General features: G+C 70.9%; 52 protein-coding genes, 1 tRNA gene and 1 pseudogene (2 of these 54 only partly in view). 27 read left to right on the top strand and 27 right to left on the bottom strand.

The window, feature by feature from the left end; all coding sequences use genetic code 11:
• The 3 genes in view from ACZ6EM_RS12840 to ACZ6EM_RS12830 are tightly spaced (at most 31 nt apart) and all read right to left on the bottom strand, a layout consistent with a single transcriptional unit that may run on beyond the window.
• Window positions 1–1,102, bottom strand: partial view of a damage-control phosphatase ARMT1 family protein gene (locus tag ACZ6EM_RS12840; RefSeq protein ID WP_465772353.1) — the 5' portion only. Its footprint begins 62 nt before the window's first position; 1,102 of the gene's 1,164 nt are visible here — the first part of the coding sequence; the start codon lies at window positions 1,100–1,102; the stop codon falls past the left edge of the window.
• Between the two features lie 31 nt (window positions 1,103–1,133).
• Window positions 1,134–2,018, bottom strand: a complete 885-nt coding sequence (locus ACZ6EM_RS12835; RefSeq protein WP_401050304.1) for a phosphotransferase family protein — start codon at window positions 2,016–2,018, stop codon at window positions 1,134–1,136.
• On the bottom strand, window positions 2,015–3,406 hold the full coding sequence (locus tag ACZ6EM_RS12830; protein WP_465772352.1) for a helix-turn-helix domain-containing protein: 1,392 nt from the start codon (window positions 3,404–3,406) through the stop codon (window positions 2,015–2,017). The genes ACZ6EM_RS12835 and ACZ6EM_RS12830 overlap by 4 nt, the downstream gene beginning before the upstream one ends.
• Before the next feature lie 391 nt (window positions 3,407–3,797).
• On the opposite strand from ACZ6EM_RS12830, the gene ACZ6EM_RS12825 reads away from it, so the two are divergent.
• Window positions 3,798–4,313 carry a DUF3995 domain-containing protein gene (locus tag ACZ6EM_RS12825; protein WP_465772351.1) on the top strand — a complete coding sequence of 172 codons (516 nt, stop codon included), beginning with the start codon at window positions 3,798–3,800 and terminating at the stop codon, window positions 4,311–4,313.
• A 37-nt stretch (window positions 4,314–4,350) separates the two neighbouring features.
• Here the strand turns inward: ACZ6EM_RS12825 and ACZ6EM_RS12820 are convergent, their stop codons facing one another.
• Both ACZ6EM_RS12820 and ACZ6EM_RS12815 read right to left on the bottom strand, forming a co-directional pair.
• Complete coding sequence (locus tag ACZ6EM_RS12820) at window positions 4,351–5,457, bottom strand: alpha/beta hydrolase family protein (RefSeq protein WP_465772350.1); 1,107 nt, start codon at window positions 5,455–5,457, stop codon at window positions 4,351–4,353.
• Between the two features lie 55 nt (window positions 5,458–5,512).
• The gene (locus ACZ6EM_RS12815; RefSeq protein WP_465772349.1) at window positions 5,513–6,433 is read right to left on the bottom strand and encodes a zinc-binding dehydrogenase; all 921 of its coding nucleotides are present in this window, start codon (window positions 6,431–6,433) and stop codon (window positions 5,513–5,515) included.
• Between the two features lie 245 nt (window positions 6,434–6,678).
• Here ACZ6EM_RS12815 and ACZ6EM_RS12810 point away from each other — a divergent pair, with 245 nt between their 5' ends.
• Window positions 6,679–7,635: a LysR family transcriptional regulator gene (locus ACZ6EM_RS12810; protein WP_465772348.1), complete on the top strand. Its 957-nt coding sequence runs from the start codon at window positions 6,679–6,681 to the stop codon at window positions 7,633–7,635.
• A gap of 88 nt (window positions 7,636–7,723) precedes the next feature.
• On the opposite strand, the gene ACZ6EM_RS12805 is transcribed toward ACZ6EM_RS12810, so the two are convergent.
• Both ACZ6EM_RS12805 and ACZ6EM_RS12800 read right to left on the bottom strand, forming a co-directional pair.
• Window positions 7,724–8,602 carry a hypothetical protein gene (locus tag ACZ6EM_RS12805; RefSeq protein ID WP_465772347.1) on the bottom strand — a complete coding sequence of 293 codons (879 nt, stop codon included), beginning with the start codon at window positions 8,600–8,602 and terminating at the stop codon, window positions 7,724–7,726.
• A complete protein-coding gene (locus ACZ6EM_RS12800) occupies window positions 8,599–9,117 on the bottom strand; it encodes a SigE family RNA polymerase sigma factor (RefSeq protein ID WP_359897967.1) in 519 nt (172 codons plus the stop codon). Before ACZ6EM_RS12800 ends, ACZ6EM_RS12805 begins: the two co-directional genes overlap by 4 nt.
• Before the next feature lie 141 nt (window positions 9,118–9,258).
• Between ACZ6EM_RS12800 and hrpA the strand changes: the two genes are divergently transcribed.
• Both hrpA and ACZ6EM_RS12790 read left to right on the top strand, forming a co-directional pair.
• Entirely contained in the window at window positions 9,259–13,248 is a 3,990-nt protein-coding gene (gene hrpA / locus ACZ6EM_RS12795; RefSeq protein WP_401049241.1) for an ATP-dependent RNA helicase HrpA, read from the top strand.
• 124 nt (window positions 13,249–13,372) lie between these two features.
• A tRNA-Asp gene (locus tag ACZ6EM_RS12790) sits at window positions 13,373–13,446 on the top strand.
• A gap of 358 nt (window positions 13,447–13,804) precedes the next feature.
• On the opposite strand, the gene bldC is transcribed toward ACZ6EM_RS12790, so the two are convergent.
• Together bldC and ACZ6EM_RS12780 are read right to left on the bottom strand one after the other, a co-directional pair.
• Window positions 13,805–14,011 (bottom strand): developmental transcriptional regulator BldC, encoded by a 207-nt coding sequence (gene bldC / locus ACZ6EM_RS12785; protein ID WP_014137253.1) that lies wholly within the window; start codon window positions 14,009–14,011, stop codon window positions 13,805–13,807.
• Between the two features lie 487 nt (window positions 14,012–14,498).
• The gene (locus tag ACZ6EM_RS12780; protein WP_465772346.1) at window positions 14,499–15,419 is read right to left on the bottom strand and encodes a DUF8083 family protein; all 921 of its coding nucleotides are present in this window, start codon (window positions 15,417–15,419) and stop codon (window positions 14,499–14,501) included.
• Between the two features lie 208 nt (window positions 15,420–15,627).
• Between ACZ6EM_RS12780 and ACZ6EM_RS12775 the strand changes: the two genes are divergently transcribed.
• Together ACZ6EM_RS12775 and ACZ6EM_RS12770 are read left to right on the top strand one after the other, a co-directional pair.
• The gene (locus ACZ6EM_RS12775) at window positions 15,628–16,785 is read left to right on the top strand and encodes a Glu/Leu/Phe/Val dehydrogenase dimerization domain-containing protein (protein WP_387693917.1); all 1,158 of its coding nucleotides are present in this window, start codon (window positions 15,628–15,630) and stop codon (window positions 16,783–16,785) included.
• A gap of 382 nt (window positions 16,786–17,167) precedes the next feature.
• Complete coding sequence (locus ACZ6EM_RS12770; RefSeq protein WP_380351661.1) at window positions 17,168–17,422, top strand: DUF3073 domain-containing protein; 255 nt, start codon at window positions 17,168–17,170, stop codon at window positions 17,420–17,422.
• Between the two features lie 231 nt (window positions 17,423–17,653).
• Here ACZ6EM_RS12770 and purM read toward each other — a convergent pair whose 3' ends face one another.
• The 3 genes from purM to ACZ6EM_RS12755 all read right to left on the bottom strand — a co-directional run bounded on the left by purM (window position 17,654) and on the right by ACZ6EM_RS12755 (window position 21,557).
• Complete coding sequence (purM, locus tag ACZ6EM_RS12765) at window positions 17,654–18,739, bottom strand: phosphoribosylformylglycinamidine cyclo-ligase (protein WP_359897972.1); 1,086 nt, start codon at window positions 18,737–18,739, stop codon at window positions 17,654–17,656.
• Window positions 18,740–18,839: 100 nt separating this feature from the next.
• Entirely contained in the window at window positions 18,840–20,423 is a 1,584-nt protein-coding gene (gene purF / locus ACZ6EM_RS12760; protein WP_359897974.1) for an amidophosphoribosyltransferase, read from the bottom strand.
• A gap of 288 nt (window positions 20,424–20,711) precedes the next feature.
• Window positions 20,712–21,557, bottom strand: coding sequence for a diacylglycerol kinase family protein (locus ACZ6EM_RS12755; RefSeq protein WP_380546262.1), 846 nt, complete (start codon window positions 21,555–21,557; stop codon window positions 20,712–20,714).
• Window positions 21,558–21,683: 126 nt separating this feature from the next.
• Between ACZ6EM_RS12755 and ACZ6EM_RS12750 the strand changes: the two genes are divergently transcribed.
• On the top strand, window positions 21,684–22,967 hold the full coding sequence (locus ACZ6EM_RS12750; RefSeq protein ID WP_401052492.1) for an adenylosuccinate synthase: 1,284 nt from the start codon (window positions 21,684–21,686) through the stop codon (window positions 22,965–22,967).
• Window positions 22,968–23,139: 172 nt separating this feature from the next.
• Window positions 23,140–23,742 carry a GNAT family N-acetyltransferase gene (locus tag ACZ6EM_RS12745; protein ID WP_401052495.1) on the top strand — a complete coding sequence of 201 codons (603 nt, stop codon included), beginning with the start codon at window positions 23,140–23,142 and terminating at the stop codon, window positions 23,740–23,742.
• A 25-nt stretch (window positions 23,743–23,767) separates the two neighbouring features.
• Here ACZ6EM_RS12745 and ACZ6EM_RS12740 read toward each other — a convergent pair whose 3' ends face one another.
• Window positions 23,768–23,923 carry a hypothetical protein gene (locus tag ACZ6EM_RS12740; protein WP_359897981.1) on the bottom strand — a complete coding sequence of 52 codons (156 nt, stop codon included), beginning with the start codon at window positions 23,921–23,923 and terminating at the stop codon, window positions 23,768–23,770.
• A 345-nt stretch (window positions 23,924–24,268) separates the two neighbouring features.
• Here ACZ6EM_RS12740 and ACZ6EM_RS12735 point away from each other — a divergent pair, with 345 nt between their 5' ends.
• The 4 genes from ACZ6EM_RS12735 to ACZ6EM_RS12720 all read left to right on the top strand — a co-directional run bounded on the left by ACZ6EM_RS12735 (window position 24,269) and on the right by ACZ6EM_RS12720 (window position 28,230).
• On the top strand, window positions 24,269–25,117 hold the full coding sequence (locus ACZ6EM_RS12735) for a helix-turn-helix domain-containing protein (RefSeq protein ID WP_465772345.1): 849 nt from the start codon (window positions 24,269–24,271) through the stop codon (window positions 25,115–25,117).
• Entirely contained in the window at window positions 25,114–25,314 is a 201-nt protein-coding gene (locus tag ACZ6EM_RS12730) for a DUF397 domain-containing protein (RefSeq protein WP_401051235.1), read from the top strand. Before ACZ6EM_RS12735 ends, ACZ6EM_RS12730 begins: the two co-directional genes overlap by 4 nt.
• A 264-nt stretch (window positions 25,315–25,578) precedes the next feature.
• The gene (gene metG, locus ACZ6EM_RS12725; protein WP_401051237.1) at window positions 25,579–27,312 is read left to right on the top strand and encodes a methionine--tRNA ligase; all 1,734 of its coding nucleotides are present in this window, start codon (window positions 25,579–25,581) and stop codon (window positions 27,310–27,312) included.
• 78 nt (window positions 27,313–27,390) lie between these two features.
• The gene (locus tag ACZ6EM_RS12720; protein ID WP_465772344.1) at window positions 27,391–28,230 is read left to right on the top strand and encodes an alpha/beta fold hydrolase; all 840 of its coding nucleotides are present in this window, start codon (window positions 27,391–27,393) and stop codon (window positions 28,228–28,230) included.
• 68 nt (window positions 28,231–28,298) lie between these two features.
• Here the strand turns inward: ACZ6EM_RS12720 and ACZ6EM_RS12715 are convergent, their stop codons facing one another.
• The 3 genes from ACZ6EM_RS12715 to ACZ6EM_RS12705 all read right to left on the bottom strand — a co-directional run bounded on the left by ACZ6EM_RS12715 (window position 28,299) and on the right by ACZ6EM_RS12705 (window position 31,362).
• On the bottom strand, window positions 28,299–29,216 hold the full coding sequence (locus tag ACZ6EM_RS12715) for a class I SAM-dependent methyltransferase (RefSeq protein WP_452179431.1): 918 nt from the start codon (window positions 29,214–29,216) through the stop codon (window positions 28,299–28,301).
• A 42-nt stretch (window positions 29,217–29,258) separates the two neighbouring features.
• Complete coding sequence (locus ACZ6EM_RS12710; protein WP_465772343.1) at window positions 29,259–30,326, bottom strand: NAD(P)/FAD-dependent oxidoreductase; 1,068 nt, start codon at window positions 30,324–30,326, stop codon at window positions 29,259–29,261.
• 82 nt (window positions 30,327–30,408) lie between these two features.
• Window positions 30,409–31,362: a hypothetical protein gene (locus ACZ6EM_RS12705; RefSeq protein ID WP_452179433.1), complete on the bottom strand. Its 954-nt coding sequence runs from the start codon at window positions 31,360–31,362 to the stop codon at window positions 30,409–30,411.
• A 153-nt stretch (window positions 31,363–31,515) separates the two neighbouring features.
• On the opposite strand from ACZ6EM_RS12705, the gene ACZ6EM_RS12700 reads away from it, so the two are divergent.
• Window positions 31,516–32,571 (top strand): aldo/keto reductase, encoded by a 1,056-nt coding sequence (locus ACZ6EM_RS12700; protein ID WP_465772342.1) that lies wholly within the window; start codon window positions 31,516–31,518, stop codon window positions 32,569–32,571.
• 82 nt (window positions 32,572–32,653) lie between these two features.
• On the opposite strand, the gene ACZ6EM_RS12695 is transcribed toward ACZ6EM_RS12700, so the two are convergent.
• Together ACZ6EM_RS12695 and ACZ6EM_RS12690 are read right to left on the bottom strand one after the other, a co-directional pair.
• The gene (locus ACZ6EM_RS12695) at window positions 32,654–33,223 is read right to left on the bottom strand and encodes a GNAT family N-acetyltransferase (RefSeq protein WP_465772341.1); all 570 of its coding nucleotides are present in this window, start codon (window positions 33,221–33,223) and stop codon (window positions 32,654–32,656) included.
• Window positions 33,224–33,246: 23 nt separating this feature from the next.
• Window positions 33,247–34,137, bottom strand: coding sequence for an NAD(P)-dependent oxidoreductase (locus tag ACZ6EM_RS12690; RefSeq protein ID WP_401055240.1), 891 nt, complete (start codon window positions 34,135–34,137; stop codon window positions 33,247–33,249).
• A 106-nt stretch (window positions 34,138–34,243) separates the two neighbouring features.
• Between ACZ6EM_RS12690 and ACZ6EM_RS12685 the strand changes: the two genes are divergently transcribed.
• The gene (locus ACZ6EM_RS12685; RefSeq protein WP_359898000.1) at window positions 34,244–34,591 is read left to right on the top strand and encodes a winged helix-turn-helix transcriptional regulator; all 348 of its coding nucleotides are present in this window, start codon (window positions 34,244–34,246) and stop codon (window positions 34,589–34,591) included.
• A gap of 27 nt (window positions 34,592–34,618) precedes the next feature.
• On the opposite strand, the gene ACZ6EM_RS12680 is transcribed toward ACZ6EM_RS12685, so the two are convergent.
• Both ACZ6EM_RS12680 and ACZ6EM_RS12675 read right to left on the bottom strand, forming a co-directional pair.
• Window positions 34,619–35,041 (bottom strand): DUF350 domain-containing protein, encoded by a 423-nt coding sequence (locus tag ACZ6EM_RS12680; protein WP_387693905.1) that lies wholly within the window; start codon window positions 35,039–35,041, stop codon window positions 34,619–34,621.
• A 138-nt stretch (window positions 35,042–35,179) separates the two neighbouring features.
• Window positions 35,180–35,668 carry an LURP-one-related/scramblase family protein gene (locus ACZ6EM_RS12675; protein ID WP_401045229.1) on the bottom strand — a complete coding sequence of 163 codons (489 nt, stop codon included), beginning with the start codon at window positions 35,666–35,668 and terminating at the stop codon, window positions 35,180–35,182.
• Window positions 35,669–35,796: 128 nt separating this feature from the next.
• Between ACZ6EM_RS12675 and ACZ6EM_RS12670 the strand changes: the two genes are divergently transcribed.
• From ACZ6EM_RS12670 to ACZ6EM_RS12645, 6 genes and pseudogenes are all read left to right on the top strand, one after another.
• Window positions 35,797–36,381, top strand: coding sequence for a GNAT family N-acetyltransferase (locus ACZ6EM_RS12670; RefSeq protein ID WP_452179438.1), 585 nt, complete (start codon window positions 35,797–35,799; stop codon window positions 36,379–36,381).
• A gap of 7 nt (window positions 36,382–36,388) precedes the next feature.
• Window positions 36,389–36,529: a thioredoxin domain-containing protein gene (locus ACZ6EM_RS12665; RefSeq protein WP_400665173.1), complete on the top strand. Its 141-nt coding sequence runs from the start codon at window positions 36,389–36,391 to the stop codon at window positions 36,527–36,529.
• 21 nt (window positions 36,530–36,550) lie between these two features.
• A complete protein-coding gene (locus ACZ6EM_RS12660; protein WP_465772340.1) occupies window positions 36,551–38,086 on the top strand; it encodes a recombinase family protein in 1,536 nt (511 codons plus the stop codon).
• Window positions 38,087–39,134: 1,048 nt separating this feature from the next.
• A pseudogene (locus ACZ6EM_RS12655) lies at window positions 39,135–39,299 on the top strand (HNH endonuclease); the annotation flags it as partial.
• 265 nt (window positions 39,300–39,564) lie between these two features.
• The gene (locus ACZ6EM_RS12650; protein ID WP_452179441.1) at window positions 39,565–40,140 is read left to right on the top strand and encodes a recombinase family protein; all 576 of its coding nucleotides are present in this window, start codon (window positions 39,565–39,567) and stop codon (window positions 40,138–40,140) included.
• Between the two features lie 214 nt (window positions 40,141–40,354).
• On the top strand, window positions 40,355–41,719 hold the full coding sequence (locus tag ACZ6EM_RS12645; RefSeq protein WP_452179442.1) for a DUF6602 domain-containing protein: 1,365 nt from the start codon (window positions 40,355–40,357) through the stop codon (window positions 41,717–41,719).
• Between the two features lie 368 nt (window positions 41,720–42,087).
• Here ACZ6EM_RS12645 and ACZ6EM_RS12640 read toward each other — a convergent pair whose 3' ends face one another.
• The gene (locus ACZ6EM_RS12640; RefSeq protein WP_452179443.1) at window positions 42,088–42,915 is read right to left on the bottom strand and encodes a DUF4231 domain-containing protein; all 828 of its coding nucleotides are present in this window, start codon (window positions 42,913–42,915) and stop codon (window positions 42,088–42,090) included.
• Window positions 42,916–43,490: 575 nt separating this feature from the next.
• Window positions 43,491–43,685 carry a hypothetical protein gene (locus ACZ6EM_RS12635; protein WP_452179444.1) on the bottom strand — a complete coding sequence of 65 codons (195 nt, stop codon included), beginning with the start codon at window positions 43,683–43,685 and terminating at the stop codon, window positions 43,491–43,493.
• 311 nt (window positions 43,686–43,996) lie between these two features.
• Here ACZ6EM_RS12635 and ACZ6EM_RS12630 point away from each other — a divergent pair, with 311 nt between their 5' ends.
• From ACZ6EM_RS12630 to ACZ6EM_RS12615, 4 genes are all read left to right on the top strand, one after another.
• Window positions 43,997–44,740 (top strand): XRE family transcriptional regulator, encoded by a 744-nt coding sequence (locus ACZ6EM_RS12630; RefSeq protein WP_452179445.1) that lies wholly within the window; start codon window positions 43,997–43,999, stop codon window positions 44,738–44,740.
• Window positions 44,741–44,743: 3 nt separating this feature from the next.
• Window positions 44,744–45,214 carry an NUDIX domain-containing protein gene (locus ACZ6EM_RS12625; RefSeq protein ID WP_452179446.1) on the top strand — a complete coding sequence of 157 codons (471 nt, stop codon included), beginning with the start codon at window positions 44,744–44,746 and terminating at the stop codon, window positions 45,212–45,214.
• 214 nt (window positions 45,215–45,428) lie between these two features.
• Window positions 45,429–45,674: a hypothetical protein gene (locus tag ACZ6EM_RS12620; RefSeq protein ID WP_452179447.1), complete on the top strand. Its 246-nt coding sequence runs from the start codon at window positions 45,429–45,431 to the stop codon at window positions 45,672–45,674.
• Between the two features lie 48 nt (window positions 45,675–45,722).
• Window positions 45,723–47,558, top strand: a complete 1,836-nt coding sequence (locus ACZ6EM_RS12615) for an NHL domain-containing thioredoxin family protein (RefSeq protein WP_465772339.1) — start codon at window positions 45,723–45,725, stop codon at window positions 47,556–47,558.
• 98 nt (window positions 47,559–47,656) lie between these two features.
• Here ACZ6EM_RS12615 and ACZ6EM_RS12610 read toward each other — a convergent pair whose 3' ends face one another.
• A complete protein-coding gene (locus ACZ6EM_RS12610; protein ID WP_380351644.1) occupies window positions 47,657–48,964 on the bottom strand; it encodes a M18 family aminopeptidase in 1,308 nt (435 codons plus the stop codon).
• A 282-nt stretch (window positions 48,965–49,246) separates the two neighbouring features.
• Entirely contained in the window at window positions 49,247–51,076 is a 1,830-nt protein-coding gene (locus ACZ6EM_RS12605) for an acyl-CoA dehydrogenase (RefSeq protein ID WP_401045220.1), read from the bottom strand.
• Window positions 51,077–51,289: 213 nt separating this feature from the next.
• Here ACZ6EM_RS12605 and ACZ6EM_RS12600 point away from each other — a divergent pair, with 213 nt between their 5' ends.
• A complete protein-coding gene (locus ACZ6EM_RS12600) occupies window positions 51,290–51,793 on the top strand; it encodes an SseB family protein (protein WP_380546231.1) in 504 nt (167 codons plus the stop codon).
• A gap of 123 nt (window positions 51,794–51,916) precedes the next feature.
• Complete coding sequence (locus ACZ6EM_RS12595; RefSeq protein ID WP_401045217.1) at window positions 51,917–52,876, top strand: pirin family protein; 960 nt, start codon at window positions 51,917–51,919, stop codon at window positions 52,874–52,876.
• A gap of 150 nt (window positions 52,877–53,026) precedes the next feature.
• Here ACZ6EM_RS12595 and ACZ6EM_RS12590 read toward each other — a convergent pair whose 3' ends face one another.
• Window positions 53,027–53,848, bottom strand: coding sequence for a protein phosphatase 2C domain-containing protein (locus ACZ6EM_RS12590; RefSeq protein ID WP_401045214.1), 822 nt, complete (start codon window positions 53,846–53,848; stop codon window positions 53,027–53,029).
• Window positions 53,849–54,051: 203 nt separating this feature from the next.
• On the opposite strand from ACZ6EM_RS12590, the gene ACZ6EM_RS12585 reads away from it, so the two are divergent.
• A complete protein-coding gene (locus ACZ6EM_RS12585) occupies window positions 54,052–54,195 on the top strand; it encodes a hypothetical protein (protein WP_401045212.1) in 144 nt (47 codons plus the stop codon).
• Between the two features lie 65 nt (window positions 54,196–54,260).
• On the opposite strand, the gene ACZ6EM_RS12580 is transcribed toward ACZ6EM_RS12585, so the two are convergent.
• Window positions 54,261–54,869 carry a TIGR03086 family metal-binding protein gene (locus tag ACZ6EM_RS12580; protein WP_465772338.1) on the bottom strand — a complete coding sequence of 203 codons (609 nt, stop codon included), beginning with the start codon at window positions 54,867–54,869 and terminating at the stop codon, window positions 54,261–54,263.
• Window positions 54,866–55,397 carry the 3' portion of an alpha/beta hydrolase gene (locus ACZ6EM_RS12575; RefSeq protein WP_465772337.1) on the bottom strand. It continues 335 nt past the right edge of the window, so 532 of the gene's 867 nt are visible here — the last part of the coding sequence; the start codon falls outside the window, past its right edge; the stop codon is at window positions 54,866–54,868. The genes ACZ6EM_RS12580 and ACZ6EM_RS12575 overlap by 4 nt, the downstream gene beginning before the upstream one ends.

The raw sequence follows: 55,397 nt of genomic DNA, 5'->3' as shown, positions 1-55,397 counted from the left end.
TGCTGTCGAGCCGCGCGACGACGGCAGCGTCGACACCGACGATCACGTCCGATTTCAGCGTCCGCAGAGCTGTCACGGCTGAGGGGAAGTGGCCGGCCACCTCGGTGAACGCAGTGGTGGGCGGCCACAGCCGATCGCCCACCAGCCGACGGTAGTTGAGGTCGCCCTTGAAGATCGTCATCGCTGCGCCGGCGAACTCGGACCGGAGGTCGGCGGGCATGTCGTGGAACGGTAGCGGTGCGCAGAAGAACGAGTGCGTGCGGACCACGAGCACGCCCCTGTTCATCGCTCGCCACAGTCGTTCGCCGATCGTCGCGGCAGCCGCGCTGGTGGCGGTGCGCAGGCGCTGGACGGTGGCGAGGACATCGGCCATCGTCGCGTCCGACACGTAGTACGGCTGCGGCTTCACGTAGACGACGACCTGTGCCGCCAGGCCGGAAGCGAGGAGGTGGTCGACCAGCACCAGGTCCGGCAGGAGCTCCCGGCCGGCGTTGTCCGCGATGATGCAGACACGCCCGCCTCCGGCCCGCTCCAGCTCGGCCCAGAGCGCCTCGCTGTCGTCGGCCACCAGGTCGGACGCGATCGACCCTCCGGCCTCCTCCGTGATCTGGAAGCTCAGGTCGGCCCGGTTGCCCCAGAGCGCCGAGGAGAGGAGCGCGGCGGCTCGCTTGTCGGTGAAGTCCGAGGGCAGGTCGCCGAGGGCCGCCAGCTCGGCGTCGACGGCCGGGCCGGCGAGTTCAGCGTCCTTGAACGGTGCGAACGGGTCGATGCCCTGCCAAGTCCCGGGCCGGAAGTAGCCGGTGGCTTCGAGCAGCCTGCGGTAGAAGTAGCTCTCGGCCCACAGGAACGGCGCCTCGCCCCACCTCCGTCCGAACAGGCCCTCACCCCACTCCAGCCACTGCTGGTGATCGTGGGCACTGGTGCTGAGCGGTTGCAGCACACCGTCAGTGCTCTCGGCGAGGAGCTCCTCGACCGCGACTCGCTCGCCCGAGCCGTACGGCAACGCGTCGAGGACCTGCTGGACAAGCTTGGGGTGGCGTTCGTGAAAGACACTCCAAGCGAAGGATCCGGGGACATCGCTGCGGATCACGGGTGCGGTCATCACGGTCGGGCTCGTCTCCCTGATCGACATCTCAGCTGACAGCTGTCCAGCCCCAGGGGCGTGGACCGTTCTGCCCTTGCAGGCACGAGAGACGGTAGTGAGCTTCCGCCCGGTGTCGAGCCGGATCGGCCGCCGCGTGCTGGAGAGCGAAGCAGGTGACCCGGAGCTCACGGATGCTCCGCAGCACCGGGTAGCCGGCCCAGGTCATCACGTCGGCACCGTACGCCTCGCAGAAGGCGGCGTACTCGCTGTCCGAAACGGTGCCGAAGGTGCCGTAGCCGACGGCGGTGGCTGTGAGGTCCCACTCGGGTCGTCCCAGGGAGGTTCGTTCGAAGTCGAGCAGGTAGGTGGTGGTCGGTGTGACTGCTACGTTGCCGCGCCACGCATCGCCGTGGATGACACTCGCAGGCAGGCCCGGTGGGAGGCTCGGCCATGCCGCTTGGAGCTCTGCCAAGCGGTCGCGCAGCCACTGACGCTGCGTGTCGTCGAGCGTGGCCGCCCCGTCGATCCTGTCGGCGAGCCGAACGAACGGGTCTAGGGTGCCCAATGGGAAGTCAGGAACAGGAAGTTCGTGGACACGTCGGAGGAGCGGCGCGATGTCGGCAGCGGTTCCTGGCCGGTGCGGGGGCAGCTCGTGCCAGAAGGTCACGGGGTTGTCGTCGACGTCCACTGGCTCCCGCAGGTGCTCGAGCGGGCGAACCGCAGGAACTCCGCAGTCACGCAGCCAGCGTGCGACCGCCAGTTCGCGCCCGGCGGCAGCCGACTGCCCGGGGCGGCTGATGCGAGCCACGATCCCCAGCGGCAATCGCCACAGCGCGTTCTCCCCGATCCGGATCGGTTCGGCTCCCGCTGCGGACAGGCCGACCGTCGCGCACGCCTTGAGCAGTAGGGAGTGGGAGTCCTCGATGTTGCTCACGCTGCCACCGTAGCGGCGATCTGTTCCCGCAGGTCCCGGATGTCGCCGAGGTTGCGGTGGCGATGGGCGACCCGACCGAGTTCAGCCAGCTCGTGGTTGGCACGGAGCGAGCGGAGGTCGCTGACCTCCGCGAGGGCGCTCCGGCCCTCGGCCAACGCCTGCTCAGGGTCACCGGCAGCCATCTGGAGCGTGGCGAGCTTGGTTCGGGAGAACGCGCGGGATCTGGCGAATCCGTCGCCGTGGCCGTCGACCGCTGCCTGGAGTCGTCGGAGGGCTTCCTGCGGCGGATAGCCGGCGAGGGCGAGGTCGAACAGGGCGTGGCCGGTGTCGCCGTGGTGCTGGGCGTCGTCGTAATACGCCATCCACGGTCCCTCAGCGGCCGGGCTGATCGAGGTGAACGAGTCGTCGGACGCGCCGATCGCGGCCAGGGTCTGCTGGGCTCGACCCATCTTCGCCAGGGCCCGCGCGCGAGCGTTGTGGAGCATGGACTGTTCCGCGGGTGAGAGTCGGTCGGCGCGCGCCAGGCCGAGCTCGGCGAAGGTGAGACCGGCGTCGGGATCTCCACGCCAGATGGCTTGGCGGGAGCGGAGGTTGTACGAGATGGCGCGTAGCGGCCAGTTGTCCACTTCCTCGGCGCACGACGTGGCGAAGGCGAAGAGCCGGTGGGCGTCTTCGTGGGCGAAGGCGTCGAAGGCCGATGCGCCGACCACGGTCGCCAGACGGCTGACGGCTCCGAACAGTTCGGTCCGCAACGGAGTGGGGCAGCGACTGTTCAGGAGACCGGCAGCCCAGGGCAGTTGGGCGAGCGCCGTGTCACGGACGACGCCGGCTCCGCCGTAGAGGTTGTCCCAGCTTCGCAGTGTGGTCGCTGCGGTGCGGATCTGCTCGACATCGGCGGGCCGAACCGCTGCGGGTACCGCGGTGGCCGGGGTGGAGGTCAGGAGCTGGGCCAGAGGGCCGGCGGCGAGAGCTGCACTGGTCACGGCAAGGAAGTTGCGTCGTTCCACGGGGTCGGACTCATTCCACTCGAAGGCTGGCGGTGGCATTTCCAGCGTGCCCCCGCGCACCTCCCCTCGGGGAGGCTTGACGGCCCCCGTGCGCCGTTTGTCCATTACCGCTGAGCGGTTGTCCAATTCGGCCTCGGCCAGCACGACACTTCGCGCGAGCACTCCGCCGGTCTCCAAGACCGCGTCTAACGCCTGGGCGTGGTGAAGCTTGCAGGGCCGCTCCGCCCGCTCGATCTTGCTGATCAGGTCCCCACTCAGGTGGACCAACTGCCCGAGCCTGTCCTGGCTCAACCCCCTGAGCTTCCGCCAGTACTGAAGTTCCGCACCGAACCAGTGGGCCGCGGATCGGGTGGGGTCCAGAGGCTTGAGTGGTCGCGGCACGTGATCCCCCAGGGCGTCTCTTGTGGACAGCAGTCGCTGTCCGAATGCCGGCACTGGTCGGGCCGTTCACCGACAAGGCTGAATGTTTCCGAGCGCTAAGCGCCCATTACACACCGCTACGAGCCTGACGTGCAGGTGTCGGCGCAACTACGCGTCGAGCGCGCCCGCGGGCTGCCGCCGTAGCCGGACCGACGGAAGAGGAGATCGCCATGCAGCGAGTCAGCACGACCGTGCAGAACAGCAGCATCACCATCGAGACCGGGCGTCCGCTCCCCACCGACCTCGTCCTGCTGGAACCCTCGGGGCGACCACCCGGTTCCCCCTGGAGGGGGAGGGGGACCCGTCCGCGGGACGATCCGGCGGACGGGGGCGGCGCGGGACCGTGGACGGCATGGAGACGACACGGGACACGGGCTGGAACCGGGCGGTGCGGGGAGCCGGGTACGCGGCGGCGGGGTGGGCCGTGGCCTTCGCGCTGGTGCATCTGTACTGGCTGGCGGACGGACGGCTGGGGCTGCCGGACGGGCGGTCGGTGTGGAGCAGCACGCCGCTGCTGGTGATCGACGTGATCGCGATCCCGTTGTGCGCGGTGGCCGCCGCGGTGGCGCTGGCGCCGCTGCGGCGGTGGGGCGCACGGGTGCCGGCCCGGCTGCTGGGCACGGCGCTGTGGGGCACCACCGCGCTGCTGGTGCTGCACGCCGCGCCGTCCGTGCCGGACTGGATCGCGCTGGCCGCCGGCAGCCGATCGGGGGCCGAACTGGACGCGATGGCCCGGTTCGCGACCTTCGGCTACGAGCCGTTCTTCCTGGCCGGCGGCCTGCTGTTCGCCGCCGCCTCGCTCGGTCACCGGGCGCCCGGCCGGTCGGCCGTGGTGAGCCGGTCAGCGGCTCGGTCAGCGGCTCGGTGAGCCGGTCAGCGGCTCGGTCAGCGGCTCGGTGAGCCGGTCAGCCGGTCAGCCGGGCGGTGAGCCAGTCGGCGGTGGCGGGGAGCCAGTCCGGCAGGGCGGTGCCGAGCAGGTGGTTGCCGTGCGGCACGAGCAGCAGTTCGGCGTTCGGGGCGTGCTCGGCGAGGTGGGTGGCGGCGGTGACGCCCGGGATGCGGTCCTCGCCGCCCTCGACCACCAGCAGCGGGACGGTGATCGCCGGCGCGAGGGCGGTCAGGTCGATCCGCTCGGCGAAGGCGCGGGCCGCCTGGTACCCGCCGCAGCGCTGCGCCAGGGTCGCGGTGACGAACGGGACCAGGCCCTCCCAGTCCAGCCGGTACGGGCCGCTGACCATGGCGGCGGCGCGCAGCCGCGGCTCGTGGGCGGCGGCCACGGCCGCGTAGTGGCCGCCCAGGCTGAGGCCGATCACGGCGGTCCGGTCCGGGTCCAGCCCCGCACGGCCGGCCAGCGCGTCGAGGGCGCGGCCGACCACCCGGTGGTACTCCGGCTCCGGCGCGCTGCCGGCGGCCAGCACGCCCTGCCCGGGCCCGTCGACGGCGAGCACCGCGACGCCCCGGGCGAGCAGGGCGTCGGCGACCGCGTGGAACTCCTCCTTGCCCGAGTCCATCCCCGGCACCACCAGGACCACCGGGGCCCGGCCGCCGCTCCCGTCGGCCGCCCTGCCGGCCGCCGGGCGGCGCAGCCAGCCCGCGAAGCCCTCGCCCTCGACCCGCTCCGCCCCCGGGTCGAGCAGGGCCAGCGCCCGCCGCATCGCCTCGTCGGCCTCCGCGGCGGCCTGGGCCGCGGCCGCCCGGTCGGGGTGCGGGAGCAGCCCGGCGAAGTGGTACCAGCGGGCGGCGCTCCGGTACCGCTCGCCGGCGGTGACGGTGCGGCCCTCGGCGGCGGCCCGCTCCGCCGCCCCGGCGTGCCGGTGGCCGGCCGCCCGGCAGGCGGCCGGCCAGTCGTGCGGGGAGGTCAGCGGGGCGGTGACCCGGGCGTACTCGTACGGGTCCAGGCCGGCGCCGTGGGCGCGCGGCCGGTTCTCCTCGACGAAGGCGGGCAGCAGGCCGGGGGTGTCGAGGAAGGAGAGGTCGGGCACGGCGGGGGTTCCCTTCGAAGTCGTTCGCATCGTTCGCATCATTCGCATCGTTCGGAGCGGGTGTCGGGCGGGCATCGGGCGGGCGTCAGGCGAGGGTCAGGACGGCCTTGCCGCGGATCCGGCGCTCGCGCAGGTCGGTGAGCACGGCGGCGGTCTCCGCCCAGGGCGCGACCCGGCCGAGCTCCGGGGTCAGCCGCCCCTCCCGGGTGAGGCGCACCAGGGTGGCCAGGTCGGCGCCGTCCGGGATGTCCGAGTCCGCGTAGTGGAAGTGCCGGACGACCGCCGACTCCGGGCCCGCGAAGAAGTCGAAGAAGTCGAGCGTGACGGGCGTCCGGGAGGCCTGGCCGAACCAGATCAGGGTGCCGCGCCGGGCCAGCCGGGCCAGCGCGAGCGGCAGCGCGGCGCCGCCGGTGGACTCCAGCACCAGGTCGTACGGCCCGCGCGCCTCGCCCGGCTCGTGGACCACCTCGGCCGCTCCCAGCTCGACCAGCCGCCGGCCGCGCTCCGGGGAGGCGGTGACGGCGGTCAGCTCGGCCCCGGCCGCGGCGGCCAGCTCGGTGACGTAGTGCCCGACGCCCCCGGAGGCCCCGGTGAGCAGCACCCGCCGTCCGGCCAGCGGCCCCGCCGCCCGGAGCAGCCGCAGCGCGGTGAGGCCGGCCAGCGGCAGCGCGGCGGCCCGTACGGTGTCCAGGCCGTCGGGCAGTTCGGCGAGGGAGGAGGTCGGGACGCACACGTACTCGGCCCACCCGGCGGCGGGCGGATGCCCGACCACCCGGCGGCAGACGGCCGGGCCCGACCCGTCGGCGGCGGCCTGCACCACCAGTCCGGCCACGTCCTTCCCGGGCCGCCACCCGGCCCGGGGCGCCTCCAGCTGGAAGGTCTCGCCCCGGTTCACCGAGAACGCCTCCACCTTCACCAGCGCCTCCCCGGGCCCCGGCCGCGGCTGTTCCACCTCCGCGAACCGCACCGGCTCCGCCGCCCGCCCCGTCGCCACCAGCGCCTTCATCCCCACTCCTCCGTCGGCCACTCCCTCACCCCACCGCGCACCGCCCCGGCCGGTCCAACAACCGCGGGACGACGGCGACAACCACCGGTTGTCCGGCCAGGAGCGACGGGCCTTGGACGGCACCACGCGGCACGGCGGAGCGAAGCGCCCGGCCGCGGGGCGGCGACGACCCACCCGACCGCGCCGCGACCGCGGCCGGGGCGGGTGCCCCGCGGGAGTTCGGGGGCAGGCCCTAAGGTGCCCGGGTGGATCTGGATCTGGCGCAGGTGCGGGCGTTCGTCGTGGCGGCCGAGGAGTTGCACTTCGGGCGGGCGGCCGGGCGGTTGGGGATCAGCCAGCAGGGGCTGTCGAAGCGGGTGGCGCGGCTGGAGGCGGTGCTGGGGGTGCGGCTGCTGGACCGGGACGCGCGCGGGGTGGGGCTGACGGGGGCGGGGCTGCGGTTCCTGGAGCCGGCCCGGCGGGCGCTGACGCAGGGGGAGCGGGCGGTGGCGGCCGCGGGGTGCGCGGCGCGGCCGCTGCGGATCGACGTGTGGGGGCACCTGTACGCCCCGATGCGTACGCTCGCGCAGGCGGTGGACGCGGCGCCGGGGCTGCAGGTGGAGCCGGTGCCCGGCCGGGACCTGCCGTCCGTCGCGGCGGCCGTGCTGCGCGGGGAGTCGGACGCCGGGTTCGGCCGGGTGCACCGGCTGCCGGGCGGCGGGGGCGAGTTGACGCACCGGCTGGTCCGGCTGGAGCCGGTGGACGTCCTGCTGAGCACCGGCCATCCGCTGGCCGGCCGGGACGTCCTGCGCCCGGGCGACCTGCGGGACAGTGTGCTGCGCTACCCGGCGGCGGTGGACCGGCTGGACTTCCTGACCCGCTTCGCCGAGCGCTTCGGGATCGCCCGCCGGGTCGGCTCGACCAACCTGGGCCTGGAGCATTTCGTGGACCAGGTCCGCGCCGACCCGGCGTGCTTCTCCCTCGTCCCCGCCGACGGCCCGCCGCCCGGACGCCCGGGTGTCCGCACCGTCCCACTGGCGAACCCGACCCCGCTCTACGCCTGGTCGCTCCTCTGGCGCACCGGTCCCGACACCGACCCGCACCCCCGACTGGACGACCTGCTGCGGGCGTTCACCACCGGGGCTGCCCGCAACCGGTGGCTGGAGTACGACCCGGCCCGCGACTGGCTCCCGGACGCCGACCAGGCCGCGCTCCGCCCGTGAAGGGCGCCCCGACCGCCCCGATCACCCCGGCCACCCGACGGCCACCCGCCGCCACCCCGGCGGCCCGGCGGCCCCGACGGCCACCGGCTCAGGACGTCCGGAGCCAGGTGTCCTTGACGCGCTCCACCGAGCCGTCCGCCGCGTAGTAGGTGACGGTCGCCGCGTCGGTGCCGGGCTTCGCCAGGATGCCGTAGTAGCGGAACGGGGAGTCCCCGACCACGACCGGCACCGCCTCGGTGGTGCCGCCGCTCTTCCAGGCGACCACGACCTTCGTGATGTCGGCCTGGACCCCCTCGATCACCACCGGCGGGACGCCCGCGCCGTCGTTGAGGCCGAGCGACGAGCCGCCGACGGCGCCCGGGAACCCGCCCGGGGCGGAGACCGCGTGCAGGGTGTCGTCCGCCTGCCGCTTGCCGTCCACGGTGTAGTAGTAGTTCACCCTGTCGATGCGCGTGTCCCAGTTGATGTCGATGTCCTTCTGGGTGACCGGCTTCACCGCCGGGTTGGCCGCGTGCCGCTCCGCCTGGATCATCCGGGCCTGCTGGGCGAAGTCCTCCTTGCCGGGGACGGCCGGCCACAGCGCGGTCCAGGCCTGCCAGGTGTGGCCGTTCGCGCTGCCTTCGGCGACCTTGACCCGGACGGGGTTGAACGGGTCCCGGGCGGTGGGCGCACCCGTGGTGCTCACCGCGGTGGCCGAGGCCGCGGCCGAGGCCGCCACCACGGTCGAGACGGCCTGCCGGCCGCGCTCGCCGAGCACCGCCGTGCCTCCGGCGACGCCGGCGACCAGCACCGCCGCCACCCCGGCGGTCAGCAGCCGCCGGTGCCGCAGTCGCCGCCGGCCGCCGGCGACCAGCCGGTCGTACGGGACCGTCCCGGTCTCGACGCTCCCGGCCAGTTCGCCCAGGGCCCGCACGGCCGCCGTCTCGTCTCCGGTCGCCGTGTTCCCGGGCAGGAACTCGTTGCTCATCTTGCCCCTCCGATGCTGGTCAGTCCGATGAGTGAGGAGGCCCCGCGGAGCTTGGCCAGGCCTCTGGCCGCCTGGCTCTTGACCGTGCCGACCGAGCAGCCCATCGCCACCGCGGTCTGGGTCTCGCTGAGGTCCTCCCAGTACCGCAGCACCACGGCCTGGCGCTGGCGCGGCGGCAGGGTGCCGAGTGCGGCGAGCAGCACGGCCCGGTCGTCCGGGTCGGCGCCGGCCGGTGCGGGCCGGTCCGGGAACTCGGTGACCGGGTACTCGACCAGCCGCCGCCGGAACCGTCTGGCGTGCTCGTTGATCACGATCCGGCGCACATAGGCGTACGGGTCGTCCGCGGCACGCACCCGGTTCCACGCCGCGTACGCCCGCTCCAGCGCCTGCTGGACCAGGTCCTCGGCGCCGTGCCGGTCCCCCGCGAGCAGGAACGCCGTCCTGAGCAGCCGTGACCACGCACTGCCGACGAACGTCCGGAACTCCTCGTCCCGGGCGGTCTTGTGGGCTCCCATGAGCACCTCCTCAACCTCCCGGAGCCCGGGACGGCCTCGGACCGTTGCCTGCCGTTCGCGATTCGCCGCCGACGGCTGTGACACTGGAGGGGCTCGAAAACCGAGGTGCGCTCCGCCGTGCCTCCTTGCGAACCTAGAGGGATGCCCGCAGTGAGTTCTCCCGCAGTCCAGTCCGCCACCGTACCCGCCGAGGGCCCCGGAATCGGCGGGCTGGCCGCCCGTCTGCCCGAGCTGACCCTGCGCGACCAGGTGCGGATCGGGCGCCGGCTGGAGGGGGCCCGTCGGGTCCGCAAGCCCGAGGCCCGGCAGAAGGTCGCCGCCGAGATCGCCGCCGAGATCGACCGCGCCGAGGCGGTCGTCGAGCGGCGCCGGCGCGCCGTCCCGAGGATCGGCTATCCCGCCGAGCTCCCGGTCAGCCAGAAGAAGGACGAGATCCTGGCGGCGATCCGGGACCACCAGGTGGTGATCGTCGCGGGCGAGACCGGCTCCGGCAAGACGACCCAGATCCCGAAGATCTGTCTGGAGCTCGGCCGTGGCGTGCGCGGCCTGGTCGGCCACACCCAGCCGCGCCGGATCGCCGCCCGCACGGTGGCCGAGCGGGTCGCGGAGGAGCTGGACAGCCCGCTCGGCGAGGCGGTCGGCTGGAAGGTCCGGTTCACCGACCAGGTCGGCCAGGACACCCTGGTCAAGCTGATGACGGACGGCATCCTGCTCGCGGAGATCCAGACCGACCGCGACCTGCACCAGTACGACACCCTGATCATCGACGAGGCGCACGAGCGCAGCCTCAACATCGACTTCATCCTCGGCTACGTCAAGCAGCTGCTCCCCCGCCGCCCGGACCTCAAGGTCGTGATCACCTCCGCGACCATCGACCCGGAGCGCTTCGCCCGGCACTTCGGCGACGCCCCGATCATCGAGGTCTCCGGCCGCACCTATCCGGTCGAGGTCCGCTACCGGCCGATCGTCGACGAGGCCGACGACGAGGCGGACGAGGCCGACCGCGACCGGGACCAGGTCCAGGCGATCTGCGACGCCGCCGAGGAGCTCCAGGCCGAGGGCCCGGGCGACATCCTGGTCTTCCTCTCCGGCGAGCGCGAGATCCGCGACACCGCGGACGCCCTCGGGAAGCTGAAACTGAAGAACACCGAGATCCTGCCGCTGTACGCGCGGCTCAGTTCGGCCGAGCAGCACAAGGTCTTCCAGCGCTCCCGCAGCCGCCGGATCGTGCTGGCCACCAACGTGGCCGAGACCTCGCTGACCGTCCCCGGCATCAAATACGTGATCGACCCGGGCAGCGCCCGGATCTCCCGCTACAGCCACCGCACCAAGGTGCAGCGGCTGCCGATCGAGGCGATCAGCCAGGCCAGCGCCAACCAGCGCAAGGGCCGCTGCGGCCGCACCTCGGACGGCATCTGCATCCGGCTCTACTCGGAGGAGGACTTCCTCTCCCGCCCCGAGTTCACCGACGCCGAGATCCTGCGCACCAACCTGGCCTCGGTGATCCTCCAGATGACGGCGGCCGGCCTCGGCGACATCGCCGCCTTCCCGTTCCTGGACCCGCCGGACTCGCGCAACATCAAGGACGGCGTCGCCCTGCTGCACGAGCTGGGCGCGCTCGACCCGGAGGAGAAGGACCCGCGCAAGCGCCTGACCCAGCTGGGCCGCAAGCTCGCCCAGCTCCCGGTGGACCCGCGGATGGCCCGCATGGTGCTGGAGGCGGACCGCAACGGCTGCGTCCGCGACGTCATGGTGATCGCCGCCGCGCTCTCCATCCAGGACCCGCGCGAGCGCCCGGCCGAGAAGCGCCAGGCCGCCGACGAGCGGCACAAGCGGTTCAACTCGGAGACCTCCGACTTCCTCTCCTACCTGGCGATGTGGCGCTACGTCCGGGAGCAGCAGAGCGAGCTCTCCTCCTCGGCGTTCCGCCGGATGTGCAAGGCGGAGTTCCTCAACTACCTGCGGATACGGGAGTGGCAGGACATCTACGTCCAGCTGCGCACCGTCGCCAAGCAGTTGGGCGTGACGATCGAGGAGCCGCACCCCACGGGACAAGAGGGCGAGCCGGACGCCGACCGGATCCACCAGTCGCTGCTGGCCGGCCTGCTCTCCCACATCGGTCTGTTCGACGTGGAGAAGCGCGAGTACGGCGGTGCGCGCGGCGCCCGCTTCGCGGTGTTCCCGGGCTCCGGCCTGTTCAAGAAGCCGCCGCGCTGGGTGATGTCGGCGGAGCTGGTGGAGACCTCCCGGCTCTGGGCGCGGATCAACGCGAAGATCGAGCCGGAGTGGGTCGAGCCGTTGGCCGGCCACCTGATCAAGCGCAGCCACAGCGAGCCGCACTGGGAGAAGAAGGCCGGCGCCGTCATGGCGTACGAGAAGGTGACCCTCTACGGGATGCCGGTCGTCGCCCAGCGCAAGGTCAACTACGGGAGGATCGACCCGGAGCTCTGTCGCGAGCTGTTCATCCGCAACGCGCTGGTCGAGGGCGACTGGGAGACCCACCACCGGTTCTTCGCGGAGAACCGCAAGCTGCTCGGTGAGGTCGAGGAGCTGGAGAACCGGGCCCGCCGCCGGGACATCCTGGTGGACGACCAGACCCTGTTCGACTTCTACGACGCCCGGCTGCCCGACGAGATCGTCTCCACCCGGCACTTCGACTCCTGGTGGAAGAAGGCCCGGCACGAGCAGCCGGACCTGCTGAACTTCGAGAAGTCGATGCTGATCAACGACGCCGCGGACGGCGTCACCGAGGCCGACTACCCGGACCACTGGCAGCAGGGCAAGCTCCGCTTCAAGCTGACCTACCAGTTCGAGCCGGGCAGCGACGCGGACGGCGTGACCGTGCACATCCCGCTGCCGGTGCTGAACCAGGTCACCGCGGAGGGCTTCGACTGGCAGATCCCCGGTCTGCGGGAGGAGCTGGTCACCGCGTACATCAAGTCGCTGCCGAAGGCGATCCGGCGCAACTTCGTTCCGGCGCCGGACTTCGCCAGGGCGGCGCTGCGCGCGGTGAAGGACCGCCAGGAGCCCCTGCTCCCGGCCCTGGAGCACGCCCTGAAGCGCCTGACGGCGGTCACCGTGCCCCCGGAGGCCTGGGACGACGACCGGGTGCCCGATCACCTCAAGGTGACCTTCCGGGTGGTGGACGGGCGCCGCAGGCTCGCCGAGTCCAAGGACCTGGAGGAGCTGCGGCTGAAGCTCAAGCCGAAGCTCAAGGAGACGCTCTCCTCGGCCGCTTCCGGCCAGGGCATCGAGCAGAGCGGGCTGACCGCCTGGCCGGCCTCGCTGCCGGTGCTCCAGCGCACCTTCGAGCAGCGTTCGCGCGGCCACTCGATGCGCGCCTACCCGGCCCTGGTGGACGAGGGCCCGTCGGTCGGCGTCAAGCTGTTCGACACCCCGGAGGCGCAGGCCCGGTCGATGTGGGAGGGGACGCGGCGGCTGCTGATGCTGACCACCACCTCCCCGGCCAAGTCCATCCAGGGTCGGCTGGGCAACCAGGCGAAGCTGGCGCTCTCGCACAGCCCGCACGGCTCGATCGGCGCCCTGTTCGAGGACGTCGTGGCCGCCGCGACGGACCGGCTGATGACCCTGGCCGGCGGGCCGGCCTGGGACGAGGCGGCCTTCGGCAAGCTGCACGACAAGGTGCGCGCGGACCTGTACGACCTGTCCGCGGACACCACGCTGAAGACGGCCACCGCGCTGATCGCCTTCCACAAGGCCTCGACCCGGCTGAAGTCGGTGAGCAGCCCGGTGCTGCTGAACGCGGTGAACGACGTCCGGCTGCACCTGGCCTCGCTGGTGCACCCGGGCTTCGTGACGGCCACCGGCTGGCAGCGGCTGCCGGACCTCAAGCGCTACCTGCTGGCGGTGGACCGTCGCCTGGAGGCGCTGCCCAACCACCCGCAGCGGGACGCCCAGCAGCTGCTGAAGGTGCAGCAGGTGCAGCAGGAGTACGGGGAGCTGCTGGCGGCGGTGCCGGCCGGGCACCAGCCGTCCGCGGAGGTGCGGGCGATCCGCTGGATGATCGAGGAGCTGCGGGTCAGCTTCTTCGCCCAGTCGCTGGGCACGCCGAGCCCGGTGTCGGAGAAGCGGATCACGAAGGCGATGGCGGCGGCGCGGGCGACGCTCTGACCCGGGTGGCCGTGTGAGCTGCGGTGGGCCTTCAGGAGCCAGTTCGACCTGGGGGCCCACCATGGGCTACAGTCTGTCTTGTTCGCAGCGCGGCAAGCGAGTGAACGAGATCAGGAAACACTCTGGTCCCGTGGAGCAGTTGGTTAGCTCGCCACCCTGTCAAGGTGGAGGTCGCGGGTTCAAGTCCCGTCGGGATCGCCGCAGTGCGAGAGGCCCGGAACCGTCAGGTTCCGGGCCTCTCGCTTTTGACCGTTCGGCCCACTACCCCGGCCAGGTCTAGACCACAAGTGACGGACCGTGTGACGGTCGTCACGGAACCTCCCCAGGAATCGGCCCCGTACGACCCTTCCCGGAACCCCGTTAATTTAATATGTAAAATTGTACAGCTATTCACTGTAAATCCCCCCCGCCCCACGCGCATCAAATCGTTATCCGGAGTTCAACATTCCGACCACTCGCCCGGGCACGGAACACCCTCGGGCGGGCACGACAAAGGGGCCGCTTACCGGACCCGGCGGAGTCCGGTAAGCGGCCCCTTTAAAGAGCCTTTGGCCTATCAGGCCTCAGTGCGCTGGGCGGGAATCCCGGCCAGCAGAGCGCGCACCTCCGCCTCACGGTAACGGCGGTGACCGCCGAGCGTGCGAATCGACGTCAGCTTGCCTGCCTTTGCCCAGCGAGTGACCGTCTTCGGGTCCACGCGGAACATGGTGGCAACCTCTGCCGGCGTCAGCAGCGGCTCAGCATCAGGGGTACGAGCGGTCATGAGCGGCCTCCTCGGGAGAACCGAACCAGGGCGGTTCTATCCTTCAAATTCTGCACCTTGGCCCGCGATGCCCGAAATGGCATAGACGGGCCGAGTCGGTTATAGGACGAACGGCTTGTCCTGGTGTCTACAACTACACCATCCGTCCAGCCCTATCGACCAAACCGCCAAAATTGACCCCTCACGGGTTCAAGGCCGACGGATGGCGATGGACCACCCCATAACGGACAGTCACATAGCGATGACATCCGGTTACGAAGGGACCAGACCCTCCGTTTCCCCGCAAAGCACGCATCGACTCCAGAACCACCCAAAAGTGGGCACGCTCACGTGAAGTTGGGCTGGTTGTCCCATTTTTGCACATAGGGGTAAGTTCGCGTCAACGGTGAGTAGTGTCACGTTCGGCAGCTATTGACCCGAACCAGGACCTTGGTCATCGGACGTGCGGTGCTTAGGACTCTTACAGTCATACACGCGCGGTCGGACATCAGTTCGCGTGCCGCAGCGCCAGCACCCGGCGCCACCGCACCGTCAGCTCCCCGTACACGCGCAGCGCCTCGGCGGTGTCCCCTGCCCGCAGCGCCCGCAGCCCCTCCTCCAGTTCCCCCGCCGAACGGTCCGCCAGCAACCGCTCCGGACCCAGCAGATGCACCAGACCCCCGTAGTCCAGTTCCACCAGCGAGCGCGGATGGAACTCCTCCAGCCAGCGCCCGACCCGCTCCGCCCCCTGCACCAGCTCCCCGTCCGGCACCGCCTCGCGCAGCGCCCGGAAGGCCCGCGCCACCCGCCGGCGCGCCTGCGCCATCGGCACCAGGTAGAACAGCGCCGCCGGCCGGCCCCCGGGCCCGTCCTCCCCTTCCCCTCCCGGTCCGTCCGCGGGTCCGTCCCCGCCCGGCACGAAGCAGCGGTCCTCGTCCCCGAACGGCAGGAACCAGCGCACCGGCACCTCCCACCGGCTGGTCAGGATCCACGGCCGGGCGTCCGGGTGCTCGGCCCGCCAGCGCTCCCGGTCCGCCTCGGCGGCCGCCCGGGTCACCGGCGGCAGCGCGGTGTCCAGCAGCGCCACCGGCGCCCCGGCCCGCAGCTCCTCCAGCGCCTGCCAGCTGCGCAGTCGGGTCGCCCACGGGCAGACGTACAGTACGCCGTCCACCACCCGCAGGTACGCCCGCCCGCTCTCCCGCTCGGGCAGCGCCCGGGGCGTGCGGGCGGCCAGCCCGGCGAGCGCCTCCCGCTGCTCCTCCAGCACCGCCGCCGCCACCGGCTGCGACGGCTCGGCGGCGTCCGGACCGCGCTCCGCCGCACAGGCCTGCCAGTGTGCCCGCTCGGGCTCCGGATAGGCGGCCAGCGGCTCGTAGACCCGCAGGTGGGCGGCGTAGGGCGGTTGTACGGAAGTACGTACGACGGTCACGTCCTGCATGGTCGCACGCACCGCCCGGCCCCGGGAGGGCGCGCCCCCGAACCCGTTCGCGCCCGCACCCCGTCCGCCTTCCCGTCTCACTCCTCGGACGACCGGCCCCAGCTCGGACAAGACGGCCGATCGGCGGCACCGGCGCGGCTACGCTTCGCCTCAGACGCCCGCACCACAGCAGCGGGCCTTCGATACTGGAGTCACCACAGTGACCGACGTACAGACCCCCGCCACGCACTCCGCACCCGGCGTGCTCAGCAGGATCTTCCGTACCGAACAGGACGGCGCCCCCGGCGACGGTCACGAGCAGGTCGTCCTCTGCCACGACCGCAGCTCGGGCCTGAAGGCGATCATCGCCATCCACTCGACCGCCCTGGGCCCGGCCCTCGGCGGCACCCGCTTCTTCCCGTACGCCTCCGAAGAGGCGGCGCTGGAGGACGCGCTGAACCTGTCCCGCGGAATGTCCTACAAGAACGCGCTGGCCGGCCTGGACCTCGGTGGCGGCAAGGCCGTCATCATCGGCGACCCGAACAAGGACAAGAACGAGGCGATGCTCCGGGCCTACGGCCGCTTCGTCGAGTCCCTGCGCGGCCGCTACATCACCGCCTGCGACGTGGGCACCTACGTCCAGGACATGGACGTCATCGCCCGCGAGACCGAGTTCGTGACCGGCCGCTCGCCCGAGCACGGCGGCGCCGGCGACTCGTCCATCCTGACCGCCTTCGGCGTCTTCCAGGGCATGCGCGCCAGCGCCCAGGCCCGCTGGGGCCAGCCGACCCTGCGCGGCAAGCGGGTCGGCGTCGCGGGCGTCGGCAAGGTCGGCCACTACCTGGTCGGCCACCTGGTCGCGGACGGCGCCACGGTCGTCGTCACCGACCCCTTCGAGGCCGCGGTCAACCGGGTGCGCGCCGCCCACCCGGAAGTGGAGGTCGTCGCCGACACCACCGCCCTGCTCCAGGCCAAGCTGGACGTCTACGCCCCCTGCGCCCTCGGCGGCGCGCTGACCGACGCCACGGTCGCGGCGCTGGGCGAGTTCGGCACCTCCGTCGTCTGCGGCGCGGCCAACAACCAGCTGGCCCACCCGGGCGTCGAGAAGGACCTGGCCGACCGCGGCATCCTCTACGCGCCGGACTACCTGGTGAACTCCGGCGGCGTCATCCAGGTCGCCGACGAGATCGACGGCTTCAACTTCGAGCGGGCCAAGAACAAGGCCACGAAGATCTTCGACACCACCCTGGAGATCTTCACCCGGGCGACGGCCGACGGCATCCCGCCCGCGGTCGCCGCCGACCGCCTGGCCGAGAAGCGGATGCGCGAGATCAGCGCCCTGCGCACGGTGCTGCTGCCCGGCGCCCGCCGCGCCTGACGGGTCGACAACCGACCGGGTGATGCGCGGGGGGCCGTGGGGACGGTCCCCCGCGCATCACGATGTGGAACCGGATTCTCACTTCTCCCGCCGAACGGGTGATCCGAGGCCCCCCTAGGGGGGATAATCAGTCCTGGAACGACGGACCTCAGACACCTCTGGACAGCGCGCAAAACGCCGCAAAACCTCCCTTGACCTGGGAAGACCTGGTCGCGGGTGCGGTCGGTGCGCGCCACGTCACACCGACGACGTACCGTCCAGCGGCGGAAACAGGTACCGTTAATGCTCCAAGGGACGGTCCTCCCATTCGGGCAGGCCGGTCCTGATCATGAACACGTGTCAGACTCGGGGCCGTGAGCCCCATCGTTGAGGGGGTCGACCCATGGGGCGCGGCCGGGCCAAGGCCAAGCAGACGAAGGTCGCCCGCGAGCTGAAGTACAACAGCGGCGGGTTCGACGCTAACCGTCTGTCCAACGAGCTGGGCGTATCTCCGTCCACCGCCTCGATCGAGCCGGAGCCGATCGAGGAGGAGGAGGACGACCCGTACGCGGAGTACGCAGCCCGCTACGCCGACCTCGACGACGAGGACGACAACGGGCCAGGCACCGGGGCGTCCCAGGCCTCCCGCCGCTCGTAGCCACAGCAGTCCCGCCGACCGGTTCGGGCACCCGCCAGGGCGCCGGACCGGTCTTCGGCGTTCCCTCGTGCCAGTCCGCCCCGCCCGGCGTCCCCTCGTGCCGGACCACCCCGCCCGGCGTTCCCCCGTACGGTCCGCCGACCGGTTCCGCACGGTCCGCCGGCCGCCTCCACCGCACGCGAGAGGGCCCCTCCGGTGCTCCGGAGGGGCCCTCTCGTCGTCACGCCGGGGTCAGCTCGCCCGGAAGCCCTCGTAGGCGTTGTAGAGGGCCGCGCCGCCCTCGTGCCCGTCGCCGCGCTCGACGATGTCGCCGAGCAGCCAGGCCTCCACGCCGCGGTCCTCCAGGATCGACAGCACGACGTCCACCGAGTGCGGCGGGACGACCGCGACCATGCCGACGCCCATGTTCAGCGTCTTCTCGATCTCCAGGGTGGCCACCTTGCCGACCTCTGCGACCGTCTGGAAGACCGGCAGCGGGGTCCAGGTGCCGCGGTCCAGGCGGGCGTGCAGGCCGTCCGGGACGACCCGGGCCAGGTTGGCCGCCAGGCCGCCGCCGGTGACGTGCGAGAAGGCGTGCACCTCGGTGGCGCGGGTGAGCGCCAGGCAGTCCAGCGAGTAGATCCGGGTCGGCTCCAGCAGCTCCTCGCCGAGGGTGCGGCCGAACTCCTCGACCTTGCGGTCCAGCTTCCAGCCGGCCTCGTTCAGCAGCACGTGGCGGACCAGCGAGTAGCCGTTGGAGTGCAGGCCGGAGGCGGCCATCGCGATCACCACGTCGCCGGCGCGGACCCGGTCCGCGCCGAGCAGCGCGTCGGCCTCCACCACACCGGTGCCGGCGCCCGCGACGTCGTACTCGTCCGGGCCCAGCAGGCCCGGGTGCTCGGCGGTCTCGCCGCCGACCAGGGCGCAGCCGGCCAGCGCGCAGCCCTCGGCGATGCCCTTGACGATCGCGGCGACCCGCTCCGGGACGACCTTGCCGACGCAGATGTAGTCGGTCATGAACAGCGGCTCGGCGCCGCACACCACCAGGTCGTCGACGACCATGCCGACCAGGTCGTGGCCGATGGTGTCGTGCTTGTCCATGGCGGCGGCGATGGCCACCTTGGTCCCCACGCCGTCGGTGGCCGAGGCCAGCAGCGGCCGCTCGTAGTTCTTGAAGGCGGACGCGTCGAAGAGGCCGGCGAAACCGCCGAGACCGCCGACCACCTCGGGGCGGTTGGCCTTCTTCACCCACTGCTTCATGAGCTCGACGGCGCGGTCGCCCGCCTCGATGTCGACACCGGCGGCGGCGTAGGTGGCACCGTTCTGGTTGCTGGTCACTGCGTGCGGCCCTTTCGGGTCAGGTGGGGGTGGTTCTACGGAACAGCAGGGGGTGGAACAGCGGTGGGGCCCCGGTTCACGGGACCCCACCGTCGGTTCGTTACGGCCGGCGCAGCGCGTCGGCCGCGCCCGCCCCGCCGAGCAGCGACTGGACGCCGTCCAGGTCGCTGCCGCTGGTCGGCTTGCCGCGGACGGCCGGCGGCTGCTGGCCGCCCTTGATCTCGGCCTCCAGCAGGAGCTTGCCGAGCAGCGCCGGATCCGGCAGCTCCATCGGGTACTCGCCGTCGAAGCAGGCCCGGCAGAGCCGGTCCTTCGGCTGCGCGGTGGCCTCGATCATGCCGTCGATCGAGATGTAGGAGAGCGAGTCCGCACCGAGGGTGCGGCCGATCTCCTCGATGGTCATGCCGTTGGCGATCAGCTCCGCGCGGGTGGCGAAGTCGATGCCGAAGAAGCAGGGCCACTTCACCGGCGGCGAGGAGATCCGGATGTGCACCTCGGCGGCGCCGGCCTCGCGGAGCATCTTCACCAGCGCGCGCTGGGTGTTGCCGCGCACGATCGAGTCGTCCACGACCACCAGGCGCTTGCCCGCGATGACCTCGCGCAGCGGGTTGAGCTTGAGCCGGATGCCGAGCTGGCGGATCGTCTGGCTGGGCTGGATGAAGGTGCGGCCCACGTAGGCGTTCTTCACCAGGCCGGAGCCGTACGGGATGCCGCTGGCCTCGGCGTAGCCGATCGCGGCGGGGGTGCCGGACTCGGGCGTCGCTATCACCAGGTCGGCATCGACGGGCGCCTCCTTGGCCAGCCGGCGGCCCATCTCCACGCGGGAGAGGTGCACGTTGCGGCCGGCGATGGAGGTGTCGGGGCGGGCCAGGTAGACGTACTCGAAGACGCAGCCCTTGGGCTTGGCCTCGGCGAACCGGGAGCTGCGCATCCCGTTCTCGTCGATGGCGATGAGCTCGCCGGGCTCGACCTCGCGGATGAAGGAGGCGCCGCAGATGTCCAGCGCCGCCGTCTCGGAGGCGACCACCCAGCCGCGCTCCAGCCGGCCGAGCACCAGCGGGCGGATGCCCTGCGGGTCACGGGCGGCGTAGAGGGTGTGCTCGTCCATGAAGACGAGCGAGAACGCGCCCTTGACCTGGGGCAGCACGACCTTGGCCGTCTCCTCGATGGAGAGGTCCGGGTGGCCGGCGAGCAGCGCCGTCACCAGGTCGGTGTCGTTGGTCGCGGCGCTCCGGCCGGAGCGCGAGACGTGCTCCTCGCCGGGGAGTTCGGCGACCATGGCCGCCAGTTCGGCGGTGTTCACCAGGTTTCCGTTGTGCCCGAGGGCCAGCGAACCGTGAACGGTCGCCCGGAAGGTCGGCTGGGCGTTCTCCCAGACCGAGGAACCGGTGGTCGAGTAGCGGGCGTGTCCGACGGCGATATGCCCGTGCAACGACCCCAGCGAGGCCTCGTCGAAGACCTGGGAAACGAGGCCCATGTCCTTGAAGACGAGAATCTGGGAGCCGTTGCTCACTGCGATGCCCGCGGATTCCTGACCGCGGTGCTGCAGGGCGTAAAGGCCGAAGAACGTGAGCTTGGCGACCTCCTCGCCGGGAGCCCAGACACCGAAGACGCCACAAGCGTCCTGGGGGCCTTTCTCACCGGGAAGAAGATCGTGGTTGAGTCTTCCGTCACCACGTGGCACGCCTTCGAGTCTAGGGCAGTTGACCCGGGCTGTCGGACCCCGGGACTGCGGGTTTGTCCGGCGATCGCGAGTTGATGCGCGTAGACAAAACCCCTTACCGGCCGGGGATTTCGGGTGGGGGGAATTCCGGCGGGCGGCGCTTGGCCTTGTGGTTCGCGCCTGTTGGGGAGTTCCGGGTGCGCGGCGGCGGGGGTCCGGGCACGGACGAACGTGAGCCTGCTCACCCGGCGTTCCCCCACCCGTCGCCCGCCGGCCGCCCACCGGTCGGGCGGGCGTTCGGGCGGGCGTTCAGGCGGCCGGCAGCAGCAGGCCCCAGGCTCCCGGGTGCACCGTCCAGGTCCGCGCCCGGACCGGACCGACCGGGCGGCCGTCGGCCTCGTAGTCGAAGCCCCGCCCGACCACCGACACGCTCGCCGCCCGGGCGCGCACCAGGGCGCCGGAGGCGGCGACCACCACCTCCATCTCGCCCGTCCCGTCCGAGGCGCCGGACGGGAGCGTGACCTGGACCAGCCGGACCGGCCGGTGGACGTCCGCGAGCAGTCGGCCGTCCGCCTCGACCCGGACGCGGGAGCTGTGGTCGGCGCCGTCCGGAGTGAGTGCGTTCGCCTGCTCGGCCGCAGCCAGTTTCGCCCATAGCGAACGCCAGCCACCCGAACGGCCCACCATGCGCCGCGCACCCCCGCCGGTGATCCGCACCCCGCCCAGCGCCACCCCGCCACCGTCGTCCACCAGTAGGTCCAGCCGGCGCGGCGCGCCCGACAGCACCGCCCGCGCGGCCCGCACCGGCTCCCCCGGCACGCCGAGCGCGCGGGCCGCCGCCAGCTCCTGCGAGCGGCCGACCGGAACCATCCCCACCGGTTCCGTGCCCAGCTCACGCTGGCGATGCAGGGCCTGGAGCACCCGCTGCAGCGCGAGGTCGGAACCGATCACCACCGGTCGCCTCCGGCCCCGGTGCGAAAGCACCCGGTCGAGCTCGGAAGGGCTCTCCGGAAAGGCCACCTTCACGTCCGCGCCCCCGCAGAGCACGTCCTTCGCGATCCGCACCGACTCGCCGTCGGTCTGCCGGGCCACCGGGTCGAGGAGCAGCAGGAGCGGCTCCGGGCCGCCGGTAGCAGGCGTGGACAGGGACGACACGACCGGTCCTTCCTCAGGTAATCTCTCGGTGCAAGAGCCCCTTGCGCCATTGCGCCAGGGGCTTCGTCTATCTCGGGGCAGACTGCGGCCTACGCAGGATGCCCCAACCGGAAGGGGTGTACGCCTGTGCCGGCACTCGTGCTCGTTGGCGCTCAGTGGGGAGACGAGGGCAAGGGGAAGGCCACCGACCTCCTCGGTGGCTCCGTGGACTACGTGGTCCGCTACCAGGGCGGCAACAACGCCGGTCACACGGTGGTCATCGGCGACCAGAAGTACGCCCTGCACCTGCTCCCTTCCGGAATCCTCAGCCCGAACGTGACGCCGGTGATCGGCAACGGCGTCGTGATCGACCCGGCCGTGCTGCTCTCCGAGCTGGCCGGCCTGAACGAGCGCGGCATCGACACCTCCAAGCTGCTGATCTCGGGCAACGCCCACCTGATCACGCCGTACCACCGCACCCTGGACAAGGTCACCGAGCGCTTCCTCGGCAAGCGCCGGATCGGCACCACCGGCCGCGGCATCGGCCCGACCTACGCGGACAAGATCAACCGCGTCGGCATCCGGGTCCAGGACCTGTTCGACGAGTCGATCCTGCGCCAGAAGATCGAGGCGGCGCTGCACGACAAGAACCAGATCCTGGTCAAGCTGTACAACCGCCGCACCATCCCGGCCGACCTGGTGGTCGAGGAGTACCTGGGCTACGCGGAGAAGATCAGGCCCTTCCTCTCCGACACCACCCTCGTCCTGGACGAGGCGCTGAAGGCGGACAAGGTCGTCCTGCTGGAGGGCGGCCAGGGCACCCTGCTCGACGTCGACCACGGCACGTACCCCTTCGTGACCTCGTCGAACCCGACCGCGGGCGGCGCCTGCACCGGCGCCGGCATCGGCCCGACCAAGATCGACCGGGTCATCGGCATCCTCAAGGCCTACACCACCCGCGTCGGCTCCGGCCCGTTCCCGACCGAGCTGCTCGACGCGGACGGCGAGGCGCTGCGCCGGATCGGCGGCGAGCGCGGTGTCACCACCGGCCGCGACCGCCGCTGCGGCTGGTTCGACGCCGTGATCGCTCGCTACGCGACCCGGGTCAACGGCCTCACCGACTTCTTCCTCACCAAGCTGGACGTGCTGACCGGCTGGGAGCAGATCCCGGTCTGCGTCGCGTACGAGATCGACGGCAAGCGGGTCGAGGAGCTCCCCTACAACCAGTCGGACTTCCACCACGCCAAGCCGATCTACGAGACGCTGCCGGGCTGGACCGAGGACATCAGCAAGGCGAAGTCCTTCGCCGATCTGCCGAAGAACGCCCAGGCGTACGTGAAGGCGCTGGAGGAGATGTCGGGCGCGCCGATCTCCGCCATCGGCGTCGGCCCGGGCCGCGACGAGACGATCCAGATCAACTCGTTCATCTGAGCCGGACCCCGCTCTTCACCGAGGGCCCCGCAGGACGCACCGTCCTGCGGGGCCCTTCGTCATCCCGGATCCTCCGCGCTGGATCCTCCGCACTGGATCTTCTGCGCTGGGGGCTTTCGCACTAGTTCAAACATCTATTGCCTCTAGTGCACAATCGGGCTACGTTCGGATCATGACCGCGAAGCAGCCCGCACCCGTCACCCTCACCGGCCGCCACATCCGCCTGGAGCCGCTGGAGCGCCGCCACCTCGCCGACCTCTGGACCGCCGTCGGCCCCGACCCCGACGTCTGGCGCTGGACCATGTCGCCGCCGCCCGGCTCGCAGGAGGAGCTCGGCGCGATCCTCGACACCCGGATCGCGGAAGCGGCCGCGGGCGAGTCGGTGAACTTCGCCGCCGTCGACCTCGCGAGCGGCCGGGCCGTCGGCGTCACCGGCTACCACGACCACAGCGCGCCGGACGAGTCCGTGGAGATCGGCGGCACCTGGTACGCCCGCTCGGTCTGGCGCACGGCGGTCAACACCGAGGCCAAGCTGCTGCTCCTGCGCCACGCCTTCGAGGACCTCGGCATGGGCCGGGTCTTCTGGAAGACCGACGCCCGCAACGAGCGCTCCCGCGCCGCGGTCCTGCGCCTCGGCGCCCTGTACGAGGGGACCCTGCGCCGCCACCGGCTGCGCCCCGACGGCAGCTGGCGGGACAGCGTCTACTTCTCGATGCTCGCCGACGAGTGGCCGGCGGCCGAGTCCCGGCTGACGGAACGGCTCTCCCGGGGCTGAGCCGCGCCCCGGCCGGCCGCGGCGGCTACTTCCGGTCCCCCGCGGCGGCATGGCCGGCCGCCAACTCGCGCTTCACCGCGCGGAGTTCGGAGGGCTTGACGTTCACCAGCCAGACCAGCCAGCCGACGAACAGGACGGCGAGCAGGAGCGCCGACAATCCGGCGACGAGAAGCGCATTCACCGGGATGCGGAAATGCGCCGGGACGGGTGGGGCCGGTGGGGCCGATGGGGAAGGCCGAGTACAGAGGGGAGGGGCATGGCTGTCTCCGGTCGATGATTTCGGGCGCCGCGACCATGCATCTGATGTGTCATTACGGCCGATTGACGACTGTTTGACGACTGTTTAGGCGGCAACAAGTCAGCGAGTGACACGGATGACCATAGGGTCAAGGTGCCAGAGTTGCTACCGAGCGGAACGACGTTCACTCCATCGTGGGGTATCCCCCATTTCGGTAGCTAGGGCCCGGCACGCGCGGCACACTTCACCGGAAGCATCGACGCCAGCCGCGACCCGGAGAAGAGAGTCATGCCACCCCGCTTGTCGCCGACCGTGCGCCAGCAGCGCCTCGGGATCGAGTTGCGCAGGATGCGCGAGCTCGTGGGCGTCACGCCCAAGAGCCTGGCCGCCACCATCGGCACCGACCTGCCCAAGATCTCCCAGATGGAGAACGGGAAGTCGGGCATCAGCGCCGAGCGGCTCCGGATCTGGGCACTCACCTGCGGATGCGCGGACGGCCCCTACCTGGACGCGCTGCTGACGATGACTCAGGACCGGCGCAAGTACTGGTGGGACGGCTACCGCGGCCGGCTGCCGAACGCGATCATCGACATCGCGGAGATGGAGCACCACGCCTCCTCCCTTTCCATCCTGAACAGCACCTTCATCCCCGGACTGCTGCAGACCCCGGAGTACGCCGCCGCGGTGTTCGAGCGGCTCCCCCCGCAGTACCGGCAGGAGGCCGACGTCCGGAAGTCATTCCGGATTCGGCGCCAGCAGATCTTCGTCGACCACCCGAAGCCGTACAGCGCATTCCTGCACGAGTCCGCGCTGCGCATGCAGTTCGGCGGTCCGGAAGTACTGCGCGACCAGTTGCGGAGCCTGTTGGAGAATTCCGAACGGCCCGGTGTGGAGATCCGGGTGATCCCGTTCAGCGTGCCCACCTACACCGGCTCCGGAGAGAGCCTGTACCTCGCCCGCGGACCCGTCCCGGAACTCGACACCGTCCAGATCGATCTCTCCCACGGGCCGAAATTCGTGCACACCCAGGCCGAATTGGCCTCCTACCGCCGGATCAAGGAGGAGACCGCGGCCATCGCGCTCGGGCCGGACGAGTCCCGGGACTTCATCCGGGCCTTGCTGAAAGACTTCGCATGAGTACCTGGCGCAAGGCCTCGGCCAGCGGCGAGAGCACCGACTGCGTCGAGGTCAGATCGGCGGGCGAGCTGGTGGAGATCCGAGAGTCCGACCGGCCCGAGGTCGTCGTGCAGACCACCCCCCGCAAGTGGGCCGCCTTCGTCCGCGGGGTGAAGTCCGGGGAGTTCGACCGGTACGGCGACTTCACCCGGCCGTGACGCCCGGCCCGGACGTGCCGTCCACGCCGCCCCGGAAATGCCGTCCGCCCCGGCCCGGAAGCACGGTCCATCCCGCTCCGGACGTGCGGTCCATCCCGCTCCGGACGTGCGGTCCGACCCGCTCCGGAAGTGCCGTCCGCCCCGGCCCGCCGCGTGCGCCAGGGCCCTCCGCTTGCCCTAGGCTTGCAGCCCACAGTGGACCCCTGCGCCTGACACGGCACTCCGGGTGGGGTGCGCGTGCGGGAGAAATCGGAGCATCCGAGGATGGCTCGGCACCTGATCACCAGCGCCCTTCCGTACATCAACGGGATCAAGCACCTGGGCAACATGGTCGGGTCCATGCTCCCGGCGGACGTCCACGCCCGGTACCTGCGCCGACGAGGGCACGAGGTGCTGTTCATCTGCGCCACCGACGAGCACGGCACGCCCGCCGAACTGGCCGCCCAGGAAGCCGGGTTGCCCGTCGCGGAGTTCTGCGCCCGGGCACACGACGCGCAGCGGGCGGTGTACGAGGGCTTCGGGCTCTCCTTCGACCACTTCGGCCGCAGCTCCTCGCCGCAGAACCGGGAGATCACCCAGGAGATCGCCCGCGAGCTGCAGCGCAACGGCTTCATCGAGGAGCGCGCGATCCGCCAGGTGTACTCCAACGCCGACGGCCGCTTCCTGCCGGACCGCTACATCGTCGGCACCTGCCCGCACTGCGGCTACGACAAGGCCCGCGGCGACCAGTGCGAGAACTGCACCCGGGTGCTCGACCCGACCGACCTGCTGGAGCCGCGCTCGGCGATCAGCGGCAGCTCCGACCTGGAGGTCCGGGAGACCCGCCACCTGTTCCTGCTCCAGTCCAAGCTCACCGAGGAGGTCGAGGACTGGGTCGCCGCCCACGCCGACGACTGGCCGGTGCTGGCCTCCTCGATCGCCCGCAAGTGGCTGACCGAGGGCCTCCAGGACCGCTCGATCACCCGCGACCTGGAGTGGGGCGTCCCGGTGCCCGCCGACGTGTGGCCCGAACTGGCCGCCGAGGGCAAGGTGTTCTACGTCTGGTTCGACGCCCCGATCGAGTACATCGGCGCCACCAAGGAATGGGCGGACGCGGCCCCGGCCGGGCAGCTGCGGGACTGGAAGTCCTGGTGGTACGAGGTCGACGAGACCGTCCGCTACACCGAGTTCATGGCCAAGGACAACGTCCCGTTCCACACCGTGATGTTCCCGGCCACGCTGCTCGGCTCGCGCCGTCCGTGGAAGAAGGTCGACTACGTCAAGGCCTTCAACTGGCTGACGTACTACGGCGGGAAGTTCTCCACCAGCCAGAAGCGCGGCGTCTTCACCGACGTCGCGCTGGAGCTGCTGCCCGCCGACTACTGGCGCTACTTCCTGATGGCGCACGCGCCCGAGTCGGACGACTCCAGCTTCACCTGGGACCTGTTCGCCTCGGTGGTCAACAAGGACCTCGCCGACACCCTCGGCAACTTCGTCAACCGGGTGCTCTCCTTCAGCCGCAAGCGCTTCGGTGACGACGTCCCGGGCGGGCACGCGCCGGGCCGGGCCGAGCAGCGCCTCGGCGAGCAGGTCGCCGCGCTGCTCGCCGAGTACGAGGCCCAGCTGGACGCGCTCAGCTTCCGCAAGGCGGCGCAGGCCCTGCGCGCGCTGTGGAGCGCCGGCAACGCGTACCTGGACGAGAAGGCGCCCTGGCTGCAGGTGAAGACCGACCCGGAGGCGGCGGCGCTGACCCTGCGCACCGCGATGAACCTGATCCACCTGTACGCGGTGGTCTCCGAACCGTTCATCCCGGCCACCGCGGCGGCGATGCGCGGGGCCTTCGCGCTGCCCGAGGACTCCCCGGCCGCCACCCGGGACTGGATCGCCCCGCAGGAGGCGCGGGCACTGGACCTGGTGCCGGCCGGGACGGCGTTCACGGTGCCGCCGGTACTGTTCGCCAAGATCACGGACGAGGACCTGGCGGCCTGGACGGCGCGCTTCGGCGGCTCGGCGGGCTGACCGGTGTGAACGGCCTCGCGGCGGCGCCCGGCCGATTTCCCGTTGCCCCGGCCGGTCGGAGGTTGCCACGATCCTTCGATGACGACCTTCACCGGCCCCGACGGCACTCCGCTCGGCTACCGCGTCCTCGGCGAGGGCGAGCCGCTGCTCGTCCTCGCCGGCGGCCCGATGCGCGACGCCGCGTACCTCGGCGACCTCGGCGGCCTCGCCGCACACCGCGCCCTGCACGTCCTCGACCTGCGCGGCACGGGCCGATCGGCACGCCCGGCCGACCCGGCGGGCTACCGGGTCGACCGGCAGGTGGCCGACGTCGAGGCGTTCCGGGCGCACCTCGGGCTCGACCGGGCCGACCTCCTCGCCCACTCCGCCGGCTGCTCGCTCGCCACCCTGTACGCGCTGCGGCACCCCCGTCGCACCGGCCGGCTGGTGCTGGTCACGCCCAGCCTCCGGATCCTCGGCGGCACCGTCACCGAGGACGACTACCGCGAGGCGGCCGAGGCCCGCGGCCTCGCCGACGAGGAGTGGTACCCGGCCGCCCGGGCCGCCGTCCGCGCCGCCTTCGCCGGCGGCGCCGCCGACCCCGACGCCGTGGCACCGCTCTTCCACGGCGACTGGAACGCCACCGCCCGCGCCCACGAGGCCGACTGCGCCGTCCAGAGCCACCCGGAGGCCGCCGCGGCGTACCACGGCGGCGGCTTCCGGCCCGCCGCCGTCCGCGCCGCCGTCGCCGAACTCCCGGTGCCGACACTGCTGTTGGCCGGCGAGTACGACCCCGACCCGCGGCCCGGGGCGGTCCGCGCCGCGGCCGCGCTGTTCCGCCACGCCCGTGCCGCCGTCCAGCCCGGCGCCGGACACTACCCGTGGCTCGACGACCCGGCCGCCTTCACCCGCACGGTGGCCGCTTTCCTCGCGGGCTGACGCCGCGGACCGTACGGCCGAGGACCGACGGCCGCCGTCCGTACGGTCGAGCACCCGCGGCCGCCGGATCAGTCCCGGCGGGCCGTGTGGACGGTCATCGCGGAGAGGTAGAAGGCGTCCGGACGGTGCAGGATGCCGGTAGGGGCGTCCTCGGCGAGCAGGGCCTCCAGGGTGGCCCGGTCCTCGGCGTCGAGCTGCTCGGCGAGCTGGTCGTGGCGCCGGGTCAACTGGGTGTGCAGGTAGCCGCGGACGGGCCCGGCGAGCGGGGCGGGGTGGTCGACCAGGAAGGTGCGGGTGCCGGTCGGGGTCAGTCCGGCCCGCCGCAGCATGGCCGGCCAGTCCTCGATCTCCTGGGTGCTGCCGGGCAGTTCGGCCCGCATGGCGCTGAAGCCGTCCTCGTGGGCGGCGTCCATCCGGGCCTGGAAGCCGGGCCGGCCGAGGCCGAAGTCGCGCGGCAGGTAGCGCGCCGGCAGACCGCTCTCCGCGACGGCGAGCAGACCGCCGGGCCGCAGCACCGCGGCGAGCGAGGTGAGCGCGGCCTGCTGGTCGCCCAGGTGGTGGACGGCGTTGCCGGACCAGATCAGGTCGGCCTCGCCGAGCTTGCCGAACTCCTCGGGCAGGTCTGCCTGTTGGGTGCCGAGCCGACCGCCGGAGCGGGTCCGGGCGCGCTCCAGCAGGGCGGCCGACTGGTCGACCGCCACCACCTCGGCCGCCGGGAAGACCTCCGCCAGCAGTCCGGCGATGACCCCGGGGCCGCTGCCGACGTCGAGGACCCGCCGCACCTCGCCCTCCCCGTGCAGGCCGAGCAGCCACCGCCCGGCCTCGGTGACGGCGCCGGCCCGCAGGTCGGCCTCCAGCTCCAGGTGCGCGGCGAGCGCGTCCCAGTCGAGGTCGGCGGCGGGAACGTGCCCGTGGCCGTGGGAGTGCCCATGGGAGTGGGAGTGGCCGTGCCCGTGGGAGTGGCCGTGCTGCTGCTGCGCTGACATCCGGATTCTCCGATCGTGGGTGGGTTGACGAAAGCTTCCCGCTCAGGCGGGCAGGGCGGCGCCGGACGCGCGGTACCTCCGCACCGCCCGGTCGAGCTCCTCCGCCACGAGGTCGTGGTCGAGCGCGAAGGCCGCCGCCGCGCCCATCCCGGCGGCGGTGACCACCTGGGCCCGCGGGTCGGCGACGTTGCCGACCGCCCAGACGCCGGGGAGGCTGGTGCGGCCGGTCCGGTCGGTGGTGACCCAGCCGTTGTCGTCCCGGGCGCAGTCGAGGCCGAAGAGCAGCGCGTCCCGGGGCACCGGCCGCGGGAAGACGAACACCGCCTCGCGCGGCACCACCTGCCCGGTGGCGAGTTCGACGCCGCGCAGCCGCCCGTCGCCGGACACCAGGCGGACGATCCGGCCCTCGACCACCCGGACGTCCCGGGCCGCGAGCCGTTCCCGCTCGGCGTCCGTCAGCGTCAGGGTGTGCGCGAGCAGCACCACGTCCGCCGACCACTGCCGCAGCAGCAGCGCCTGGTTGACCGCCCCCGGGCCGGTGCCGAGCACCCCGAGCGGGCGGTCGCGGACCTCCCAGGCGTGGCAGTACGGGCAGTGCAGCACGTCGTGGCCCCACCGCTCGACCAGGCCCGGCAGCTCCGGCAGCCCGTCCCGCAGCCCGGTGGCGACGACCACCCGGCGCGCGTGCAGCACCGGCCCGCCGGCCAGGTGGACCACGAAGCCCGACCCGGGGGACCCGGCCGGCTCGGCGGACTCGATGTGATCGCTGTGCTCGGCGGACTCGATGTGCTCGACCCGGGCGTCGATCAGGTCCACCCCGTACCGGGCGACCTCCTCCCGCCCGACCGCCAGCAGCGCCGCCGGGGGCATGCCGTCCCGGCTCAGGTAGCCGTGCAGGTGGGCGGCGGGTGCGTTGCGCGGCTCGCCGGCGTCCACCACGGCGACCCGGCGACGGGCCCGGCCCAGCACCAGCGCGGCGTTCAGCCCCGCCGCTCCGGCGCCGACCACCACCACGTCGTAGCGCTCGCGTTCCCCGATCCCGGTCGTCCCGGGTATCCCGGTCGTTCCTGTCGTCCTGACCGTTCCTGCCGTCCCTGCCGTCTCGCCCATGGCGCTCACCTCCACCGCCAGGCTGCGGCCCGCCCTACAACATCGGCAAGCTTTGTTGCCGTCTCAGCAAACCGCTGCGAGGTCACCCCCTCGTCCGCCGCCAGTACGACCGGGCGGCCACCGCCAGCGCGACCCCGTACCCGGCGAACCCGCACATCCCGACCCAGGAGATCTCCAGCGCGCTCTGCTCACTGGCGAACTCCCCCAGCCTGATCCGCGTCACCCCGGCGGTGCACAGCGTCAGGTAGCCGATCCCGACCACCCCGTACGGCGCCAGCGAAGCCGCGCCCAGCAGGGCCGGGGTGAGCGGCAGCCAGCGCGGCACCCGGCGGCCGCGCAGCGGCAGGGTCCAGCGCGGGAAGACCTGCCCCCACGGGCGGACCAGTCCCCAGAGCAGGAACACCCCGAGCAGCGCCAGCAGCACGGTGCCGTCGAGGCCCCGGCGCTCCAGGGCGAGCCAGAGCCCGGAGGAGCCGTTGCGCACGTAGCTCGCGTACATCTGGTCGCCGCTGATCCCGGCGAAGCTGCCGCCGAACGCCCAGAGCAACTTCATCAGCACGTACGGAACGAACGCCAGCGTGCCTGCCCAGGCGGCGAGTTGGACGATCGGCGGGGCCGCGGCGGGAGCCGGCGCCACCCGTTCGGCCCGGCCGCCCGGGCCGCCGCGGGCCCCGGGCCGCAGCCCCGGGGCGGTGCGGGCCAGCAGCACCGCCCCCACCGCCGCCAGGGTGCGCTCCACCGTGTCGGGGACGCTGTCCACCCGCTGGCCGAACAGCAGCGTCACCAGGTCCATCAGCAGGCCCCAGGCTCCGACCGCGGCCGCCCCGCACACCAGCCACAGCAGCCACCACAGCCCCCGCACCGGCTTTCGCCGCACCACCGCCACGCCGGCGGCCGCCGAGGCGACCCCCACGGCGGCCACCACCCACCCCGGCCAGTCCGCCCCCAGCAGCCGCGTCCCGCCCAGCGCGCACCCCAGCCCGAACCCGGCGTACCCGAGGCCCCAGCCGGTCACCGCCCACCCGTTCCTCACCATGCCGACAGGCTCGCCCGCGCCGCCCCCGCCGCTCCTCCCCCGGTGCGGTGATCCGGCTCCCCCACCCGAGGGAGCCGAGCCGCGCTTGCGCTGGAGCGCACTCCAACTCCTAGTCTCTGACACGCAACTGATCGCCAACCAGGGGGAATGGCCATGCGCTACCGCGTTCTCGGCGGCACCGGCATCGAGGTGAGCACCTACTGCCTCGGCACCATGATGTTCGGCTCCGTCGGCAACTCCGACCACGACGACTGCGCCCGGATGATCGGCACCGCGGTCGACCGGGGCATCAACTTCATCGACACCGCGGACATGTACTCGGCCGGCGAGTCCGAGGAGATCGTCGGCAAGGCACTGGCCGCCCGTGGCGACCGCGACGAGATCGTGCTCGCCACCAAGGTGCACTTCCCGATGGGCGAGGGCCACAACCGGGGCGGCAACTCGCGGCGCTGGATCGTCCGCGAGGTCGAGGAGAGCCTGCGTCGGCTGCGGACCGAGTGGATCGACCTGTACCAGGTCCACCGACCGGACCACACCACCGACATCGAGGAAACCCTCTCCGTCCTCGGCGACCTCGTCCGGGCGGGCAAGATCCGCGCCTTCGGCTGCTCCACCTTCCCCGCCGAGCAGATCGTGGACGCCCACCACGTCGCCGAGCGCCGCGGCCTGCAGCGCTTCCGCACCGAGCAGCCGCCGTACTCGCTGCTCGCCCGGGGCGTGGAGCGCGACGTGCTGCCCGTCGTCCAGCGGCTGGGCATGGGCGCGCTGACCTGGGGCCCGCTCGCCGGTGGCTTCCTGACCGGCCGCTACCGCAAGGACCGCCCGATCGACCTCACCCGGGGCCGGGCCGCCCTCCACCCGCACCGCTTCGACCCGGAGCTGCCCACCACGGCGGCCAAACTGGAGGCCGTCGAGGCCCTCACCGCCCTCGCCGAGGAGCTCGGCCGCACCCTCCCCGAGCTGGCCACCGCCTTCCCGGCGGCCCACCCGGCCGTCACGTCGGTGATCATCGGCCCGCGCACCGCGGCGCAGCTCGAATCGGCCCTCAAGGCCGCCGACCTGGTCCTGGACGACGCCACCCTCGACCGCATCGACACCATCGTCCCGCCCGGCACCGACCTCTACCGGGCCGACGGCGTCTGGCAGCCCCCGGCCCTCACCACCCCGGCCCTGCGCCGCCGCCCGGTGTCCGACCGCCCCGCGGCCTGAACCCCCGCCCCTCCCCCTCCCCGTCTCCTCCCGCCTTTCCGGCCTCCGCCCGCCCGGCCACGACGGCCGGGCGGGCCGGAACTCACCCCCTCGGGGCGGCGAAGCAGTGGACGGTGACGGTGCGTCCGGAGGCCCACCGCTGGTCGCCGCCGCCGAGGTGGGTCCAGCCGAGGCGGCGATAGAGGGCCACGGCGGCGGTGTCGGTGGCGAGCACGTCGAGCACGGGGTGCAGGCCGAGCGCCCGCGCGTGCGCCACGGCGCAGGCCAGCAGCCGGGCGCCGACGAGGCGGCCACGCGCCTCGGGGGCGACGTAGAGCCGGCCGATCACGGCGGTGAGCTCCGGGCGGCCGCCGGTGCGCCCGCTCCACAGGACGGGGGCGAGGTCGCCCGGGGCGCTGCGGGCCAGGCCGACGTGCCCGCTGAGCCGGCCGTCCGACTCGGCGATCCAGGCGGCGAGCAGGCCGTCCGGGGTCAGCCAGGCGGCGGGGCGGTCGGGCCAGTCGGCGGGATAGCCGTCGACGGTGTGGACGTCGCCCAGCACCCGGACGCAGTCGGCGAGGTCGTCGGCGCGGCGCGGTCTGACGACCACCCCCGCCCCGGCCTGCCCTGGTTCGGACGCGACGACGGTGGCGCGTTCTTCGAGGTCTGCCATGCCGGTACGTTACCGGCCGGCCCTCACCGTCGCAGCAGGTCGACGACCCCGGTCAGGTCCTCCCCACCGCCACCGACCTCCAGTCGGCGCTCCATCAACCGAAAGTACGGTTCGAGGAGTTCGGCGCTCACCCGCTGCTCCTCGGCGGTGCGCAGCAGCGTCTCCTTGCCGGCCACCTGCATCGCCAGGTTGGACACTACGTCCCGGGCGTAGTCGCCGCTCTCCAGCTGCGCCGCCGTCCTGGCCACCGAGCCGGACATCGCGGCCAGCCAGTCGCCCAGCAGCGGCGCCAGCCCGCTCGGCGCCACGGCCTCGCCGCGGACCAGCGCGAAGGCGTGCGCGATCCCGGCGAACATCCCGTACATCCCGCTGAGCAGCGCCACGTCGTGCAGCGCCGCGTACCCGGCGTCGGCGCCCACGTAGCGGGTTCCGGCCGGGACGGCGAGGGCGCCCCCGTGCTCCTCGAACAGCTCGGACGAGCCGCTGTAGAACACGTACGCCCCGGCCGCCGGGACACCGATCATCGGCGGGACGGCCATGATCCCGCCGTCCAGGTAGCGGGCGCCGCGCTCCTCGGCCCAGGCGGCCCGGGCACGGGCCTGCCCGGGAGTGCTGGTGACCAGGTTGACCAGGTCCTTGCCGGTCAGGTCGACGCCGTCCAGCGCCGCCGGCACGGAGGCGTCGTCGAGCAGGCAGACGACGACCAGCCGGTTCGCGGCGACGGCCCGCGCGACGGTGGCGGCGACGGTGGCGCCGCGGGCGGCGAGTCCGTCGGCACGGGCGGCGGTGCGGTTCCAGACGGTCAGCGGGTGCCCGGCGGCGAGCCAGGCCTCGGCCAGCGCGGTGCCCATCGCGCCGAGGCCGAGCAGGGTGAGCGGGGTCCTGGGGGTGTTCTCAACGGGGTTGGTTGCCATGGCAGTCAGCCTCCGCGCCGGCCCCGGAAACGATCAAGTACGCACTTCGAAGTGGGTGGTTACCCTGGGGTGAGCATCGAGCTGGCAGGGGCCGGAAGGGGTGGGCATGGCGATCGTGTCGAGGCCTGGGGCGCACGTCTGCGGGACCGACGCCGCGATGGACGTGATCGGCGGCAAGTGGAAGGTGTCGATCCTCTGGGCCCTGGGCGAACGCCCGCACTGCCGCTTCGGCGAGCTGCGCCGGCTGCTGCCGGGGATCACCGAGAAGGTGCTGGCCGCGCACCTGCGCGAGATGGAGGCGCACGGCATCGTGCACCGGGAGGCGTACGACGAGGTGCCGCCCCGGGTCGAGTACGCGCTGACCGGGGCGGGGCACCGCCTCAACACGGCGCTGGGGCCGCTGGGGGACTGGGGGCGGGAGCACGTCCTGGGCGAGGCGCCCCGCCCGGCGTAGCGCGGCCCGGCGCAGCGCGGCCCGGGCCTACGCGATCGCGGCCGACACCACCGCCGCCACCGCGATGTTGCAGGCCGCGGACACCCACACCGCCGGGTGCGGCTCCGGATCGACCAGGATCTCGCCGAGCCTGCCCGGCGTCAGCAGGTCCACCAGCCAGAACGCGACGGCCATCAGCACCAGCCCGAGCAGGCCGTAGCAGGCCGTCGACACCAGGCCCTTGCCGAAGTCGGCATAGGTGTACATGATCGCGGTGAAGACGATGCCGCCGATGCCGAGCAGGGCGGAGCTGAGCAGGACGGCGGCGTTGCGGTTGCGCTCGACCCAGATCTGCCGGCCGAGCTTGCCGGGCGTCAGCAGGTCGACCAGGCCGATGCCGAGGAGCAGCAGCACCACGCCGAGGGTGCCGTAGGCCGCCGCCGCACCGAGCCCGTGCAGGATGTCGTTCATCGTGGTTCCAGCCCCCGGTCCGCTCATGCCGTCCCCCCGACCGTGCCGGTCGGGGCCCCCGACCGGCCTGGTCAAGGGTTGGCAAAAGATACCCCACCCGGGTGAGGGCGGACCGGGGACCGGGAAACCGGGGACGGGTCAGTCCTCCTCCTGCACCAGGTGGTCGACGCAGGCCGCGACGGCCAGCAGCAGACCGGCGTCCGCGCCGTCGGCGATCTCCACCCCGTAGGTGTCCCGGATCCGGAACCACTTGCGGCTGATCCGGGCCAGCTCGTCGCCGTGCTGGTTCTCGACCCGGTAGTCCTTGTCGATCAGGTTGCCGTGGATCTTCAGCTCGCCGCCGGAGGCCAGCTCCACCAGGTACTTGTCCCGGAACGGGGTGAACAGCTTCTCCCGGACGGTGGCGACCACCTCGCCGTCGGCGTCCTCGATCCTCATCGCGTCGCGGACGGTGAGCATCTTCTCCCTCACCACCGCGACCACCCTCCCGTGCGCGTCCTTCAGCTCGAAGGTGTCCCGCAGCCGCAGGACCTTGCCGTCCACCAGGAACGCCTTGTGCCCCCGGTCGTCCTCGATCCAGTAGTCCTCGCCGACCGCGAACAGCTTCTCCCTGACCAGATACCGCACCGTGCGACCTCCTCCGTGGTGACGTCGCCCCATTCGACCCCGAGCGCCCGGCCGCGGAGAAGCACCGCCACGGAGCACCGGCCGAAAACCCCGTCGCACGGCGGCCCCCGGTCCCCTTCAATACCGCCATGCACCCCGACCTCACCAACGACCTCACCAACAGCCTCACCAGCGGCCTCACCACCGCCGAGCTGCGCAGCGAGCGCCTCGACCTGCTGCCGATCGCCCCCGGGCACGCCGAGGAGCTGGCGGCCGCGCTCGCCGACCCGGCCCTGCACGCCTTCACCGGCGGCCGCCCGGCCACCGTCGAGGAGCAGCGCGCCCGCTGCGCCCGGCTCGCCGCCGGCTCCCCCGACCCGGCCGAGGCCTGGGGCAACTGGGTGCTGCGGCTGCGCGCCGACGGCGCCCTCACCGGCTACGTGCAGGCCACCGTCCGCCCCGACGCCTCCGAGGCCGAGGTCGCCTGGGTGGTCGGCACCCCCTGGCAGCGCCGCGGCCTGGCCACCGAGGCCGCCCGCACCCTGCTCGCCCACCTCGCCGACGCCGGCGTCACCACCGCCGCCGCCCACATCCACCCCGACCACCACGCCTCCGCCGCCGTCGCCCGCGCCCTCGGCCTGCGCCCCACCACCCGCACCCAGGACGGCGAGACCCGCTGGCAGTCCGACCTCACCCGGCACGCCCGGAATGCGGGCACCCGGCGTGCGGTTTGATTGACGCATGGCATCTCGTGCACGTGTACGCGCCCCCGAGCTGGTCGGGGCAGGCGGTTGGCTGAACACCGGCGGCAAGGAGCTCGCGCTCGCCGACTTCCGGGGCAAGATCACCATCCTGGACTTCTGGAAGTCCTACACAATGTAGGGATCTCCAGAGGGGGCGTACGTGCACCACCACACCCTGTGTGACCTGTACCTTCGGCTGTCCTTGGACCGGGACGGCAAGACGGCGATCGAACGCCAGGAAGCCGACTGCCGCGCATGGGCCGAGCGCAACGGACTGACGGTCCGCAAGGTCCACATCGACCGAGGCCGATCCGGCTTCAAGGACGTTGAGCGCAAGGGCTTTGACTCCGCCCTTGCCTCTGTGACTGCGGGAGTCGTCGGAACCCTGATCGTCTGGAAGCTGGACCGGCTCTCCCGCAAGGGCATCGGCCAGGTCGGCAAGGTCCTGGACGACATCGAGAAGGCGGGCGGCCGTCTGGTCTCCGTCGTGGACGGTCTCGACACCTCGAACGACTCGGCCCGCATGGTCGTTGCCATGCTCGCCGAACTCGCCCGCTCCGAGTCGAAGAACCTCGGCACCCGCGTGGCCCACGCGAAGCGGCACCTGCGCCGACAGGGGCAGTGGATCGGCGGACAGCCACCGTACGGGCTGCTGGTCGACCCCGCCACGAAGAAGCTGACGCACGACCCCGAGACGGCCGTCTACGCGCGGCTGATCGCGGATGACGCGCTGGCCGGCAAGTCCCTCGTGCAAATCGCACAGCTGCTCAACGAGTACGACATCCCCTCGGCCCGGGGTGGCCAGTGGAACGCCGCGAGCATCATGAACCTGGTCAAGTCGCCCGCCTTCGCCGGTCTCATGCCGGAGACCGAGACCATCGAAGCCGAGGACGGCAGCCGGAAGTTCACGAGCCGGGTGTTCCCCTACCGAGACCCCGAGACGCTGGACACGGTCAGCATCGGCGAGGGAATCATCACGGTCGGCGAGCGCGACCAGATCATCCGGCAGCTCGAATCCCGGACCCGTACCCACGCAGGCAAGCGGATGCCGAAGCCGAACGGCACGGCACTGCTCACCAGCCTGGTGTTCTGCGACGTGCCCGGGTGCGGTCGTCGGATGCACAAGGTCGGCAACAGCTACCAGTGCATGGCTCGCCGAGCGGGCAACCAGTGCCCCGGTGCGAGCGCCATGGCCGACCGCGTGGACGAGTACGTGTCCGAGTGGTTCCTCTCGCTGCTCCCCACGCTGGATCTGGACGACCCCCTGTTGGTGGCAATCGCCGACCGGTGGGTGAAGCGGACCGACCCCGAGACCTTCGCCAAGCGGGACGCGATTACCTCCGAAATCACTGACCAGGAAGCCCGGTTGGCTGACCTGGAGGATGCCCGCTACGTCCGGGGCGAGTTCGACCGCCCCGGCGCCCTCGAACGCTACGAACGCCTCGCCGCCCGGCTCCAGAGCCGTATCGACGGCCTGCGCGCCGATCTCACCGCCCTTCCGCTCCCGGCCGTCGACATCTCCCCGCTCCTGGACAGCGAGTTGCTACTCCCCGCCTGGCAGGCTTCGACGCAGGACCAGAAGCGGGACCGCCTGTCCCTGGCCATAGACGGCGTGTTCATCAGCAAGGGCGAACGAGGGAAGCGCTTCGTCCCAGAGCAGCGCGTCCGCATCAAGTGGGCCGAGATCAAGGAATAGCCCCCAGCCTCCCCGTAGCGGCCCCTACAGCCCCGTCCGGCCCCCTCTTTGGCTGGGCGGGGCCTCTTCATGCCTTCTGCCGAGCGTGTAGCGGCTCGACTGACGGCCGCCGAGCCCGTTCGCCGTGTGTAGCCTCCTGCTGCGCCAAGCCTGGCTGACCACCGTTCGTGGCATGTCGCCCGAAAACCTGGTGGCAGGCAGATCGGCTTTCCTGGCAGCGTGTGTGACCTGCGGTGATCCTGTCAGTGGCCGCACCTAGGGTCGTGGATGCTCTCGGGCTTCGGTTGCAGTTTCGTCGGGTGAGTGGCGAAACGATGTTGGTGGGGAGGGGTCTGGATTGTTCTCCTTTGCTTCTTTACCCCCGACGCCGGAGTCAGGTCTCGCCCTTGCGGTTACTGGCCTTCGGCACTCCCGTCGCAGCGCTTCATGATCAACAAAATGGGATGGGAGGGGTTCGTTTGGCGGCCCTCGAAGAGTCGCGCGCCACTTGTTCGGAGTGTGGGGGTCCACGCCCCCGGCCCGACCGTGCAACGTGCGGTGCGAGGTTGTGTGTCGAGTCGGCACGGTTGCAGGTTGCTGCCCGCCGTGCGCGTGAGGCGGTGCGCGCTGCTGCGGGTGCTCCACGGTGTCATCGCTGTGATGAGCCGCATGGTCGTGATGCGTGGGCGCTGTATTGCGTGCGGTGCGCTGGGGAGGTGGACGAGTCCCGGCGGGCGGAGCGCCGCAAGCTCTCGGAGCAGAGGCGGCAGACGGGCGCCCAGAAGCCTTGCCAGGGGCCGAAGTGCTCGAAGCCCGTGGGGTTGTCACCGAGCGGCCCTGACCGGCTCTACTGCTCGGATCAGTGTCGTCGCACTGCTGAGCATGTACGCAAGCGCGCCCGGACCAAGCCCGATCCTGTGCCGTGTCGTCGTTGCGGCAAGCCGGTGATCCTCAAGTTTCGTGACGGGGTGTGCCGCACATGTCAGAAGGTACAGCGCACGGTCGCCCGTCGCGTGACGTTGCAACGTCACGTACGTGAAGCACACGGGACGCCGGCTGTTTTCACTGTGCGGCTGAGCTGCCCGAGGGAGGCGTGATTGACCACCTGCGCCCCATATCGCGGGGCGGGCTGTCGACGGTCGCCAACCTGCGCGTGGTGTGCGTGCTGTGCAATGCGTCGAAGAAGGATCAGCTCTTGGATGAGTGGACTCCGCCACTGCTGGCCGAGCGCTGACCTCCCCAGGCGGGCACCCCCCTTCGCTCCTGGCCGGAACCGGGAGGGAGAGAAAACTCTCGCGTGGCTGATCAGGGCATTTGCGCGGAGGCGCCCGCGCTGGTCGTCGTGACGTTGGGTCACCTTTGCGGGTCGTCTCAGAAACGATGGTTTGTGAGACGCCTCGCCGACAGGATGCAACGACCCTGTCCTCGCGTTCAAAACCCGTCTCAAAACCTTCTCTGAGCCCGTGGTGTTATGAGACGAGTTCTGAGACGCTTGAGGCATGGCGACGACCAAGACCACCGGCCACCTGATCGGCTACGCCCGAGTCTCCACCGACGACCAGGAGGCGCAGTTCCAACACGACGCGCTCACCGAAGCGGGCTGCGATCGGATCTTCACCGACAAGGCCAGCGCGAAGAACACCGACCGCCCGGAGCTGTCTGCGGTCCTGGACTACCTCCGTCCCGGCGACACCCTGTACGTATGGAAGTTGGACCGCTTCGCCCGCTCATTGATCGACCTGGTAACGATGGTGGATACCCTGTCGACCCGGGGCATCGGCTTCAAAGTTCTGACGGGTGCGCTGGCGAGCATCGACCCGAACACCCCCGACGGACGGCTCATGCTCCAAGTGGTCGGCGCGATGGCGGAGTTCGAGCGGAGCCTGATCAAAGACCGCACCCGGGCCGGCCTGGACGCCGCCAAGGCGCAGGGCCGCATCGGTGGTCGGCCGAACGCCCTGGACGCCGACAAGCTCGCCGCTGCCCGTGCCCGCCGAGCCAAAGGGGAGAGCGTGACCGCGATCGCCAGGGCATTGGGGGTAAGCCGCGCGACCTTGTACCGCCACCTCGGATAGGAGTGGCGTACCACCGATTTGACCAGTAGGCCCGTACGCATAGGCGTGATCAAACCTGCCCGCCCCTAGTCTTGACAGCCCTCGGGGCCCAATCGAAGTGATACTCGATGTGTATCACCGCCCGCCCCCGTGTCGCTGCCACGGACAGTCCAGTCAGCCAACCACGTGCAAGATCGTTTCCGCGAACGCCATAATTGCCTCAATACTTTCATCTATGATGAGCCATCAAGAATCATGCGAAGGACAAGAATTGGGGCGAGGTTCGGTGATTCGCACGGCCGCAGATCTTCTTTCAGAAATTCTCCGCAAGGAGTTGCCCAAACTTGATCAGGTGCCCATAAAGCACGCCCCGACGATTGGGGACATGTACGAGGGACTTTCTTCGAGCATATTGAATCGCGCCCTTCCGGATGGCCTGGGGCTGCGAGTAGTGACCGGATTTGCCTGCGATGACGATGGTCGCCTTTCTGGTCAAATGGACTGCATGGTAGTGAAGGGAGAGGGGGAACGGCTGCCATACAGTGAAACTTACGTATGGCACGTGAAAGACATCATTGCCGTCATCGAGGTGAAGAAAAATCTTCACTCGGCCGAGCTTCGCGACGCATTTTCCCAGCTTAAGACGGTCAGCGCAATCGAGCACCCTTATTATCAAGGCAATGAGGAGCTAGACGACCCAAATCGAAGCATGGGCCCCTCAATCAGAACGTTTGCCGAGATGACCGGGCGGGCCGCCTGGGGAGCAGATGGGATTGCCACCCTCTCATATGCAGAGGAGGCCATACTTAATGCCCTTGCCTTGGAGCAGGTTTCCGCAATCCGAGTCATCCTTGGGATGCATGGGTTCAAGAGCGAGCAAAACTTCAGATCCTCAATGGTGGAGTACCTTGAGGAGAATATTGGAAATATTGGCTTCGGTCCGACAGATTTTCCTCAGCTGATCATCTCAGGTGGCTATTCTCTCGTGAAGACCAATGGTCGGCCATTCATGGCGCCTCTGGTCGACGGCTGGTGGCCGTTCTACTTCTCGACACCAGAAAACCCCCTACGGCTACTGCTGGAATTTATATGGACGCGACTAGATGAAATGTATGGATTTGGCCACCAACTCTGGGGGGAGGATCTTGAGATGGAGGTCGGCAGGGGCCTACTGAGCTTCCGCGCCGTCCATGTCGATGGAAGAAGTGGCTGGCAAGCAAGAGTGCATGAGATCAACAAAGAAGAGCTCAACAAGATTCCAGTCACTGAACAGTGGAGCCCGAGCTTTATCGGAGAGGAGGAATTTGCTTTGCTTGTGCGGCTATGCCAAGGAATGGAGGTCCACGCCGATGACTCTGAAATATTGTCATGGCTAGAGTCTCGCGGAACTGAATACGATAGCGTGCGTGATCGCCTACTGGAGACTCATCTTGTCGCATCTTACGGGCGACACCTAAAGCTCATCACAAAGGAATGCGGACTGGCAATTCTCCCAACTGGTGAATATGTAGCCGCAGAGAACAGTACCGGCCGCTTGACTCGCTGGATCGCCCGTTGGACGGAGTTGCGCGAACATACCTCGGATACGCTGGAGGAATGAATTCCCAAGAATCTGATCGATCGACAGCACTCAACTGTACTTCCAAACTTAAGCACCACTGACGTTCCAACCCGGGGGCGACAAGGAAACGGGCGGGGCCATACTTGCTGCGGGTTAGTGGCTCTCCCTGTGTCCGGGTGTATATGGTGGGAGTGCTGCGGAAGTTCAGCATGTTATCGTCTCGCGATCCCGGCTCCAGCTCGAAACGTACGCGCTGGGTGTGATGCCGTTTTCCCGCCCCAGATGGCCAACTATCCAATTTCTCAAGGGAATCAGATTCTCAAAGAATCGAGAAATGGGCCCTGGAGGCGCCTCTAAGGGCGTTTAAAGCAGCGGGAAATCTAGCCCGCACACCCCTACCGGCAGATTTATTCGCCAGGAGAGGCGCCTTGCGCCGGCTGGTCAAGCTGTTGCTGACGTTTACGCTGTTCGTTCTGCAAGATCTCAGCCCTTTCGGTGAATTCAGCAATCGCCTCTTCGTCTGTCGCGATAGAGCGGTATCGTCCGATTTTGAGATTTACCGCATTGAGCTCTTCCTCAAGTGAATCGGCTGTCTGCTGCAGGTAGAAGCTCCTCTCGCGATACTTAAAATAGCCAGTAAATCCGGCTGAGATTCCGACGGAGAAGCTCGCGGCCACTGTAAATAGCTGCCCCCTGGGGATCGAATCACCGAGGGCAGCGACTGTTGACGTGGTCAGTGATCCGACGATGATTACACTCTGGAATGCGTTGTGAATGGCGCGATATCGAGTTCCGCTCCGCTGATACCGCTCGATGGACCCGTGGACGCTTTCCTTGTAGATATGCCTTCGCGAAGGCGGGTCGAGGTTCAGCTGAACAGCCAGCAGCCTCTTCCGCTCGTGCGCTAGCTCCAGCTCCAACTTCTGCTCTGCGATATATTTCAAACTCCATGGCGACAGATCGTGACTGTCCGCCAAATTGAGCGCCATCATGATGAGGGCGATGTCTATGGGGATGCAGGCAACATTGATTCTCGCAAGGTCGACGCGACCCCAGAGTGCGACATTCCCAATAAAAATAAGGAGAGTGAGAATAGGGGCTGCCGAGTATACGGAGAGATGGCGAAATCGATTGATTCTGGCCGCATGGAGATTATGTTCGATCTCCAGGATGGACCTGCTCTGTTCAAGCTGCAGCTCAACAGGGCCAAGTTCCTGATCTCCTTGAGCGGCCAAGCCATCCCCCCGGATTGTGCACTTGCATCATGCTTCCATCGTCCTGTTGTGGAGAATGGTAGCGATCGAACGGCCTCTCGCTTCGGCTTGGGAAGGACGGCCCCGAGATTCGACACCGCACCCACCGCCCGCACGAACACCGGGCGCTCTGGCAGCAGGTGCGTGACCGGCAGTGACGACGGGAGATCCTGCGGGATGAACTGTCGCTCGATCTTCCCGAGGTAGTCTCCAGCCGCGCACGCTCCGGGGTCCCCATGGAGCCTTGCTTCTCTGTCGCTGCCGTCACTGGAACCCGTCCCGGCCGGAACCTTCCCCAGGCAGCCGGGACGGGGGTCTGTAGGGCACGTCAGCGCCACGGGTGATTGGCTTCCCGCAGTCTGGCGAGCAGAGCCGCCCGCCGGTCGCGTTCCTCGGGCGTCAACGGCGCTTCGCTGAACTCCTCCGGAGAGAGGACCGGTCGAAGTCCAGCGGACCGCGCAGGAGGCCACGGGTGGGACCTCATCCAGCCGAACGGGTCCACGGGCGCAGCATCCCCACAAGGGCCCTCCATGAGGGTCTGAGGGTCCTCATGGACGTCACCCGTCATCGCGCACCGCCAGACATTCCCCGTCATCCAGGTGCTGGGCGCGCCACTTGGCGACCTTGCGCAGGATCGTCGGGTTGTCGGGGTACTGCGCTGCCATGCCATCGAAGAGTTCACACCCGGGGCACTTGCCGGCGTCCGGGGCAGTGCTGGCCGTGATCGGCAGGATGCGCCCGACCAGCGCCATGCGGCTAACGCCCGCCATGGGACACCGCCGAAACGCCAGGAACCCCTTGGTCAACCATCCGGGCCGACGCCTCGGCATTGCGGTCGCTAAGAACGTGGAAGGACGCCAACGCCCCGCTATGCGCCGCCTTCTGCTCGGAGAACGTCCGCGTGCCCCTGTCCTTCGCCCTCATAGGCCTCCTCCCGTTGATCTGTCACCAAGGTCTGACAGCGCCCGGGACGGTGAAACCTCGCGCAAAGGACACTTCAGAACGTCCCTCACGCGGTACAACGTCCTTACAGGAGTCCGGGCCTTGCGGGGAGACAGACGAGATGCCCAACGAGAGGCTGAAAGCCGTTATGGCGTCGGGTGGTTGGACGTGCGCCGCCTTGGCGGACAAGGCCGGCGTCGACACCAAGTCGGTTGAGCGCTGGGCCAATCAGAACCGGACGCCCCGGTTGAGGACGGCCCGCCTGGCCGCCGAAGCGCTGGGAGAAGACATGTTCGCACTGTGGCCGAGCCTGCGGCAGCCACGAGCCGCGCGAGCGATAAGCCCCGAGCTGGTAGCCCTGTACGAGCAGCGGGCCGACCTACCGGTGTCCGTCATCGTGGACTTGCTGGAGAAGGCCACTGATCGCATCGACGTGCTGGTCTACGCCGCTGTGTTCCTCCACGAGGCCTACCCACGGCTCAACGATCTCCTTCGGGAGCGCGCCGCCGAGGGCTGTGCGGTCCGGATCGCCATCGGCGACCCCGACAGTGAGAACGTGAGGCAGCGCGGAGAGGAAGAGAAATTCGGCCACGGCATCGAATCCCGGTGCAGGCTCGCCCTCATGCACTACCGGCCGCTCCTCGGCACGCCCGGCATCGAGATCCGGACCCACGGCACCACGCTCTACAACAGCCTCTACCGGGCCGACGACCAGTTGTTGGTGAACGCCCACGTATGGGGCGTGAACGCCTTCGGAGCGCCGATCTGGCACCTTCGACGGACAAGTGCGGGAACGCTCTTCGGCACCTACGCTTCGAGCTTCGATGCGGTGTGGAACACCGCCCGACCGGTCGAGGAGAGCTGATCCGTGGCACGGACCGAGTACTACGACGATCCCAACGCCCCCAAGCCCAACCGACTGGTGGTCGCTGCATCCGCCGTCGTGACGGACGACGCCGGGCGCATCCTGCTCCAACGACGGGTAGACAACGGCCTGTACGCCCTGCCCGGCGGGACGATGGATCTGGGCGAGTCGCTGCCAGGCACGGCCGTGCGGGAGGTCTTCGAGGAGACCGGTCTGGAAGTCGAAATCACCGGCCTGGTCGGCACGTACACCGACCCGCGTCACGTCATCGCCTACTCGGACGGCGAGGTGAGGCAGCAGTTCAACGTCTGCTTCACCGCCCGGATGACAGGCGGCACGCTGCGCATCTCCGACGAGTCCACCGACCTCCGCTTCGTCCTCCCCGAGGAGATCGCCGGCTTGCCGTTGCACCACACCCAGCAGCTACGGCTCCAGCACTTCCTGGAGCAGAGGACTTCCCCTTACCTCGGCTAACCCGACGAGAAGCACCGAGAACCCTGGCCGCCGCTGTCAGTTCCGGGACGGGGCCGGGTGCAGCATCATCTGTGATCGGCTCTCGACTCCCGCCCACGGAAAACCAACAACGTCTCGGCGCAGGGCTTGAAAAGATCCACGTGTTGGACATGGTCACTCACGTTGAGCCGAACGCGGCCCTTCGAGGCCATGCCCTCGGAACGGGAGGAAGGCCATGTTCGAAGACGTCGCCGGGCTGCGCCCCGAGGTGGCCGAGCAGTGGACCGCGCTGGTCGAGGAGTGTCGTCCCGTCCTTGCGAGCGAGGGCATGGACGCGGTGCAGACCCTGCTGGTCGCGCGCGGAACGAGCATCGTTCCGGCGGTCGCCATCACGAAGGCTCTGCTCGGTTGGGCGGACACTCCGCTCCTGGTCGCGCGCGAGATCGTGGAGACCAGCGCTGCCCGCGCAGCAGCCACCTGAACCGGCACGCCCGGAATGCGGACGGGTGACGTGGGGTTTGATTGGGGCATGGCTTCTCGTGCACGTGTCCGCGCCCCCGAGCTGGTCGGCGCCGGTGGATGGCTCAACACAGGCGGCAAGGAACTCAAGCTTGCCGACCTGCGAGGTAAGTGTGTCGTACTAGACTTCTGGACCTTCTGCTGCATCAACTGTCTGCACGTCCTGGACGAGCTGCGGGAGCTGGAGGAGAAGCACCGCGACACCGTGGTGATCGTCGGGGTGCACTCGCCGAAGTTCGTGCACGAGGCCGACCACCAGGCGGTCGTCGACGCCGTCGCCCGCTACGAGGTGCACCACCCGGTGCTGGACGACCCGGCGCTGGTGACCTGGAAGCAGTACGCCGTCCGGGCCTGGCCGACGCTGGTGGTGATCGACCCGGAGGGCTACGTGGTCGCCCAGCACGCCGGCGAGGGCCACGCCCACGCGCTCGCCCGGCTGGTCGAGGAGCTGGAGGCCGAGCACGCCGCGAAGGGCACGCTGCGCCGCGGCGACGGCCCGTACGTGGCGCCGGAGCCGAGCGCCGGGGACCTCAAGTTCCCCGGCAAGGCGGTCCGGCTGCCGAACGGCCACTTCCTGGTCGCCGACTCCGGCCACCACTCGCTGGTCGAGCTGGCCGAGGACGGCGAGACGGTGGTGCGCCGGATCGGCGACGGGCAGCGCGGCCTGGTGGACGGCGACGGCGCGGACGGCGCCGGCCCGCGGTTCAGCGAGCCGCAGGGCCTCGCACTGCTTCCCGAGGGCCACCCGTACGACTACGACGTGGTCGTGGCCGACACCGTCAACCACGCCCTGCGCGGTGTCCGCCTCGCCGACGGCCGGGTGACCACCCTGGCCGGCACCGGCCGCCAGTGGTGGCAGGGCTCGGCCACCGAGGGCCCGGCCCGCGAGGTGGACCTCTCCTCGCCGTGGGACGTCGCCTGGTTCGACGGCCGGGTGTGGATCGCGATGGCGGGCGTGCACCAGCTGTGGTCGTACGACCCGGCCGCCGGCACCGTCGCGGTCGCGGCCGGCACCACCAACGAGGGCCTGGTGGACGGACCCGCCGCCGAGGCCTGGTTCGCCCAGTCGTCCGGCCTCGCGGTGTCGGCGGACGGCGAGCGGCTCTGGGTCGCCGACTCCGAGACCTCCTCGCTGCGCTGGGTTTCACGTGAAACAAAGGCGGTCCGCACCGCCGTCGGCAGCGGCCTGTTCGACTTCGGCCACCGCGACGGCGCGGCCGGTCAGGCACTGTTCCAGCACCCGCTGGGCGTCACCGTGCTGCCGGACGGCTCGGTGGCCGTCGCCGACACCTACAACCACGCGCTGCGCCGCTACGACCCGGCGAGCGGCGAGGTCAGCACCCTGGCCACCGACCTGCGCGAGCCCTCCGGGGCGGTCCTGGTGGACGGGGACATCGTGGTGGTCGAGTCGGCCCGGCACCGGCTGACCAGGCTGCGGCTGCCGGAGGAGGCGGTGCAGGTCGAGTCGGTGGCGCACCGCACCCGGCGCGCGGCCACCGAGGTCGCCCCGGGCCCCTTCCGGCTGGACGTGGTCTTCGAGGCGCCGAACGGCCAGAAGCTGGACGAGCGCTACGGCCCCTCCACCCGGCTGCTGGTCAGCGCGACCCCGCCCGAGCTGCTGGTCTCCGGCGCGGGCGCGGACACCGACCTCTCCCGTGAACTGGTGCTCTCCGCCGAGGTCACCGAGGGCGTGCTGCACGTCTCGGCGATGGCCGCCTCCTGCGACGACGACCCGGAGATCGAGTACCCGGCCTGCCACGTGCACCAGCAGGACTGGGGCGTGCCGGTGACGCTGGTGGCCGACGGCGCCCGCCGCCTGCCGCTGGTCCTCGCCGGGATGGAGTAACGCCGGACGGCGCGGGACGACGCGCGGCGCCACTGAACGGCGCGGGACGACGCGAAGGGGCCCGGCGGACGACCGCCGGGCCCCCCTCGCCGCCGTTCTCAGCCCTCCAGGAAGGCCTTGAGCGCGCTCGCCAGCAGGTACGGGTCCTCCGCCCCGCACAGCTCGCGCGCCGAGTGCATGGAGAGCGCCGCGATACCGCAGTCCACCGTCCTGATGCCCAGTCGCGCCGCCGTGATCGGGCCGATCGTCGTCCCGCAGGGCATGGCGTTGTTGGAGACGAAGCTCTGCCACGGCACGCCGGCCTTCTCGCAGGCGGCCGCGAACACCGCCCGGCCGACGCCGTCGGTCGCGTAGCGGTTGTTGACGTTGACCTTGAGGATCGGCCCGCCGTTCGGCATCGGGTGGTGGCCCGGTTCGTGCCGCTCGCTGTAGTTCGGGTGGACGGCGTGGCCCATGTCCGAGGAGAGGCAGACGGTGCCGGCGAGCGCCCGGGCCCGGTCCTCGGTGGTGCCGCCGCGCGCGTGGATCGTCCGGTCCATGACGTTGCCGAGCAGGGGGCTCTGCGCGCCGGTGTCGGACTCGCTGCCGGTCTCCTCGTGGTCGAAGGCGGCCAGCACCGGGATGTACGGCAGGTCGGCGGCGCCGTCGGCGGTGGCGACGGCGGCGAGCGCGGCGGTGGCCGCGTGCACCGAGAGCAGGTTGTCCAGGCGCGGGGCGGCCAGCAGCTCGCGGTCGCGGCCCAGGTAGGAGGCGGGCTGGACGTCGTGGGTCATGAGGTCCCAGCCGACCACGTCGGCGGCGGCCAGACCGGCCCGCCCGGCGACGTAGGAGATCAGCGCGCCCTCGTCGACCGGGCCGAGGCCCCAGATCGGGGTGAGGTGGCGCTGCTTGTCGAGCTTCATGCCCTCGTTGACCTGGCGGTCCAGGTGGATGGCGAGCTGCGGGACGCGCAGCAGCGGCTCGTCCAGCTGGACCAGCCGGACGGTGCCGTCCTTGAGCGCGAGCCGGCCGGAGAGGCCGAGGTCGCGGTCCAGCCAGGTGTTCAGCGGGACGCCGCCGTAGATCTCCACCGCGACCTGCCGCCAGCCCTCGGAACCGGTGTCCGGGACGGGCTTGACCCGCAGGTTGGGCGAGTCGGTGTGGGTGCCGACGATCCGGAACGGGGTCTCGGGGCCCGCCCCCTGCGGCAGGTACCAGGCGATCAGCGCGCCCCCGCGGATCAGGTAGCGCCCGCCGGCCGCGTCGTCCCACGCGTCCGTCTCGGCGACCTGCCGGAAGCCCGCCTTCTCCAGCCGCTCCGCGGCGCTCGCCACCGCGTGGTACGGCGAGGGCGAGGTACCGAGGAACGCGATCAGGTCGTCGCTGTGCGTCCGGTCGAAAAATGCCTGGCGGGCGGCGGTCGACATACTGCTCCTGGGTCGAGTGAGGGCCGAAGCCGGATGGGGAGTCGACTTCGCACCTGAGCATATGCCCGTACACGGACACGGCATTCGGAACGCCTCAGCCGCGAACCGGCCCGCGCGGCCGGTGGTTTCCGTCCTCCGGACCGCGGCCGCGGACACACCGAAGGGCCCGGTGGCAGCCGGGCCCTTCGGTGCGAGGGTGTGTCAGGCGGTTCGAATGCCGGGAGGCGTCCCGCACGGCGCGCCCCGGGAAGGGCGGTGGCGGGTGGCCCCGGGACGGGTGACCTAGAAGGCCTCCTCCGCCAGCTCCATGATCTCGTTGTCGATGCCCTCGGCGATCAGTCGCTGCGGGGCGACGGTCGGCAGGACGTTCTTGGCGAAGAAGCGGGCCGCCGCGACCTTGCCCTGGTAGAAGGGGACGTCCTTCTCCGAGGCGCCGGCCTCCAGCTTGGCCAGGGCCACCGCGGCCTGGCGCAGCAGCAGCCAGCCGACCACGACGTCGCCGGAGACCATCAGCAGGCGGGTGGTGTTGAGGCCCACCTTGTACATGTTCTTGACGTCCTGCTCGACCGAGGTCAGGTCGGCGATCAGCTTGCCGACGATGGCCTCCAGGTCGCCCGCGGCCTTGGCGAGCAGGTCGCGCTCGGCGGCCAGGGCGTCGCCGCCCTCGGCGGAGCCGATGAACTTCTGGATCTGCTCGTTCAGCGCGGTGAGCGCCTGGCCGCCGTCCTTGACGATCTTGCGGAAGAAGAAGTCCTGGCCCTGGATCGCCGTGGTGCCCTCGTACAGGGTGTCGATCTTGGCGTCCCGGATGTACTGCTCGATCGGGTACTCCTGGAGGTACCCGGAGCCGCCGAAGGTCTGGAGCGACTGGGCGAGCTGCTCGTAGGACTTCTCCGAGCCGTAGCCCTTGACGATCGGCAGCAGCAGGTCGTTGAGGCGCTCGGCGGCCTCGTCGCGCTCGCCGCGCAGCTTGGCGGCCATCATGTCGTCCTGGGTGGACGCGGTGAACAGGACCAGCGCGCGCATGCCCTCGGCGTAGGCCTTCTGGGTCAGCAGCGAGCGGCGCACGTCCGGGTGGTGGGTGATGGTGACGCGCGGGGCGGTCTTGTCCAGGAACTGCGATATGTCGGCGCCCTGCACGCGCTCCTTGGCGTACTCCAGGGCGTTCAGGTAGCCGGTGGAGAGGGTGGCGATGGCCTTCGTGCCGACCATCATGCGGGCGAACTCGATGATCTTGAACATCTGGCGGATGCCGTCGACCTTCTCGCCGAGCAGCCAGCCCTTGGCCGGGTGCTTGGCACCGAAGGTCATCTCGCAGGTGTTCGAGGCCTTGAGGCCCATCTTGTGCTCGACGTTGGTGGCGTAGGCGCCGTTGCGCTCGCCCAGCTCGCCGGTCTCCCAGTCGAAGTCGAACTTGGGGACGATGAACAGGCCCAGGCCCTTGGTGCCCGGCTTGCCGCCCTCGGGGCGGGCCAGCACCATGTGGATGATGTTCTCGGACATGTCGTGCTCGCCCGAGGTGATGAAGCGCTTCACGCCCTCGATGTGCCAGGAGCCGTCCTCCTGCTGGATCGCCTTGGTGCGGCCGGCGCCCACGTCGGAGCCCGCGTCGGGCTCGGTGAGGACCATGGTGGAGCCCCACAGGCGGTCGGTCATCCGCTTGGCGATCTCAAGCTGCTCCTCGGTGCCCTCCTCGGCGATGACGCCGGCGAAGGCCGGGCCGGAGGAGTACATCCAGATGGCCGGGTTGGAGCCCAGGATCTGCTCGGCGAAGGCCCAGATCAGCGAGTTCGGGGTGACCTGGCCACCGATCGACTCCGGGATGCCCAGACGCCACCACTCGGCGTCCATGAAGGTCTGGTAGCTCTTCTTGAAGGCGGCCGGGACCGGCGCGGTGTTGGTCTCCGGGTCGAACACCGGCGGGTTGCGGTCGGTGTCGGCGAAGGACGCCGCGAGGTCGTTCTCGGCGAGGCGTGCGATCTCGCTGAGGATGTTCTTCGCGGTCTCGACGTCCATGTCCGCGAACGGTCCGGTGCCGTACACCTGCTCGCGGCCGAACACCTCGAAGAGGTTGAACTCCACGTCCCGCAGGTTGGACTTGTAGTGACCCATGGCCGTTATCTCCGGTTCGTCGCTTCCGGGAGACCGCCGCGTTCCGGCGTCCCGTACCCACCAGTAGGCATCATGATGCTACCCAGCGGTAACTTGGGCAAGCCCCCGCCGGTGAATCCGCTATGAACGTGGTCACGTCCCACAGTCGGGGCGACCACTCCTTGTCAGGATCGATGCCAGCACAAGAGGGTGCGCTCCCGCTAGCCTGTCCGTGTGTACGGATATGACCAGAACACATACCCGGGCGACCCCTACCAGCAGCAGGCGGGACCGCAGCAGGGCATGAACGGCATGCCCGGACCCGACGCCTACGGCGGGCAGTCGCAGGCCCCCCAGCAGTCCCTGTACCCCGAACCGTCGCCGCCCTCACTCGCGGACGCCGTGCGGGCCTTCACCACCGGCTCGATGGCGGTCGAGGACTTCCAGGCGATCTTCATCACCTCGAAGGTGCACTGCCCCCGCGGCGACCGCCCCGGCTTCCTGGCGCTGCACAACACCCCGACGCCGGTGATCCCCATGTTCAGCTCGCTGAAGGAGCTGCGCCGCTACGCGGGCAAGGAGTCCAAGCACTTCACCGTGACCGGCGCCGAGGTCCTGGACCTGCTGCCGACCGGCTACGGCTTCGCGCTGGACATGGAGGGCGAGCACCGGATGGTGTTCGACGCCAAGGCCGTCGAGCAGATGGTCGACTTCACGATGCGCCGGATGTACGGCTGACCCATCCTGGAAGAGGAGCCCCCGCTCCTCCGTCGCTACATAGTCCAATTTTCAACTTGCTTGTTGTTGAGAATTGAACTAACCTCGTGCACGTAGGCCAGACACCCCCCGAAGGAGGCCGACATGCCCGCCGTGACCGTCGACAACCCGCTGACCCTCCCGCGCGTCACCACGCCGGACCCCGCCGTCACGAGCGCACGGCCGGTCCTCACCGTGGCGACCGCCCCCGAGGGCTTCGAAGGCGAGGGCTTCCCCGTCCGCCGCGCCTTCGCCAAGATCAACACCAAGTACCTCGACCCGTTCATCATGATGGACCAGATGGGCGAGGTGGACTACGCGGCCGGCGAGCCCAAGGGCACCCCCTGGCACCCGCACCGCGGCTTCGAGACCGTCACCTACATCATCGACGGAACGTTCATCCACCAGGACTCGCACGGCGGCGGCGGCACCATCACCGACGGCGACACCCAGTGGATGACGGCCGGCTCCGGCCTGCTGCACATCGAGAGCCCGCCGGAGTCGCTGGTGATGTCCGGCGGCCTCTTCCACGGCCTCCAGCTGTGGGTGAACCTGCCCGCCTCGGACAAGATGATCGCCCCGAAGTACCAGGACATCCGCGGCGGCAGCGTCAAGCTGCTCAGCACCGAGGACGGCGGCGCGCTGCTCCGGGTCATCGCGGGCGAGCTCGACGGCCACCAGGGCCCCGGCACCACCCACACCCCGATCACCATGATCCACGCGTCGATCAGCCCCGGCGCCCAGATCACCCTGCCCTGGCGCGCCGACTTCAACGCCCTCGCCTACGGCCTCGCGGGCAGCGGCTCGGCCGGCGCCGAGCGGCGCCCGTTCCACATGGGCCAGGCCGTCGTCTTCGGCGACGGCGACTCCATCACCCTGCGCGCCGACGAGAAGCAGGACTCGCGCAACGCCACCTTCGAGGTCGTCCTCCTCGGCGGCCTCCCGATCCGCGAACCCGTCGCCTGGTACGGCCCGTTCGTGATGAACAGCCACCGCGAACTCCAGCAGGCCATGGAGGACTTCCAGGCCGGCCGGCTCGGCACCGTCCCCGCCGACGGCCACTGAGGGCCCCGGAGCCGGAACGGCGGAACGGTCGCAGGTGTCGCCTGCGGCCGTTCCGCCGTTCCGCCGTTCTGTGGTTCTGTCGTTCTGTCGTCTCTTGCGCCGCCCGACCCCGACCCCGCGCCCGCGGTCCGGGGCCGGGTCCCGGCTCCGCTACAGCAGCGCGTAGAGGGCCGAGGCGTCGTCGTGCGTCTTGCCGCGCGGCCAGCGCTCGCAGCCGGCGTCCGCCCGCTCCACCGCCCGGACCTGGGCGATCAGCTCGCCCGGCCCCGACTCGGCGAGCAGCCGCAGCACGTCGCCCCAACTGCCCAACCCGAAGCGCTCGGTGTAGCGCGAGGCACCGTCGGTGAGGGCCGCCAGCGCGTGCAGCCGGTCCAGCCGGACGAAGCCGGTCTCGGCGTGCTCGGCCGCCCGGGGGCTCGCGGCGGCGATCCACGGTCCGGCACCCCGGTTGCGGGCGGCGCGTACGGCCATCGCGTACTCCAGGTGCAGCGCGGCCCGCTCGGCCGAGCCGGGGACGGTCTCCCAGACCTGGTGGCGCAGCTCCTCCCCCGCGGGGAAGCGCTGGTTGTCCCCGATCACCTTCGGCGGACCGTCCTTCAACTCCAGCACCAGCAGGGAGTCGCCGAGCACCAGGTACTCCAGCGCCTCGCCGTGCCGCCGGGCCGCGACGACCATCGCGGCGGGGGTGTTGGGGTGGGCGAGGTCGCAGCGGCCGCCGTGCAGCGCGGCCGTCTCCACGATGGCGTCGGCCAGGCACTCGGCGATCGAACGGTCCGCCCGGTCGGTGAGCCGGGCGAGCAGGTGCACGCCCAGCCGGCGCACGTACCAGGCCGTCCCGTGCCGGCACCCGGACTCCAGACCGGCCGGCGAGCTCGCGCCGTCCAGCAGGACCAGCGCCTCCGGCGAGGCCGCCACGAAGTCCTCGCTCTCGCGGTCGGGCCGCCGTGCTTCCCCTGCGAGCTGTAGCTGCATCCCGACAGTGTGGCCGCCGCGCGTGGCCCGCGCCCAGACCCGTGCGCCGGTGTGGCGCGGGCCGGGGCGCGACGCCCGGTGGCAGCCGGGGTGATTCGGCCATACCGTCGGACAGTGACCGGACGATTCGGCCAATCGGAGCGGGCCGGGTTTGGGATCACCTTCGGGTGTCCGGGCCGCCCGCGACTGACGAGGAGCGGAAGATGTTCTGGCAGTTCATCGTGTTGCTGGCCGCCTCGCTCGGCTTCCCGACCGCCGCCCTGCTCTTCCTGATCGGCGGGCCGCGCTTCCCCGACGAGCAGCGCGGCCCCGACACCCGGGGCTCCGGGGCCACCCGGGCGTCCTAGGGTTTCCGGGATCCCCTGCGTCCCGGAAACCCTAGGAGGCCCGGAGGCCCTGCAGCCCCGAGCCGCTACGGCTTCCAGCCCGGGTCGCGGCCGAGCAGCGCCAGGGCGCGGGCGAACCGCCCGTCGCCGCCGCCGGGTTCGAGCCCCGGGCCGAAGGCCCGGCCGGGCGCCCGGTGTTCCTCGGTGTTCGGGACGGCCTCGGTCACCGTCAGCAGCGCGGCGGCCAGCGCGTCGTCGCCGTCCACCGCCGCGACCAGTCCGTCCGCGGTGCCGAGCGCGGCGGCGACGTCCCAGCCGTGCACCAGGGTGTCCAGCAGGTGGAAGCCCACCGCCTGGGTGAACGGGAACGGGCCGCCGTCGCGGATCTCGGGCAGCCAGAGCGGCCGGTCCTCGGCGGCCGCCGCCCGGAAGGCCTCGACGAGGTCGGTGCCGGTGCGGCGGAAGGCGCCCGCCGGGTCCGCGCCGAGCGGGGCGTCCGCGAACAGCGCGAGGTCGGGCCCGGCACCCCGGGCGGCCGCGGCGAAGCCCTGGTGCTGGCCGACGCAGTGCTCCAGCAGCTTGCGCAGCGTCCACCCGGCGCAGGGGGTGGGCAGGTCGAGTTGGTCCGGCCGTAGGCCGTCCACCACCTGGACGGCCAACTCCATGGCCTGTGCGTGCAGTTCGACGATCCTCATGCGACAGCGACCTCCCGGCCGGCAGAGATGAATCCGATCACCTGATCAACGACGGTCGGCTCCGCGATAATCCGGCGGTGGCCGAGCCCCTGAGTGACCACCAGGTCCAGCCGCTTCCCGTACGCCCCGCGCAGCCGCTGCGCCTCGCTCGGCGGGACGATGCCGTCGCCCTCGTCGTGCACCACCAGCACCGGCCCGGCGACCGCCTCGACCCGGCGCGCCGCGTCGTAGCGTTCCCAGCCCCCGGCGTCCCCGCCGAACAGCTCCCGCTCGATCCGCTCCCGCAGCGCCCGCTCGACCTCGGCGTTCAACCCGAGCCCGGCACAGAACGCGGCCGGGAAGAAGCCGACCCGGGACACCCCGGAGACGGCCGCCAGCCGCCCGGCCCGCAGGCCGTCGGCCAGCGCCCCGAAAGCCGCGCAGACGCCGAGCGAGTGCGCCACCACCGCCTCGAACGGCCCGTACCGCTCCTGGAGTTGCAGCGCGAGCTCGCGGTACTCCAGCACGCTGGTGGTCCGGCCGCCGGAG

It is taken from the genome of Kitasatospora sp. NPDC041917, from assembly GCF_055589745.1.
The sequence above is the reverse complement of the archived record's forward strand: the minus strand, read 5'-3'. Positions and strand labels throughout refer to the sequence as shown.

Coding starts and splice junctions, on each gene's coding strand:
- ACZ6EM_RS12825 (WP_465772351.1), top strand. CDS start 3,798: ATGGAGACGACACGGGACACGGGCTGGAACCGGGCGGTGCGGGGAGCC.
- ACZ6EM_RS12820 (WP_465772350.1), bottom strand. CDS start 5,457: ATGCGAACGACTTCGAAGGGAACCCCCGCCGTGCCCGACCTCTCCTTC.
- ACZ6EM_RS12815 (WP_465772349.1), bottom strand. CDS start 6,433: ATGAAGGCGCTGGTGGCGACGGGGCGGGCGGCGGAGCCGGTGCGGTTC.
- ACZ6EM_RS12805 (WP_465772347.1), bottom strand. CDS start 8,602: ATGAGCAACGAGTTCCTGCCCGGGAACACGGCGACCGGAGACGAGACG.
- ACZ6EM_RS12800 (WP_359897967.1), bottom strand. CDS start 9,117: ATGGGAGCCCACAAGACCGCCCGGGACGAGGAGTTCCGGACGTTCGTC.
- hrpA (WP_401049241.1), top strand. CDS start 9,259: ATGCCCGCAGTGAGTTCTCCCGCAGTCCAGTCCGCCACCGTACCCGCC.
- bldC (WP_014137253.1), bottom strand. CDS start 14,011: ATGACCGCTCGTACCCCTGATGCTGAGCCGCTGCTGACGCCGGCAGAG.
- ACZ6EM_RS12770 (WP_380351661.1), top strand. CDS start 17,168: ATGGGGCGCGGCCGGGCCAAGGCCAAGCAGACGAAGGTCGCCCGCGAG.
- ACZ6EM_RS12745 (WP_401052495.1), top strand. CDS start 23,140: ATGACCGCGAAGCAGCCCGCACCCGTCACCCTCACCGGCCGCCACATC.
- ACZ6EM_RS12735 (WP_465772345.1), top strand. CDS start 24,269: ATGCCACCCCGCTTGTCGCCGACCGTGCGCCAGCAGCGCCTCGGGATC.
- ACZ6EM_RS12730 (WP_401051235.1), top strand. CDS start 25,114: ATGAGTACCTGGCGCAAGGCCTCGGCCAGCGGCGAGAGCACCGACTGC.
- metG (WP_401051237.1), top strand. CDS start 25,579: ATGGCTCGGCACCTGATCACCAGCGCCCTTCCGTACATCAACGGGATC.
- ACZ6EM_RS12720 (WP_465772344.1), top strand. CDS start 27,391: ATGACGACCTTCACCGGCCCCGACGGCACTCCGCTCGGCTACCGCGTC.
- ACZ6EM_RS12715 (WP_452179431.1), bottom strand. CDS start 29,216: ATGTCAGCGCAGCAGCAGCACGGCCACTCCCACGGGCACGGCCACTCC.
- ACZ6EM_RS12710 (WP_465772343.1), bottom strand. CDS start 30,326: ATGGGCGAGACGGCAGGGACGGCAGGAACGGTCAGGACGACAGGAACG.
- ACZ6EM_RS12705 (WP_452179433.1), bottom strand. CDS start 31,362: ATGGTGAGGAACGGGTGGGCGGTGACCGGCTGGGGCCTCGGGTACGCC.
- ACZ6EM_RS12700 (WP_465772342.1), top strand. CDS start 31,516: ATGCGCTACCGCGTTCTCGGCGGCACCGGCATCGAGGTGAGCACCTAC.
- ACZ6EM_RS12695 (WP_465772341.1), bottom strand. CDS start 33,223: ATGGCAGACCTCGAAGAACGCGCCACCGTCGTCGCGTCCGAACCAGGG.
- ACZ6EM_RS12690 (WP_401055240.1), bottom strand. CDS start 34,137: ATGGCAACCAACCCCGTTGAGAACACCCCCAGGACCCCGCTCACCCTG.
- ACZ6EM_RS12685 (WP_359898000.1), top strand. CDS start 34,244: ATGGCGATCGTGTCGAGGCCTGGGGCGCACGTCTGCGGGACCGACGCC.
- ACZ6EM_RS12680 (WP_387693905.1), bottom strand. CDS start 35,041: ATGAACGACATCCTGCACGGGCTCGGTGCGGCGGCGGCCTACGGCACC.
- ACZ6EM_RS12670 (WP_452179438.1), top strand. CDS start 35,797: ATGCACCCCGACCTCACCAACGACCTCACCAACAGCCTCACCAGCGGC.
- ACZ6EM_RS12665 (WP_400665173.1), top strand. CDS start 36,389: ATGGCATCTCGTGCACGTGTACGCGCCCCCGAGCTGGTCGGGGCAGGC.
- ACZ6EM_RS12650 (WP_452179441.1), top strand. CDS start 39,565: ATGGCGACGACCAAGACCACCGGCCACCTGATCGGCTACGCCCGAGTC.
- ACZ6EM_RS12645 (WP_452179442.1), top strand. CDS start 40,355: ATGATGAGCCATCAAGAATCATGCGAAGGACAAGAATTGGGGCGAGGT.
- ACZ6EM_RS12635 (WP_452179444.1), bottom strand. CDS start 43,685: ATGGCGCTGGTCGGGCGCATCCTGCCGATCACGGCCAGCACTGCCCCG.
- ACZ6EM_RS12630 (WP_452179445.1), top strand. CDS start 43,997: ATGCCCAACGAGAGGCTGAAAGCCGTTATGGCGTCGGGTGGTTGGACG.
- ACZ6EM_RS12620 (WP_452179447.1), top strand. CDS start 45,429: ATGTTCGAAGACGTCGCCGGGCTGCGCCCCGAGGTGGCCGAGCAGTGG.
- ACZ6EM_RS12615 (WP_465772339.1), top strand. CDS start 45,723: ATGGCTTCTCGTGCACGTGTCCGCGCCCCCGAGCTGGTCGGCGCCGGT.
- ACZ6EM_RS12610 (WP_380351644.1), bottom strand. CDS start 48,964: ATGTCGACCGCCGCCCGCCAGGCATTTTTCGACCGGACGCACAGCGAC.
- ACZ6EM_RS12605 (WP_401045220.1), bottom strand. CDS start 51,076: ATGGGTCACTACAAGTCCAACCTGCGGGACGTGGAGTTCAACCTCTTC.
- ACZ6EM_RS12595 (WP_401045217.1), top strand. CDS start 51,917: ATGCCCGCCGTGACCGTCGACAACCCGCTGACCCTCCCGCGCGTCACC.
- ACZ6EM_RS12590 (WP_401045214.1), bottom strand. CDS start 53,848: ATGCAGCTACAGCTCGCAGGGGAAGCACGGCGGCCCGACCGCGAGAGC.
- ACZ6EM_RS12585 (WP_401045212.1), top strand. CDS start 54,052: ATGTTCTGGCAGTTCATCGTGTTGCTGGCCGCCTCGCTCGGCTTCCCG.
- ACZ6EM_RS12580 (WP_465772338.1), bottom strand. CDS start 54,869: ATGAGGATCGTCGAACTGCACGCACAGGCCATGGAGTTGGCCGTCCAG.